This is a genomic window from Paenibacillus sp. Soil750 (assembly GCF_001428045.1).
Classification (GTDB): Bacteria; Bacillota; Bacilli; order Paenibacillales; family NBRC-103111; genus Paenibacillus_E; species Paenibacillus_E allorhizoplanae.
This window is the reverse complement of sequence record NZ_LMSD01000001.1, coordinates 230,204-287,874: the sequence shown is the minus strand read 5'-3', so window position 1 is coordinate 287,874 and position 57,671 is coordinate 230,204. Positions and strand designations below refer to the sequence as shown.

The 57,671-nt window shown below is 45.8% G+C and carries 35 protein-coding genes (1 of these 35 cut by a window edge); 2 read left to right on the top strand and 33 right to left on the bottom strand.

The window, feature by feature from the left end; genetic code table 11:
- Positions 1 to 80 precede the first annotated feature (80 nt).
- The 7 genes from ASL11_RS01215 to ASL11_RS01185 form a co-directional block, all read right to left on the bottom strand.
- Positions 81 to 1,676 (bottom strand): response regulator, encoded by a 1,596-nt coding sequence (locus tag ASL11_RS01215; RefSeq protein WP_056608804.1) that lies wholly within the window; start codon positions 1,674 to 1,676, stop codon positions 81 to 83.
- Positions 1,673 to 3,394: a histidine kinase gene (locus tag ASL11_RS01210; protein WP_056608802.1), complete on the bottom strand. Its 1,722-nt coding sequence runs from the start codon at positions 3,392 to 3,394 to the stop codon at positions 1,673 to 1,675. Before ASL11_RS01210 ends, ASL11_RS01215 begins: the two co-directional genes overlap by 4 nt.
- Before the next feature lie 384 nt (positions 3,395 to 3,778).
- Complete coding sequence (locus ASL11_RS01205) at positions 3,779 to 4,144, bottom strand: hypothetical protein (protein ID WP_056608800.1); 366 nt, start codon at positions 4,142 to 4,144, stop codon at positions 3,779 to 3,781.
- Positions 4,145 to 4,665: 521 nt separating this feature from the next.
- On the bottom strand, positions 4,666 to 4,881 hold the full coding sequence (locus ASL11_RS01200; protein WP_082595190.1) for a GntR family transcriptional regulator: 216 nt from the start codon (positions 4,879 to 4,881) through the stop codon (positions 4,666 to 4,668).
- Between the two features lie 216 nt (positions 4,882 to 5,097).
- Positions 5,098 to 6,258, bottom strand: a complete 1,161-nt coding sequence (locus tag ASL11_RS01195) for an SMP-30/gluconolactonase/LRE family protein (RefSeq protein ID WP_056608793.1) — start codon at positions 6,256 to 6,258, stop codon at positions 5,098 to 5,100.
- A 31-nt stretch (positions 6,259 to 6,289) separates the two neighbouring features.
- A complete protein-coding gene (locus tag ASL11_RS01190) occupies positions 6,290 to 7,300 on the bottom strand; it encodes a zinc-dependent alcohol dehydrogenase family protein (protein ID WP_056608789.1) in 1,011 nt (336 codons plus the stop codon).
- The gene (locus tag ASL11_RS01185; protein WP_056608786.1) at positions 7,297 to 8,148 is read right to left on the bottom strand and encodes an SDR family NAD(P)-dependent oxidoreductase; all 852 of its coding nucleotides are present in this window, start codon (positions 8,146 to 8,148) and stop codon (positions 7,297 to 7,299) included. Before ASL11_RS01185 ends, ASL11_RS01190 begins: the two co-directional genes overlap by 4 nt.
- A 278-nt stretch (positions 8,149 to 8,426) precedes the next feature.
- On the opposite strand from ASL11_RS01185, the gene ASL11_RS01180 reads away from it, so the two are divergent.
- Positions 8,427 to 9,086: a TetR/AcrR family transcriptional regulator gene (locus ASL11_RS01180; RefSeq protein ID WP_056609585.1), complete on the top strand. Its 660-nt coding sequence runs from the start codon at positions 8,427 to 8,429 to the stop codon at positions 9,084 to 9,086.
- 81 nt (positions 9,087 to 9,167) lie between these two features.
- Here the strand turns inward: ASL11_RS01180 and ASL11_RS01175 are convergent, their stop codons facing one another.
- From ASL11_RS01175 to ASL11_RS01095, 17 genes are all read right to left on the bottom strand, one after another.
- Entirely contained in the window at positions 9,168 to 13,970 is a 4,803-nt protein-coding gene (locus ASL11_RS01175) for an OmpL47-type beta-barrel domain-containing protein (RefSeq protein ID WP_056608783.1), read from the bottom strand.
- 92 nt (positions 13,971 to 14,062) lie between these two features.
- Positions 14,063 to 15,751, bottom strand: a complete 1,689-nt coding sequence (locus tag ASL11_RS01170) for an extracellular solute-binding protein (RefSeq protein WP_056608780.1) — start codon at positions 15,749 to 15,751, stop codon at positions 14,063 to 14,065.
- 116 nt (positions 15,752 to 15,867) lie between these two features.
- Entirely contained in the window at positions 15,868 to 16,743 is an 876-nt protein-coding gene (locus ASL11_RS01165) for a carbohydrate ABC transporter permease (protein WP_056608777.1), read from the bottom strand.
- Between the two features lie 15 nt (positions 16,744 to 16,758).
- Positions 16,759 to 17,649: an ABC transporter permease gene (locus ASL11_RS01160; protein WP_082595219.1), complete on the bottom strand. Its 891-nt coding sequence runs from the start codon at positions 17,647 to 17,649 to the stop codon at positions 16,759 to 16,761.
- A 236-nt stretch (positions 17,650 to 17,885) separates the two neighbouring features.
- Positions 17,886 to 20,141, bottom strand: coding sequence for a helix-turn-helix domain-containing protein (locus ASL11_RS01155; protein ID WP_056608771.1), 2,256 nt, complete (start codon positions 20,139 to 20,141; stop codon positions 17,886 to 17,888).
- 35 nt (positions 20,142 to 20,176) lie between these two features.
- Positions 20,177 to 22,366: a family 78 glycoside hydrolase catalytic domain gene (locus ASL11_RS01150; RefSeq protein ID WP_056608767.1), complete on the bottom strand. Its 2,190-nt coding sequence runs from the start codon at positions 22,364 to 22,366 to the stop codon at positions 20,177 to 20,179.
- A gap of 288 nt (positions 22,367 to 22,654) precedes the next feature.
- A complete protein-coding gene (locus tag ASL11_RS01145) occupies positions 22,655 to 26,866 on the bottom strand; it encodes an Ig-like domain-containing protein (RefSeq protein ID WP_056608763.1) in 4,212 nt (1,403 codons plus the stop codon).
- A 133-nt stretch (positions 26,867 to 26,999) separates the two neighbouring features.
- Positions 27,000 to 28,961 (bottom strand): DUF6259 domain-containing protein, encoded by a 1,962-nt coding sequence (locus ASL11_RS01140; RefSeq protein ID WP_056608760.1) that lies wholly within the window; start codon positions 28,959 to 28,961, stop codon positions 27,000 to 27,002.
- 20 nt (positions 28,962 to 28,981) lie between these two features.
- Positions 28,982 to 29,734, bottom strand: a complete 753-nt coding sequence (locus ASL11_RS01135) for an SDR family NAD(P)-dependent oxidoreductase (protein ID WP_056608757.1) — start codon at positions 29,732 to 29,734, stop codon at positions 28,982 to 28,984.
- A 30-nt stretch (positions 29,735 to 29,764) separates the two neighbouring features.
- Positions 29,765 to 30,925, bottom strand: coding sequence for a galactonate dehydratase (dgoD, locus tag ASL11_RS01130; RefSeq protein ID WP_056608754.1), 1,161 nt, complete (start codon positions 30,923 to 30,925; stop codon positions 29,765 to 29,767).
- 176 nt (positions 30,926 to 31,101) lie between these two features.
- Entirely contained in the window at positions 31,102 to 32,544 is a 1,443-nt protein-coding gene (locus ASL11_RS01125) for an ABC transporter substrate-binding protein (protein ID WP_162261618.1), read from the bottom strand.
- 105 nt (positions 32,545 to 32,649) lie between these two features.
- Entirely contained in the window at positions 32,650 to 34,359 is a 1,710-nt protein-coding gene (locus ASL11_RS01120; protein WP_056608749.1) for a sensor histidine kinase, read from the bottom strand.
- A complete protein-coding gene (locus ASL11_RS01115) occupies positions 34,356 to 35,906 on the bottom strand; it encodes a response regulator transcription factor (protein WP_056608745.1) in 1,551 nt (516 codons plus the stop codon). The genes ASL11_RS01120 and ASL11_RS01115 overlap by 4 nt, the downstream gene beginning before the upstream one ends.
- 18 nt (positions 35,907 to 35,924) lie before the next feature.
- A complete protein-coding gene (locus tag ASL11_RS01110) occupies positions 35,925 to 36,755 on the bottom strand; it encodes a carbohydrate ABC transporter permease (protein WP_056608742.1) in 831 nt (276 codons plus the stop codon).
- Between the two features lie 13 nt (positions 36,756 to 36,768).
- Positions 36,769 to 37,719 (bottom strand): carbohydrate ABC transporter permease, encoded by a 951-nt coding sequence (locus ASL11_RS01105; RefSeq protein WP_056608737.1) that lies wholly within the window; start codon positions 37,717 to 37,719, stop codon positions 36,769 to 36,771.
- A gap of 512 nt (positions 37,720 to 38,231) precedes the next feature.
- Positions 38,232 to 38,582: a Rieske (2Fe-2S) protein gene (locus ASL11_RS01100; protein WP_056608733.1), complete on the bottom strand. Its 351-nt coding sequence runs from the start codon at positions 38,580 to 38,582 to the stop codon at positions 38,232 to 38,234.
- A gap of 15 nt (positions 38,583 to 38,597) precedes the next feature.
- Positions 38,598 to 39,656, bottom strand: a complete 1,059-nt coding sequence (locus tag ASL11_RS01095) for an amidohydrolase family protein (protein WP_056608729.1) — start codon at positions 39,654 to 39,656, stop codon at positions 38,598 to 38,600.
- Between the two features lie 124 nt (positions 39,657 to 39,780).
- Between ASL11_RS01095 and ASL11_RS01090 the strand changes: the two genes are divergently transcribed.
- Positions 39,781 to 40,557, top strand: a complete 777-nt coding sequence (locus ASL11_RS01090; protein WP_056608726.1) for an AraC family transcriptional regulator — start codon at positions 39,781 to 39,783, stop codon at positions 40,555 to 40,557.
- Positions 40,558 to 40,632: 75 nt separating this feature from the next.
- Here the strand turns inward: ASL11_RS01090 and ASL11_RS01085 are convergent, their stop codons facing one another.
- From ASL11_RS01085 to ASL11_RS01045, 9 genes are all read right to left on the bottom strand, one after another.
- Positions 40,633 to 46,236, bottom strand: coding sequence for a golvesin C-terminal-like domain-containing protein (locus ASL11_RS01085; RefSeq protein WP_157256758.1), 5,604 nt, complete (start codon positions 46,234 to 46,236; stop codon positions 40,633 to 40,635).
- A gap of 259 nt (positions 46,237 to 46,495) precedes the next feature.
- Complete coding sequence (locus ASL11_RS01080) at positions 46,496 to 47,704, bottom strand: GDSL-type esterase/lipase family protein (RefSeq protein ID WP_056608719.1); 1,209 nt, start codon at positions 47,702 to 47,704, stop codon at positions 46,496 to 46,498.
- A gap of 17 nt (positions 47,705 to 47,721) precedes the next feature.
- The gene (locus tag ASL11_RS01075; protein ID WP_235550333.1) at positions 47,722 to 49,938 is read right to left on the bottom strand and encodes an FAD-dependent oxidoreductase; all 2,217 of its coding nucleotides are present in this window, start codon (positions 49,936 to 49,938) and stop codon (positions 47,722 to 47,724) included.
- A gap of 100 nt (positions 49,939 to 50,038) precedes the next feature.
- Positions 50,039 to 51,658, bottom strand: a complete 1,620-nt coding sequence (locus tag ASL11_RS01070) for a response regulator transcription factor (RefSeq protein WP_056608712.1) — start codon at positions 51,656 to 51,658, stop codon at positions 50,039 to 50,041.
- Positions 51,655 to 53,400: a sensor histidine kinase gene (locus tag ASL11_RS01065; RefSeq protein WP_056608708.1), complete on the bottom strand. Its 1,746-nt coding sequence runs from the start codon at positions 53,398 to 53,400 to the stop codon at positions 51,655 to 51,657. Before ASL11_RS01065 ends, ASL11_RS01070 begins: the two co-directional genes overlap by 4 nt.
- A gap of 89 nt (positions 53,401 to 53,489) precedes the next feature.
- Complete coding sequence (locus ASL11_RS01060) at positions 53,490 to 55,076, bottom strand: extracellular solute-binding protein (protein WP_056608705.1); 1,587 nt, start codon at positions 55,074 to 55,076, stop codon at positions 53,490 to 53,492.
- A 71-nt stretch (positions 55,077 to 55,147) separates the two neighbouring features.
- Entirely contained in the window at positions 55,148 to 56,017 is an 870-nt protein-coding gene (locus tag ASL11_RS01055) for a carbohydrate ABC transporter permease (protein WP_056608702.1), read from the bottom strand.
- Between the two features lie 13 nt (positions 56,018 to 56,030).
- On the bottom strand, positions 56,031 to 56,978 hold the full coding sequence (locus ASL11_RS01050) for an ABC transporter permease (protein WP_056608699.1): 948 nt from the start codon (positions 56,976 to 56,978) through the stop codon (positions 56,031 to 56,033).
- A gap of 459 nt (positions 56,979 to 57,437) precedes the next feature.
- On the bottom strand, positions 57,438 to 57,671 hold the 3' portion of the coding sequence (locus tag ASL11_RS01045; protein ID WP_056608697.1) for an ADP-ribosylglycohydrolase family protein. It continues 654 nt past the right edge of the window; the window shows 234 of its 888 coding nt (coding positions 655–888); its start codon lies off the right edge, out of view; its stop codon occupies positions 57,438 to 57,440.

The following is a 57,671-nucleotide window of genomic DNA, read 5'->3' as shown; positions in this document are numbered from 1 at the left end:
GAACATCATTAGCATAGCAAAGTGACTATTCCTGCGTAATGAACTCATTTAAGATCTTACCTGTCTTGTTTTATCCACTTTTAGTGAATATAGCGCTTACGATATTCTTGCGGGTATATGCCTTCAATTTTTTTAAACAACTTAGCGAAATAATTAGGGTCCGAATAGCCGATCGCGTCCGCAACTTCATAAATTTTAACATTGGGATCCTTGAGCAGTTCCCTGGCTTTCTTCATTCGTATACGGATCATGTAATCGATCATCGTTTCGCCCGTTTCTTTCTTGAATAAGGAGCTTAAATACGGTTCCGTAAAATTAACTTCTTTGGCCAAGTCGGACATTTTAAAGGAAGTGCTGTACTTTTCTTCGATCATTCTTTGAACAGCTCTAATTTCGGGTCGAGGCTGATGAACCGTGCTTGCGCGCAAATGCTCGAAGAAGACGGAAATCCAACCAATCAACCACTCGCTTATTTCTTGTATGGACTCAGATGTCCTCACGACATGATGAGGATACTTCCCTTCGTAGGGCTCAATCGAGTAAAGGTCCCCACCTTTATGTTGAAGGAACACCTCGAATTGATGCACAATATGCAGCCAACGTTCTCTTGCTAGATCTGGATAAGGTCTGGGTACACCGTTTTCTAAATAGGCATCAGCCATATTCCTTACTGCATTCTGAAGCGCTTCTTTGTCTTGCCGAGCCATCAAATCGAGCCATTCATCCTGTGACGAAATGGGCAAAGCATGATTCACGAACATTCGTTCTCTATGGCGAATAACACGATTCGAGTCATTGTAAAATCTCTCCAAAAGCGCTTCTTCAGCAAATCTACACGCTTCAAGCAGATCATATGCTCGTTCAACAGGGGAATACGTACCGAAATAGACAGGCAATTTGAGATAACGTTGTATACATTCCGTCATCTCCTCAAGCATCGGCTCGGACCCCATGCCGGATATCATACCAAACCGCCCTCCATCCATTTCCACAATGTGTCCTGCTTTATATTTGCGCATGATTTCCCGAAGAACATTCATCACGGAAAAGCGCAGCAACTTTTCACTCTGAAAGCGATTCTCATCTACAACAGACTCGTATCGGTCGATTCTCATCACAGAAACCGTCCATGGAAATGACGGAAGCAGATCCGCATATTCCTCTGAGAGTTCATCCGCTTCCCGCTTCGAGTATTGCATGGTCATGAGATCACGCAATTGCTTTTCAATCGTTATTTCTTGATGGTATTGGAACGCAGTCCGATTCAGTTGTAATGTTTCCTCCTGCTTTTTACGCTCGTTCTCGATTTCCGCTTGCATTTGCTGCAGCTTGGATTGAAGATCTTCCGGTCTCATGGTCAGCTTCAATATATAGTCGGAAGCGCCAAGTTGTAAGGCCCGCCTTACATACCCGAAATCATTATAATTGGATAAAATTAAAGTTTTGATGTGCGGATATAGTTCCTTCACCCGTTCCATTAGCGAGATTCCATCCATGTTCGGCATGGAAATGTCCGTAATCAAGAGATCACATGGCTTTTCAGCAAGAATGGCAAGCGCATCTACTCCATCCACTGCCTCACCGATCAATTCAAAACCGAATTCCTCCCAAGGAATAAACGTCTTGAGTCCTAGCCTCACCAGAAATTCATCTTCCACTAATAAAAGCTTGGTCATGCTGGATCCTCCATCCTGTTCCAAGGCAGCTTGATAACCGTCTCCACGCCGGCATCCATGCCATTGTGCATAAATAGCCCATGAGGTTCCCCGAAATGCATGCGAATTCGACTTTGAACATTTTCAAGTCCGATTCCACTATATTTCCCTTGCCTGATGGGATCGGATTTCTCAAGAGCATCGTCTGCAAGCTTTCTCTCAGACAGCCCTTGACCATTATCTGAAATCGTGACAAACAATAAACCGTCTTCCTGATAAGCCCCAATAAGGATGATTAAAGGCATACGGTTCCCATGGATAATGCTGTTTTCCACAATAGGTTGAAGGGTGAATTTAAGCATGCGCGCAGACAACAAACTTTCATCGACCTGAATAAACAAATCTATATTATCGTTAAACCGAATTTTTTGCAGTGAAAAATAGTGCTCTATAAAATCAAGCTCATCTCGCAGTGTGACAACTTCGCTCTCCTGCTTCATACTGTAGCTGAGCATAATACCTAAGGAAGTAATCATATCCCCAACGTTTTTTGCACCCGAGAATAAAGCCAGCCACTTAATCGAATTGAGTGCATTAAACAAGAAATGGGGTGAAATTTGAGCCTGGAGAGCATGAAATCTTGCTTCCTCTTTAAGCTGCTGCTCTTCTCGAAGAGTCTTAACCATCTCCTTCAAGCTTGACAGCATACGGTTGAAGTGATGGCTCAGCAGCCCAATTTCATCGTTTCCTCCCGCCAACGCAGGTTTTTCGAAATTTCCGGATGATGCTTTACCCATTGCCTGTACGAGTGAACGAATTGGCTTCATCAAACGTAAGGTAAAGAAGACATAGATGAGAAGAAAGAATGCGAATAAAACGATGACACTCCATGTCGTTGTGGAACGTACGTTTTTCAACTGCTGCATCCATTGTTCTTGCATGGGGATCCATCGCAATTGCCAACCGGTTGCTTTTAACGTTTGTGCAAATGTGGATCGTTCCTCTCCCGATTCAGTCTTGTTCCACAATTCATCCTGTCCCCAAAGCAGACGGTTTTTATCGGATATCAGGAATTGGGCAGGGGAATCCTCCTCTAAGCCATTGGAAACCAGAAACATTTCCTTGATTGGGAATGCGATAAAGACTAAACCGTACCCCTTTGTCGTCTCTCCCTTAATTAACCGGGTCATGGTAATAAAACCCCCTTCTTGGTTCCCTTCAAGGCCTTTCACTTTCAAAGAAGGGTTCACATCCCAAGCAGGAGCACCATTTTTTTCTTTGGCTTGTTTCACATAATCCGGCATCACTTTAAGAATCTCTTCGTCTTGATTGGTCGCATAGATACTGCCATTAAATCCATAAACCGCAACAATAGCATGGTTGTCCAAAATATAGGAGATCAGGTTGTCCATCTTGCTCTGTAGACCAATTACCCTCTGGAAGGTTGGATAATCATCTAAATCCGACTGCCCCGAACTTCTTAGCAATTGCAAAACATCATAGTCGTTCATGAGCAAATTCGAAACATTTAACGTCCGATTCAGCATATCGTCGGCTCGATCCGTAACCCGCTTTAGAACCTGAGTTTGTGTGTCTGTCATTTGTCTCATAAATATTTTGTCAGATTGAACGAAGTAAAGATACAACATTAATAAAATAGGAATCACAATAAACAACGTAAATACAAGTAAAAACTTGAGTCGAAGCGAGAAAAATAACTGCCTTTTGTTTACTGTCATTCCTCTCTCCCCTTCGAAAACAATGTGCAATGGCAACCGTCCACTGAACGGTTGCCATAATGATTTATATAGGTAGTATTATAACTCACAGATTACTTTTATAACTAGGTGCTGTTTAATGTTAATACAAGGTTATATTTAATGTAAGATCAGATTGATTACCCGGATTCTTATTAGTGCCACATAAACAAAAAGACTGAATTCATGAGAAAAACTTCTATCGAAGTCCTTCGAGGATGAGCGACCGCGTTCTCAAGGTTGTTTTTATCGCCAATAAGAATTTGTTCTTCCGTTTATCGGAAACTTATAAATTCTTATGTGGTCAAAAAAACGGAGCCGCGTATGCTACGCGATCTCCGTTTTATTAGTTTTCCTATACCAAGCTTACTTCATTACATTTACAATCATCTTATCGCTAGATGTGGCTCCCGCATAGTTATCGTTGGATAGAACTGGTTTATCCGGCGCTGCTTTCGTGACTGTTACAACGTGCGTACTGCTCGTCGTTGTGCCGAATGCATTAGTAAGCTCCGCAAAGTAACGATAGGTCCCATTCTTTTTGCCGTAAACTGCGCTTACTACCGTTTGTGCGTTTGGTGAATTGTCAGTAAGGATTTTCGTATCGATTAAAACATCATTCTCGTAAAGCTTATAAATTCTACCGTTTTCTCCGTACCACATGTTCATCGTAACATTGTACTTACCGTTTTGTAGAGCTGTATCGTACCCATTGTCATCGGATAGTACCACTGTACCCGGTTTAGCTTTACTTTTTGCTCAATATTGTTCACAGTTGCCGTTGCCGTTCCATGATTTCCTGCTTCATCGACGAATTCGAAGGTAATATCGCTCACGTGAAAACGTAGTAAGATCCGTCTGTGAATACGTATATTTGACGGGCAGATCAGTTAATTCCGTAGAACCGTTCTGTTGATACGCAAAAGAAATTTCGTAATACCCCGGCTCTGGAGGCGTCCAGCTCCAGCCTGTCTCGATACAGGTACTTGTGCTACCAATTTATTGTCAGAATTGTAAGCGCCGCCAATCCCCCAGATTCCACCAGCTAGCAAATTTATTGCTTTTCAACGTAAAAACAACCGGTCCCAGCGATTGGTTCTACGCTTCCGCTTTCACATCATCGTAGTATAGTTTTCCTCTTGCTGGTGTCGCAGCATTTATGCTGGTATGGGCAATATTTCGAAAATCAGTGGAAAAAGTTGTAATAGGCAACACCAGGCTCAACGCCGTGAATTCGCTTACAATTTACTTAATTATTTTCTTTTTAACCAAGTCCATTCAACCTCCTTGGATTTTTTGCAAGCTTCCCGAATCAGCATCTGACTAACGCCGTAACGATTGGATAAATCGACGATCCGCAAGCTTACGCCAGGTTTAAATTCACCTGATAAAATATCTTGGCGCAATTTATCGCGAACCCGTGAATAAGTTGTTTCATTTAATGCTGATTCTGGCGTTATATTCATCATTTTTTCTCCTCTTAAATGTATTCATTTGATATTTGGTATAATGTCATATCTGAGCTAAGCATGTAAACGTCATTTTTGATATTTGATCAAATATCAAAAATATAAAGGATCATATAAAAAACGGTAGAAAGAATTCTTCTACCGTTTTTGGTATTCCATTGGGATACGGACTGTACCACTTGTTGACTTCCTTTGTTATATGCTCTTGGCCATTAGTCATTTGGTTAGAAGCACGCGATGAACACCTCGACTACCTCCAGGTGCTGTTCCTATATATAAATATCCGTTATCGCTCGCAGCCGTAGTTACACCATACAGTGAGCCTTCCGGATCGTGCCAACTTTCAATAAGCTGCCCTTGCGGATTGAGCTCCACAGCAAGCCCATGCTTCGCCGGTGCGCTTGCACCGCTTAGCAGCGACTCCGGTAATTTGGCCATAATACCGGCCAACCATGGGCTACGATGCATCTGATCTACGAAAGAAATACGAGTCGTGAAGATCCCGACCCAGAAATGACCTTGGTCATCACGTGTAATATTGTCGGGAAAGCCTGCGAGATTGTCTGCGAAAATATCAGATGTCCCCTTCTTGGAACCCTTGAGCCAGTATCTGGTCAACTGATAATGATATGATTCTGCCACAAGCACAAAATCTTCATCCGCAGACAAGGCAACCCCGTTCGCAAAATAGAGGCCTTCTAGCAGAACTGTCGTCTGTTTGGTCAATGGATCGTACTTCAGCAAACGTCCATGCGGTTTGTTCTCGGCAATTTCTCTGAAAGTCACACGGCCATAGTTCGAGGTGTCGGAAAAATAAATCGAACCATCCTTGGCAATATCAAGCTCGTTAGCTAAATAGATCGGCTTGCCGTCTACTTGATTGGCCAATACCTCTATGCTCCCCGATGGGTTTATAGATAGCAGTCCCTTCTTGACATCAGTAACGATCAAATTGCCATTGGCATCGAATATAAGCCCATTAGGCGTTCCTTTGGTGTCTGCAAACACTTGGGCCTTTTGTGGATTGCCCTCTGCATCGAAAGCAACCTTGTAAATTTTCCCGTCTGAATCTCCTGTGTATAGCTGGCCTTCCTTATCGAAGGTAATGAATTCCGGGGATTTAGGGGCATCAGTAACAAGCTGAGCAGAGCTGAGTTTGTTGTTCTGTTTCCAAGGGCCCGCTTCCTCAAAAGAGGGGGCCGTCGGCGCGGACCATTTTGCCGGTTCGATCGGTGAAGGAATAAGCAAGAAAATAATGACTCCAAGAAGGAGCACTGCAAACAGCGATAGCCCCAATCTGCGCACTTTACGTGGTGAGCGTTTAGGGCGATTCACGCCTTCAGGAGATTTAACGGAATGAACTTGTGTATTTGGCATTAGAGTGCCTCCTATGTCTTTTAAGCGAGAATTAAATTTGGACTACGATTTTTCCGAAATATTGCTTTCCTTCAGCCAAGAGCGCGAATGCTTCGCCAATTCGATCCAGAGGGAATACACGGTCGACGACGGGATGTAAACGATGATGGGCAATCGCTCGATTCATCTTTTCAAAGTGATCCCGGTTGCCGACTTGACTGCCGCGAACCGTTGCGGCTTTCTGCAAGATGCCCGTGACATCATATTCCGGAATGGTCAAGCCCGATAAGAACCCGACCATACTCAAGGTCCCTCCAATGCGAAGCGCATTTATGGATTTGGCCATCGTTGCCGCTCCTCCAACATCTAGAACATGATCGACGCCGCCAGTCAGTTCTAACACTGCTTTATCCCAATCGGGAACTTCCGAATAATTGATCGTTTGCCATGCACCGAGAGCTTTTGCTCGTTCCAGCTTGTCGTTGCTGCTCGATGTGATGATCGCTCGTGCTCCAGCCATAAGAGCGAATTGAAGCCCGAAGATAGAAACCCCGCCTGTTCCTTGCAGCAGCACGGTATCCCCCGCTTGCAAACCACCGTATTCGATTAGCATGCTCCATGCGGTTAATGCCGCGATCGGCAAGGTGGCAGCCTCCTCATAAGAGAGGTGATCGGGAATATGGACGATTCCGTCTTCATGTAGAACGACGTACTCCGCCGCTACTCCGTTCAGCGGACCTCCCAGACTGTCTTCTAATACCCCCGGTCTTGGGTTGCCGGCAGTAAATCGCTGTTGCAAATTACCCGCTACTCGGTGTCCGACCTGAAACCTTGTTACTCCTTGGCCAACGGCTACAATTTCTCCCGCTCCGTCTGATAATGGAATGAAGGGGAATTTGATTTCAATCGGCATTAATCCGCTGAGGATCACTAGATCCCGGTAATTGAGAGAAGCTGCCTTCATGCGGATCAGCACCTCACGGGGGCCTGGCGTTGGTATGTCGAGTTCCGTTAAGTTTAATTCCTCAAAGCCGACGCCGTTTGTCATTTGTATAGCTTTCATCGAATTGTCCTCCCTGCAAGATCAGATTGATTACCTGTATTCTTATAATTATTAGTATTGCCGGATCCTCCGCGTGGACGAAGCATGCCTCCAACAAGTCGAAGACCTTGCTTGCGTGTTATGAATCGCGATAACTGCGCCCCGATATAATTCTGCACACCCGGAACGACGTATATTTTCCCTTCCTTCAACGCACGAAGTGCAACCTCTACGACTCTTTCCGGCGTATCTTTCTTTCCGACAGAGGCTTCTTCCGTTCCTACAACATTAAAGAAGCTGGTGTCCGTCGAACCGGGACAAAGTGCGAAGAATTTGATACCGCGGTCGCGATTTTCCCACCATAACGCTTGCGTAAACGACAGGACGAAAGCTTTCGTCGCCCCATATACGGCCATAAAGGGAAGCGGTTGAAATCCGGCGGTTGAAGCCACATTAATAACTGCTCCTGAGTTTTTGCGCAACATGTTTGGCAAGAACAAGTGCGTCATATCTACAACAGTAGCGACATTCAGCATAACTTCTTCATGTTGACGCTCACCTGACACTTGCTCGAACAAACCATGTGTAGCAAAGCCAGCATTATTGATTAGCAGTTCGATATCCACTTTCAAAAGTTCACATTGACGATATAACTCGCTGGGTGCGCCCTCTTTCGCAAGATCCATCGAGATAACCTCGGCTTTGATGCCATACATCTTTCTAAGCTCATCTGCCAGACTCTCAAGCTTACTCGTTGATCGAGCCACGAGTACCAAGTGGCTGCCTTGTTTGGCCAGTTGTCTAGCGAATTGCTCTCCAATACCGGAAGAAGCTCCCGTGACAAGCGCCCATTTCCCTTGAATTGTCATAACTCTACTCTCCTTTTAGTTACTACGTTATTATTTAGAAACAATGTTACCAGTTAGTCAGAAGTAATCCCCAACTCCCAAGTTAAGTCAAGAATCGTTTTTTCGGTAACAGTGTTTCATTTGAGATTCATTGTAACCTGCCTTTTTGGGAAAGTCAACATGCGCATTCCCACATTCTCGGTCTCATTGACATCTCTCTAACAACTGTTTAGAATTTCTGGTAAGAGAGTCAGAAACTTTGTTTCCTGACAAAAACACGAGAACCTAAGGTGATGATTATGAGCGACCAAGATATCCCTTCCAATACAAACACACGAATTTTGAAAACCTACAAAGAAGCTCGCTTGCAAAATAATGAAAATCTCCGCAAACTGGTTGTTGATGTGGCGGCAACGCTCTTGCAAGAAGAGGGCCCAGAAGCCGTTACGGTACGCAGAGTAGCCCAAGAAATGGATTGCTCTACAAAAATTATTTATAGCTTGTTTGTCAATAAAGAGGGTTTGGCACAGCAGTTGTACTTGGAAGGTTGTATGCTTCTCGCTAACGAGTTCGAGGGGACATCACAGACGAATGATCCCGTACAGCACTTACTGAATTTAGGCGAAGCCTTTTGGCAATTCGGGCAGCATTACTCCGGCTATTATAAGTTGATGTTCGGAGGAGCCTTCGCCGATTTCAAACCGGATGAAGAAAGCATGCATGGCACTTTAACAGCCATGAGGCAATTTGTGATGGCGATTAGCAAAGCGCAAGAGCAAGGACTGATTCCAGCCCATTATGATGCCGAATCCGTTGTGCGTATATGCTGGGCCTCGCTCCACGGCGCTATTCATCTGTACATGGGTGGGCACTTGGGAGATGTACAATCAGCCTATGCGGTATATAAGCAAACGTTATCTTTGATTGTCAGCTCATTGTTGCCGGATCATAGCACCTAAAGTGACAACAGACTGAAATCACTAAAAATACGGAGCCGCGTATACTACGCGTTCTCCGTTTTTAGTTTTCCTATACCAAGCTTACTTAGTTACATTTACTATCATCGTATCACTGGATGTGGCTCCAGCATAATTGACAAGCTCACCGCGATATTGATAGGTGCCTATTGCTTTATTCGTTATGGTCGTTACTTCCGCTTGGGCATACGGTGTATGATTTGTCAGTGCTTGTGTATAGATAAGAACACCGTTCTCATATAAATGATACACCCCGCCATTGGTTCCCCACCACATGTTCATGCTGACTTTGAAATTTCCGTCACCATCCCAGTTATCGTTGGATAAAACTGGTTTGTTCGGCGCTGCTTTCGTGACTGTTATAACGTGCGTACTGCTCGTCGTTGTGCCGAATGCATTGGTAAGCTCCGCAAAGTAACGATAGGTCCCATTCTTATTGCCGTAAACTGCGGTTACTACCGTTTGTGCGTTTGGTGAATTGTCAGTAAGGATTTTCGTATCGATTAAAACATCATTCTCGTAAAGCTTATAAATTCTACCATTTCCTCCGTACCACATGTTCATCGTAACATTGTAATTACCGTCTTGTAGACCTGTATCGTACCCATTGTCATCTGCAAGGATCGGCATACCCGGTATGGCTTTACTCTTCGATACGATATTGTTCACAATCGCCATTACTGTGCCATGATTTCCTGCTGCATCGACAATTTCAAAGGTAGAACTGCTGTTAAAGTAGAACGTATAGCTGCTTGAACCCCCGTTGTTCGTGATCGTTACCGGTTCACTCGGTGTCATTGTTGCGACAACTTCTTGTGTTGTTGGCGTTACTTGGCTGTATGCAAAAGTTGCGGTCGGTGCAGTCTTATCAATCTTAAAACTGATCGTTTTCGCAACCTCTTCATTGCCTGCATGGTTTGTCGAGCGATAGCTCAAAGTATAATTGCCATCTTGTTCAAAGGTAACCGGCGCTGAATACAACTGCCATGTTATTCCTCCATCGAGACTGTATTCTGTTTTCGCTACCTCGGACAAATTGTCGACCGCGGAGAGGCTTACTGTAACTGGACTCACGTACCAGCCATTTTGTCCATCTGGCTGGCCAGGTGAGACGTCCGCACTCGTAAAGGGTGGCGGTTTATCTGCCGTTACCGTTATCGCTATGCTCCCGACAAAGGGACCGTACGATGCTTGAATGATCGCATTGCCTTCCCCAATCGCCTTCACTGTGCCATACGTATCCACAGTTACGCTTGATGGATCAGATGAATGCCAAGCAGCTTTGCCTGATACATCTATAAACCCGCTTGCCGTCAGTCCATGGGCACCCAGAGTCTGGGTTTCTCCCTCCGTCATACTCGTTTGAGCTGCTTCAACAACTAGCCCATTCAACATCCACACTTTCCCATATTTCGCCGGATTTTTATCACTGCCAATCCCGCTGCTCCACTCAAGCCATCCAAGCCGACCGCTGCCGTTATTGTCGTTGACCAGTACAGACAGTCGAAGTGGACTTTTCGGATCATGTACATAAGGATACAACTCAGAAGAATTCACATGGATATAATAAGTCGTTTCATTAGGGACTGTTTGATCTACCTTGAAGGACGCGTACTGTGCTACGCTGTTGCCCGGTGTCCAATTGGTTGGTAAATTACCGCCAACATAAGGAACCGATTGTTTATAGAGCACTGGGCCCTCCGGTGTCAGTGCTGCCTGGAATTCCACCTGATCTCCCGTAAATCCCTGTCCGAATGTATCAATGGCGAACTGTATGCTGTCACCTTTCCAGTAGCTTCCGAGTGGATTATCCTGAACAAATGTCCCATCCTTCACACGAACGATCAGGTCTAGCCCGCTTTCTGAATACCCCGCCGCAAACGAAGCGTCAAAATCCGCTGGTTTCGTCGACTGGGCAGCTGCTTTATACGCCCAATTATCGGTAGTCCATACAGCATGGTCAGCGACTTCCAAGGTGGCAGGATTGAACAGTTCTCCGCTAGTTCCCTTCGACTCAGGGACATCGATTTGATTCGTATTACGGTCGAAATCCGAGATCAAAAACGGCTCTGAGATCGGAAGCAGCGCTAATGCTGCGCTATCCGCATTACTTATCCAATAAACCTTGCCAGGATGTATGCTAAGTAGGTAATTGGCACTTAGCACTTTCCCCTCCCAGTCAGTAACGAAAGTCTCACTCGTGAAAGCAGCCGCTAGACGCGAATCGATCGGAGCTTCTGAAGATGCGTCAGACCACACCCCTATGAGCCTGGCTCCGTCATTGTCGAGATCTACTGCTTTTTGTCCTCCCTCGAGAACATACTCCCCTTTGTAAACGAGCGACTGGCCAGCAAGATCGAGAAAATGGTGGGCTACTGACGCTGCGAGTCTCGGCTCCACTCGTGGCTTAGAGCGGAATAAACCCGATGCGTGCGTTACAGTTCCTGTGCTCTTGGCATAAGATAAAGTTTCCATCTCAGATAAATTCAGCATATGAAATAGGGCAATTTTTTGCGTTCCCCATTTGAGCTGCGACAGGAAGTCAACAATCATGCGCTTGGCGATCTCAGATTCCGTAGGCACTGTGCCTGTTACTGAATTGGAATTGACCAGAATCGCATGACTCTCCGAATCGGCCCACGGCTTGGATGCGATCCCAAAAGCCTGATCTATACGCTGGAATTCGCGCGGATCTGGCAGGTAACCATGCAGCGAGAGCTTATCAAAATAGGAAGCTCCGCCCAAGCTGAGCAGCTCTTTATAAAATGACAAATAGTTGCGCCCTGCAAGTCCGCCAATCCATACATCTGAATCCGGCTGCTCCTCTTTAATTGTCCGATACGCAGTTTTCAACAGCTCAACGAAACGCTCCGTTGAATCCAGCCAAAAAACGCTCAACCCCGGCAAGTTTGGCTCATTCCATACCTCCCACGTCTTAATACGACTATCGTACCGAGTAACGACGGCACGAACAAAATCTTCCCAGTCCTTCATATCCACAGGAGCATAAGCGGAATAGGCTGGCACACTAATATTCGCCTGCGTTTGCTCCGGATGCGGTGATGCCCACTGCGGCGTGTATAACAGATTTCCAATCATATCAAAGCCGTAACTTGACAGCTTGTTGATTTGGTCATCGAATCTCGACCACTCATAAACACCTCGTGACGGTTCAATCGCCCAGCTCGTATCGCGGAACTGCGATCCCCATGGCACTGCATGAATTCGTGCAAAGCGAAATCCCACTAAATCAGCCAGTTTCATAGCATTCTCGCCTTCCGAAAGCTGATAGCTAAAGCCCATCGTCGGCCATCTTTGCGAGACTGGTTTTGTTAGCCCCTGACTCACTACCAAGGAATACCGCTCACGAGCAAACGTAGTCAGATCCGTCTGTGAATACGTATATTTGACGGGCAGATCCGTTAAATCCGTACTACCGTTCTGCTGATAGGAAAAAGCAATTTCGTAATACCCCGGCTCTGGAGGCGTCCAGCTCCAGCCTGTATCGAGAAATGTCTGTCTAGATACAGGCACTTGTACTACTAACTCATTGTCAGAATTGTAAACGCTACCAATAATGGTGTTAATGGAACTCGCTACTGCTCCGGCGTTCAATTGATATACGACGGGGTCCCCCAGATTCCACCAGCTAGCAAATTTATTGCTTTTCAACGTAAAAACAACCGGCCCCAGCGATTGGTTCGACGCTTCCGCTTTCACATCATCGTAGTATAGTTTTCCGCTTGCCGGTGTCGTAGCATTTATGCTGGTAGTCGTCAAATTCAGCACAAGCGTGTTCGTCCCGGCCGGAAATTGGCTCCGATCAACGGTAAACGACACTTCCGTCCAATCCGCAAGGGACAAACCATCCGTCTTATCCGTCGTGTAGGAGCCTAAGAAAGTCCCATTGTTCTGGAACGAAACCCAAAACCGCGGTTTATTCCCCGAATAATCTGGCGATGCCTTCAGCTTGGCTGTTATTCGAAACGATGTCATATTCGATGGGAGCGTTATGGGACTCGAAACCCACCCCGCATATCCACTGCTGACACTGCCTATAAACACCGAGCGCAGACCGCTGCTTTTTTCATTCTCTGTATAATTCGCTACCGAAACGGGCGGATTGTTTGTGGACCCGTTCCACCACCACGTTTTCCAATCTTTTGGACTGCTAACACCATTCGTCACGGTCAATGTCTCGAAGCTCGGGTTCGAAACCGGCAGTTGCTGAATAACAGGGATCGGTTCTTCCGACGCTTCCACCATCACATCATCGTAGTAAATTTTACCGCTTACTGGTGTCGCCGAATTAATGCTGGTTGTCGACAAATTCAATACAAGCGTGTTGGTGCCTGCCGGAAATTGACTTCGATCAACGGTAAAGGAAACTTCCGTCCAATCTCCAAGTGACACCCCCTCGGTCTGATCCGTCGTGTAAGAGCCTAAAAAGCTCCCGTTGTTCTGGAACGAAACCCAAAAGCGTGGTTTGTTTCCAGAATAATCTTGGGATGTCTTCAGTTTGGCAGAAATTCGAAACGACATCATATCTGAAGGAAGCCTTATGGGATTCGATACCCACCCGGCATATCCCGTGCTGACACTGTCTATAAATACAGAGCGTTGACCGCCGCTTTTTTCATCCTCTGTATAACTTGCTGCCGAAATCGAAGGATTATTTACGGGCCCGCTCCACCACCACGTTTTCCAGTCTTTCGGACTGCTGATACCGTTGGTTACGGTCAGCGTTTCAAATCCTGGGTTCGAGACTGGCAACTGTTGTATAACCGCCGCATGTGCGGCACGTGCTCCAATGACCATAAAAAATAATAGCCCCATGACACAAACAAATTTCTTAAACTTCCTCATAATCCCCCTCCTCGTATTCATGCATGGATAAAGAAAAGCTGAGGACCGCAGATTCGTATAACGGCCCCCATCCTTTGTTAAATACGCGTTGCTTACTTCTTCATTTGCGCTTGTTTGGCCACGGTCTCCCATAAATCTTTCATCATGAAACTGCTGTCCTTATTGGTTTTATACCACTCAATTATGAAGTCATCCATTTGTTTGCCGCCCGCTTTATCCCATGAAGTCTGAACGTCCTTGTAGGCTTGTTCAACCGAGTATTTATCCCCGCTCAAGACTGATTTCAACCACGTATCGGTAATTTGCTTTTTGACAGTGTTAAATGACGTTTGCATATCTTTGGGGAAAGACGGTATCAGCTCTTGCAAGGTGATGAAACGATATTTTTTAGTCGAATCGAGATATAAGGACTCAGCTTTGTTGAACATATCCAGTCCTGCTTTTTGTTCTGGAATGTCGGGATTGAATTGATTTTGGAAGAACGAACACTTGCCTAGCAGCAAACGGGAATAGGATTGCGCATAGTCGCCCGCCCAGCTAATTTCTGCTTTCGTTTTATTAGGATCGATGATTTGCGGACATCCGTTTACATCCTTCTTATAATGCGTACCTTCCAATCCGAATAGGATGCTGGTACCCGTCGAGACACGATTCATAAAGTCGAGATATTTGATCGCTGCAACTGGATCTTTCGTCTTTGCATTAATCGCAGTTGTCATTTGCACTGGACTTTGTACATCCGGAATAAATTCGCCAACTGGACTTTTTGGCAGTGCGATAGGGATGACACTGGCATCTGGGACAGCCTTCTTCAAGGTTTGTATATCCGTTACTGTCGAATCAAACCAACTTCCTACAAAAGTTGGATAAATGCCCAGTTTGCCATTCAAAAAGTCTTGTTTGGCTTTTGCCCCATTTTTGTCATTCACAAAGTCTTTATCGATTAGTCCCTCATCAAACAAGCGCTTTTTGAACTCTGTCGCCAATTTCGCATTTTCAAATGCACGGGTCGGTTGATCGTTCACAAGACCGTATTGCTCCACAGGATTTCCGAACATCATATCGATTGCATACTCCGAACGATAACTCAATGCCATTCCGTATGTGTCATTCTTTCCGTTACCGTCAGGGTCTTGCTCCGCAAACGCTTTGGCTACTTTATACAGCTCCTCGGTCGTTTTCGGTACGTCGAGTTTTAATTTTTTCAACCAATCTTCACGGACGAAGACCGCATAACTTGGAAATGACTCCAGCACCCGTCCAACTTTGTACATTTTCCCGTCAGGACTGGTCCCGACTTTCTTCAATGCGGGATAATCCTGAAGAATCTTCTTATATTCAACGCTGTTCTTCTCGATCAGGTCGTTTAGCGGCATAAGCTGCTTCTGATCGATGAGCGGGTTCAGTATATTCGGATCAAACTCGTTAATAATGTCAGGCGCCGAACCCGATGCAAACAGTACATTGAATTTTTGTGCGGAATCGTTGCGCGGAATTGGCACATATTTGACATTCGCAGGGCCATTCTCGTTTATGAATTTTGTCCAACGATTATCTTCCAATGTCCCTTCTGCAGCAGGAATATTTCCACGATCATAAACCGATACGGATATATCCCCTTTCTTAACTGGCGCCGTTGATGCAGCTGGCGCTGTTGATGCAGTTGGCGTTGTTGAATTAGTAGAGGAACTCGGCAATTCGGTAGATTTCGTACTGCATGCCGTTAGAACCATTGAAGTGGATAATGCCATCGTTAGTGATGTCGCAAACCATTTTCTCATGTTTGATAACCCCTTTTGAATTCATTATTTGTTTGCCTAAGCTTACCTCATCGGATCTTTGAGAACCAGATTCTCCTTTGCAGCACCACCTCCTTAACGCATTCATTTTGCCTACATTAGCCTTTCACGGAACCAAGCATGACACCTTTGACAAAGTATTTTTGCAAAAATGGATATACCACCAGCATCGGGGTAATCATGACGATCACGCCTGCAGCTTTAATGCCTTCTTCCACCACATGAACCTGGTCGTCAGGCTGCACCATCATGGTTTGCTGCAGCACGCTTTGGCTTTGAATCATTTGTTGTACGAGAACGGTTAAGTTGTGCTTATCGGTATCGTTGATGTAAATCAGCATACTCATAAAAATATTCCAGTACGCAACACCATAGAAAAGCGTTAATGTCGCGAGAACAGGCATAGAAATGGGCAATACAACTTGAAGTAGAAGCCGTACTTCGCTGCAACCATCCATTCGTGCCGCATCGTCAATTTCAGACGGGATGTTCTCGAAGTACGTGCGTAGAAGCAACATGTTATAGGTACTTACTAAACCCGGTAACCATAGCGCCCAATAGGAGTTAACCAATCCTAAATTTTGGATGACCAGGAAAGTAGGGATAATTCCTCCCGTAAAGATCATCGTGAAGATCATCGAAAGCGTAAAGAAGCGTCGTGCATAAAAATTGGGACGTGATAAGGGATATGCAGCCATAATCGTGGTGACCAAACTTAACGTAACACCTACGAACGTGATCAAAGCACTGTTGCTGAAAGATCGGATGAGCGGTGTTCCCTTGATCAAAACGTTAAACGTTTCCCAGGAGAAGCCGATAGGCCACAGATTTACTTTCCCAGTTTCGATGGCGGATGAACTACTAATGGAAAGCGCAATCAAATGAAGAAGTGGAAACAAGCTAGTGCAGGCAATTAAGGCTAATACGATATAATTTATGATGTAAAAGATTTTATCTCCATTGGATGCACGCATCTCGATTCCTCCTTTCTAAAATAGACCCTGCTGAAAGCGACGTGCAATCCAATTGACAGAGAGCAGTAGAATTAAAGCAACGACTGATTCAAACATGCCCATTGCTGTAGTTAAGCTAAATTGCGCGCCTTGCAGTCCAACGCGATAAATATACGTGCTGATGACATCCGAAACGTCGTTCACCGCAGCATTTTTCAAGACGTAAATGGGGTCAAATCCGACTTCCATCACCCGCCCCATAGAAAGAATAAAGACCAAAATGATAGTTGGCGCAATTCCGGGAATCGTAATATGAATAATCTGTTTCCCTTTATTAGCACCATCCATACTTGCTGATTCGTACAACGACGGGTCGATTGTCGTCATTGCCGCCAAATAGATGATGGCGTTAAAACCCATATCTTTCCATATTCCTGCACTAACAAAGATGGTGATCCATGATTTGATATTGTATAAGAATGGAAATGGTTCAAGTTTAAAAAGGGTCATCAAATGACTTAACCAGCTTCCTTCGATTCCAAAAATACTAAAGACGATCCCACCGACAATAATCCATGAATAAAAGTAAGGTAAATATACAAGTGTTTGAACGATCTTCTTGAACCACATTTTTCTCGCTTCGTTCAAAAGAATAGCTAATAGGATCGGAAACGGAAATCCCACGAATATATTTAGAGAGCTAAGTAGAAGTGTGTTTCGGATAATTTTTAAAGAATTTGGGTCACTGAACAGCTTTTGGAACTGTTCAAATCCAACCCAAGGACTGTGGAATACGCCATCAAAAAAGTTATAATCTTTAAAAGCAATGATCAGTCCAGCCATTGGTGCGTATTTGAAAATTAAGTAAAATAAAATGACGGGTATGAACATCAGGAGCAATGGTATATTCTCCCTTAATCTCTTCATGTTGATTCCCCTTCGGTCTATTGCTTTCATATTGTTCCCTCTTTCTTTGTAGTTGCCTGCGATCCAACTGTACAACTGAAAGGTAAGTTGGAACAATCGTTCATTTTCCCTCGATCAACAATATTCGCAAATAAAAAAAGAACCGTCATCCCTGGCTTTTTCACCAGTGAATCCGATCCTATGGCCATCCAAATCCTATTCATCAACAAAAATATATCAATCAACAAAGTTCTTATTTATGATTTCACTTGAGCAGTCTTCCGAAAGTCTCCTGGTGTTTGACCAACCAGCTTTTTGAATGATCGAATGAACGTGTTCGGATGCAGATATCCGATTCTGACCGTAATCTCTTGTATGGAGTGTTCGGTTTGAACCAGAAGTTCTTTCGCATGTTCTGTACGTATTCGCGTCAAATAATCAATAAAATTCTCACCAATTTCTTCTTTAAACGTACGACTAATACTTTTCAGATGTACATGAAACACTTCGCTTAAATGAAGCAATGATAAATCCGGATTCTGATAATGTTCCTCCATATACAATTTAATTTTGCGAATAAGCATATGGTTGCTGCTCATCTCACGCAACGTCGCCATCGCTTCTGTTGTTTTCGTAAGAACATTTCTTAACATATCCTGTAATTCGTCCACCGTGTCCCAGTCGTCTACTACCTTTTGCAGTTTATCCTTCAAACCGTCTGCTCCCAGTTTTTGCACACCCGCTGGCAGGTCTGTAAACTCCTTATCAAGGAAAAATATCATGTAGCTCATTAGGTTGTCTAATTCCTTACGCGCATATAGACCGGCTCGAATACCATCGAAAAGCTGTGCGAAGCTAACCTGCCAATCTCCTTCCCCCGTTCGTAATGAAAATGCAATCGCGCGGATATATTCGAGAAGATCGAGTGACTGTTGCTTACTTTCAAGTTTAATCTGCCAATAACAGATCACACGATCCTCACCTAGTGTTGGTTTATATTGAAGTGCTTCCAACGCTTCAACGTAGGCATAATGTACAAGTTCAATACGATCGACTGCTGAACCTATGCCCATTGTAATATTAAAATCAAGGTAGGTCTTCACCCATTGCATCATGTCATTGGCTATATCACTCGCGATCTGCTCGGGCGTACTTTCAGGCGGTACTTTCTGGACCAAGTGCAGCAAAGTCAATTGATCTTTGGACGTCCACTCGGTCCATATGGTAACATTTCGGCCAAATGCGATTTCCTTTACTACGCTACACAAAACGAATTTAAGCAAATTTTGATCATGATCTGAATAAAGATTTGCGAATTTACTATATTTATTAATTTCCAGCACACTAACACATAGCGAGTCAAAATTACTTGGCATTCCGAGGCTCTCCATCTCTTGTTGCCACTCTTCGACCTTCAAGGGACGATTCCCATCCAGCCATTCGAAAAAGAAGTGTTTTCGCTTAAAAACTAAATCTTCCTCGTGCTGCTTCTGATAGGCATTTGACCTTTCCATCAAATTTACCAAGGCCGTATCGATGAACTTAAATTCGTCTTGATTGCCTTTACGGAACAGCTCGGCGCTTTTTTGCTGGGAGAATAATTGGATACGCTGTATGATCGTTTCTACTGGCTTATAGTTCCGCCTGGTAACCACAACAATCCATATCACACCAATACTAAAGAAAATCGCACAAACAAATATCCAATATTTCGATATTGCGGAGACAAGACGAAACAAATTACCATTCGCCACACTGCTGAAAATAGCCCATTCGGAATAATCAGAGTGCATCTTCGTCATTAGGGAATCGTTCCCATGAATACTACCATAAATAGGCGTCCCCTCGCGGTCATAAAGGCTGAGATGATTGGAATTTTCCGTCGTCAGTGTTTGAACGAAACGGGCAACCGCTTGAATCTGCACATTGACAACGATTAGTCCGTCATTACCAGAATTCAATGGGACATATCGCACTAAAGATACAAATTCGGTGGGTTCTCCTTGCTCCGTGTAACCTTTCCGCACTTCTGTCCATTGCTGATTTAGTCCGGATTGCTTCAAAGCTTCTACAATCAATTGCTTATCATTAAATGTAGCTAGCTTGGAAACGGAGTATGGTGTCTGCACCGTATCGTCTGACAGCCTATATAAATAGATCGAGTCGATGAGAGGCATCGTTGCCATGAGACTTTTTACTTTGACAGACGACAAATAGCCTGAATAAAATCGGTCGTCGCGTAAAGCAGGATTAAAAAAAGCAGATAGCATATCATCATCGCTTGCGATCTCATTCGTAATCGTGTTATCGATCAACTTCATTTGATTGTCAATGGACTGGAGCACTTGTTTGGTGAAAATTTTATTGGATTCGACCGCGGTTTTTCGAGATAGCTCACTGAATGCCATCAACAGGATAAACATAAGTAGAGGCACAATAAAAAGGAAAATCGTTACATAGGAAAACAGGAGACGACGAAACCAAGTCTTGTTCAGCGAAATATTCTTCATCATCGTTTAGTCTCCTTTTTTACAAATATTTTTTATGGTCAGTATCTGATCACCGATACTTGTTGCGGGAAATCCTGGGCCCACTGTCCATGGTTGTATGCAAGCCGAATCATACCAGAAGGGACGCGGACTTCCAGCGTAAAATGCTCCCAGTGTGCCGGAATTTTTGGTGAAAATGAAATCTCCTTCCACCCCGGTTTGGACGGTTTCAGTCCGATGATTTCCTCAATCAGCAAGGGTACAGGGGCGCTTGCCCAAGGGTGACAAAGACTGGTATTCCACTTTTGATCTTTCCCCCAGGCCTCAAAACAAGTTGTTGCCCCTTCTTTCAGCATATTTCCCCAAGAATGTTCTTCTTCAGAGCTCATAAGCTCGTAAATCAACGTATGCTCTCCAACTCTCGCCAAAGCTTTTAGGACAAAATAGGAAAAGTACACGCCGCACGAAAATCTTTTCTCGCGAATTTGATCCACAATCGATGGAACGGATTCCTCCGGAGCCAGATCAAACAGCAAGGGCAGCACATTGGCATGCAGCGCGTGATGTCTGCTTCCCTCCGCATCTGTAAATAAACAGCGGGTCGGATCATAAAAAACTTCGATGAAACGCCTTTTTAACCGTGGAAGCTCATCCTTGTAAGAAATCCCCAGCAAATCACGTATCTCATTCACAGCTTGGATGCAGCCAAGATAAAACGCATTAACCACGTTATGGCAACCAGGACCTATCGGCTTCGATAGCTCAAAATCGTATTCATCGCGCAGCTCCTTCGGCCAATCAACCAAATTCCATTTATCGGTGATTTCGTGTAATAATCCGTCACCTCGATCGTAGGCTTGAAAATGACGGAGCAGTTGCTCCGCATAAGGATACATATCCCGCAAAAAGGTCAGATCTCCGCTGTAACGATAATATTCCAGCAGCTGTAGGGGCCATTGAAGTGAAAAGTCAGCAATCTCCTGCATAAAATTCCCTGGAACTACTGACATGAGACCTGGGCACGTAGAGGAACTAAGTGCAAATTGCTCAATTGCTTTCTTGTACAATCGCAGATCACCGCTGAGGAGCATGTGAGCATGCCCGATCACTGTGTTATCGCCTAAGTATTGTCCTTTCTCACGGGTTGGACAGTCTACAAAGTTTTCTTGGGAACCGTATTTAACTCCGTTTTTACATATTTGAAAAATTCGGTTCATCAAGTCATCCGAACTTTGAAAACGGCAGCTTTCTTCATTAAAGGGATAGTGTCTGACGATCGCTTGAAACGAATCAGGGCGAATCGCTTGTTCGGGGCCGAACACTTCCACGTATCGAAAACCTTTGTAATCGTAAAAGTCCAGTCTATCGCAATCCCCGGATAGCGTCCATTGCTCTTGATACGTACAGTTGCAGCGCATGTTAAATCTGACCGCTTGTTCGTCCGCTTCCAGTTCTTCCCCGCAGCGGATTTCGATTTCTGCGCCTGCTTCCCCTTCCGCCTCCATGGTAAATTGCCCCGTGATTTCTTCGCCGAAATCAATCCAGTAATGACCGGGAGCCCTTCTTTCTACGCGATACGGCTTCTTCTCATAAACCGATAAAACAGGTGTCGGCTGCTCCATGAGCGTATAGTCCGCTTGATCGTTCGTGTGGACGGGAAGCCAAGCGGAATCATCAAAGGAAAGATCCTTCCAGCCTTTCTCAGACTTTCGGGCATCGATATGTTCTACAAATTGAGTGGAATAACCAAATGCCTCCCCTTTCACGTATTCTTCTGCCCGTTTAGCTCGCCAAGTCTCATCGGTTTTCACGAGAACACGGTCGCCCGTTGTCAGCTCTGCGATATGCCCCTGCCTATAATCGCCGCTGTTATATGCCCGATTAACTAGCCCTTGGTAATACACGTGGACAGCGATGACATTGTTCCCCGCTTGGAGAAAGGAACCAACCTCGACCCGATTGTAATAGTAGTGGCCTGCTTCATTCTGAGCCGGTCCCTGAGCAACAAAACGGCCGTTCAGATACAACTTGTAGTAATCGTCCGCTGTGATGTCCATATATAATGAAACGCTTTCAAGATCAATAGATGCCAGATTAAATGTGGTCCTTACAAACCAATGATGATGCTGCAAATCCTCGAGATGCGCCTCTGATTCAGCTGCATCCATCTCTTTATGAAATAAATCCAATGGTTCCATCGATTTAAACGGGGTATCCGTTATCCAACGTGCTTGCCAATGTTTAGACAAATCTTATCTCTCCCCTAAAGTTGAACTCGAATATTGTAGTTTAACAGGAGAACTACAATTCTCCTGCGATCCAACTGTACAACTGAAAGGTAAGGTAGAACAATCGTTCATTTTCCCTCGATCAACAATATTCTCAAACAAAAGAAGAACCGTTCCGATTCCACAATATGGGTTCTAACAGCCAAAGTCAACTCTTGAGGGTGCTCGATGAAACGCCCGGCATGATAAAAAAACGGAGCCGCGTATGTTACGCGTTCTCCGCTTCTAGAGTTTCTTTTCTAAAGCTTTCTACTTCGTTACTTTTACAATCATCTTATCGCTAGATTTTGCTCCCGCATAGTTAACTAGCTCAGCTCGATACTCATAGGTGCCTATTGCTCTATTTGCTATGGTCGTTACTGCTGATTGAACAGTGGGTGTTTTATCCAAAAGTGTTTGCGTATCGATAAGAATATCGTTTTCGTATAAATGATAGGTCGTTCCATTCGTGCCCCACCACATATTCATGGTGGCTTTGAAATTCCCTTCGCCATCCCAGTTGTCATTGGAAAGGACCGGTTTAGCCGGTGTTGCCTGAGTAACGATAACGGTCATAATGTCACTTCTCGTTGTGCCAAAAGTATTGGTGAGTTCAGCGTAGTAGCGATAGGTCCCATTCATCTTGTAGGTAACTGACGTTACGGTAGATTGGGCACTCGGTGAATTATCCACAAGAATTTGGGTCTCGATGAGCACATCATTTTCATATAGCTTATAGATTCTACCGTTATCTCCCCACCACATATCCATTTTCACCCTGTAGTTGCCATCTTGAATGCCAGTATCAAATCCATTGTCATTAGACAGATCAGGTTTTCCCGGCACTCCTTGGCTTTTCGTAATCATGTTGTTTACGGTTGCGGTCGCAGTACCCTGATTGCCTGCATCATCAACAAATTCAAAAGTAAAGCTGCCGTTCATGAGGAACGAGTAGCAGTTTGCCCCCCCGTTGTTCGTGATCGTTACATGTTCGCTTGGCGTAATGGACGCTACTACAATATCATTGGTCGGTGTTGTGCTGCTATATGCGACCGATGCAGTTGGCACTGTCATGTCTGCAATGTCTACGATCGTCATCGAATAAGGCTTCAATTGGATCTGTCCGGCAAAACTTGAGACAGGTGCCTCTGGCAACGGATTGACCTGAGGAGCGTCCAGCCAGCTCGCATTCGGATTGGTGAGGTAATCCGGCAAAGGATTTTCTCCCCCGTATATCCAATTCGTCTTGAGCGCCGCTCCTGGTACGGATACGTTAACTGGGTTCATCGTGCGGTTGGCAAATACGACCTTCTTAATGCCGCTTGCATCGCCGAATCCCCATGCGCCAACATCCGCGACATTATAATATACATTCGTTGCTATAAAGCGAAGTTTTTCATTTTGAACATTGCCCTGTGCGAGATTGATCTTGTAGAAACTGCTGTTTGCGTCAAGCAAATCACCCAATGCTTTAAATACATGAAAATTCGGTAATTTGACGAGATCGCCATTCGATGCCTGCTGCACGATTCCAAACCCCTGAGTATCCACCATCGCGTGCACGTCGGTAATCGTCACTGCGCCTGACTCGATCATTTGCAGCACCCGTTCCATACTGTGGATCGCAAATCCTGGTGTTTTCATGAACTGTTTGCGTGCCTTCTCGTTTAAGTCCGTCTCTCCGAAAATAACCGTCGGAAGCGAGGACCATTCCGTTACCCACATTTCCTTGCCCGGGAATTGATTTTTTTGAATGATTAGCCCTTCTAATGCGCTTTGGTTATACGTATACAAATAGTCCATCATCTTGCTGTTCGTCAAATCATTCAGATAAGGAATAGGGGAATACACATGGACGATGATCGCATCGTAGAAACTGGTATCTTGCGCCAGGCTCTGGTTCCAAGCAGCAACCCGCCCCCCTTGCGTTGCTCCCCAGTCGACATTAGGATCTGGCTGATTATTGGGGTCAGCCGCGATCCTGTCTTCAAGGTCTTTCGCGACCGCGACAATACCAACTTTTATGGTTGGGTCGATGTTTTTGATGCCCTGATAAATCAATTTGCATTTTGCAATGTACTCGTTTACCGATGGAAATGCTTTATCAAAGAAAATGGAATATAGCTCATTCCCCATTTCCACATAAATAGGCTGGGTTGTCAGCTGCTTCATCTGCCGAATTTGAGTCATAATTTCATCTACCGACTGTGAGATGACGTTCAAGTCATATACGTACGGCACACCCAAAGTATTGGCCAGATGGTACGAATTCGCAAGGGATAGCCCAGGAAAACCCGGCTTTAAGCTTACATTTTCAATAGCCCCGATCGTTTTATTTCCGTAAAATTGCTGATAACGCGGATCCTTCGAATTAATAAGGGTACCTTCGTTGTACATGTAGAAATCAGCACCTGTTCCATCCGGACCACGCACGTTTTGTAGCTTGAGTTCCATGCCGAGATTATCATGACTTGCAGGTTGAAAATCGGTCACCCTGCCGATTTTTAAAACTTGTTCGTTATGCACCCCTAATAGATAGGGCGACAAAGCATACGGAGTCGTATCGATCTGGAATTCCGCAGATGAAACGGTTGGACCCGGTATAGGATTCACCGTAACCTGGGTTGTGGCCGAAAATCTGCCGTCTACCGTAGTAACAGTAACCGTCGTCGTCCCGGCGGACAACGCTTTGATGGCTTTGGACTTGCTTGCTCCGCCGACCAAGCTTGCCACGGATGGGTCGCTGATTGACCATACGGTGAACAAGTTATCGGCATCAGTTGGAGCGATCGTCGCTGTGAGTTCCTCGGATTCCCCTACATATAGCGAAGTACTTGCCTTATTTAGGGAAACGCCTGTTGGCCGGACATAGACGACAACGTCACTCTTATCTTGATAAGAACCGTCATACGTTGCAGCGGTAATAGTAGCCTGCCCCTTTGCGACGGCTGTGACAACACCAGTTTGATCGACTGTTGCTACAGCATGGTTGCTTGAGCTCAATACGACATTCTTGCCAGTTTTATTGGTGATCGGAATAGGCGCGCTATTTCCTCTGGCGTAAGCGGCCAGCTTGGTGCCCATGACTAACTTCGAGCTTTCATGGTTCCAAATTTTAATATCATCAATAGACGCCTTTAAATTGTAAGTAGTCAACTGCACCTTGCCAAATGAATACGCAACGTTGGAAATGGCTCCCGCAAATGTATAATCAGCATCCGCTGCGCTTTTTACATATACTTGAACCGAATCGTCCAAAGCAGCCAGTTTGATATCGTAATCTATCCCTTGATTAAATGCTGCGGAATAAAAGGACTGCTCTGTACCACCTGCTTTAATATAGCTTAATCCGGTCCCCCTGATCAGCAGCCGTGTGTAATCGGATTCGCTCACATATCTAAGCTTAATGGAAATGAAGTTTCCGGCCAAATTGTCTCCACGATTAAACCGCATCAAAATCGTCTGATTTCTCCATTGTGCATTCGCCCCTTTGAGTTCAATCAGAGAGGAAGCGGTTGTTGTCGAAGATAATCGGGAATTATCAACCATCCAAGTGCCCTGTACAGGATTCCATAGATTCATACCATTGCTGAAATCGTCCTGGAACTGCAATACCCCTATGGAATCCACCGGATCTTTCACATAGATATCGAATTTCACTTGCGACAAATTGTCTGCCGTAGCGGCAGTAATCGTAACTAGTCCTCTGGTTAACCCGGTAACCACACCGTTTCCATCAACAGTTGCCTTCCCCGCGTCGCCAGAAGTCCATATAACCGAATTTCCAGTCGCATTTATTAATTGCAAATTGGATTGACTTCCCACGTTCAAAGAAGACAATATGTTTCCGTTAGCCATAAAAGCCGAATCACGCAAATTGACAACGCTTACATTGTCGAGCTGCACTTTATCGTTGAAGGTTGAAAATCTGACCTTTCCGCTTTGAACGGGTACACCCGTAATCGTTCCTACACTTGTATAATTGGTTTCCGATTCAGTTTTTGCATATACGGTTGCCGTGCTTCCCGATATATTCATCTTGATGTCGTAGTTACTGCCAACGGTAAATTTATAGCCGGAAAGGGACACCTCGCTAGACCCATTAATGGTATAACTTAACCCGATAGGCCGGATCATCAAGCTCAAATTGCTGGTATTGCTACTATACCTCGTATATACTCTTGTAAATCCACCTCCTGGCGTTTCCAAGATTTTCAGCCTAAAATCAACGATTTGATCCTGCCAAACCGAATTCGTCCCTTTCATCTCAATATTGTTCGAGCTGGACGATGTAACGCGAAGTGCGCCGTTATCGACGACCCATGACCCGTTAATTCCATTCCACAGTGACATCCCTGCACTGAAATCATCCTGGAATTGAAGGACGCCTGTACTTCCGGCGGCAAATCCTTTAGGTAGCGGGAGTAACAACGAAATTAGAAGAGTACATAAAATGAGCCCCGACATTATCTTTTTATACATCATGCATCCACCCTTTCTTCATTATATAATTCAATAATGTAAGCGTTTCACTTTCAATCAAAAAAGAACAACAAGGTTGTTCCGTGCCGACTTGAACACAGAGCAGCCTTGCTGCCCCCTCTTACAAACTACTTTATTCCACAATCTCACATTGGAATTCATTAGCTCCCAAACGAATCACTCGGCTTTGGAAAGAAATCTGCTTCTCCTCAGCGGTATCATTCCAAAATACGAAGAGTCTTCTCGCATGATGAACGTATTCCGTTTTGATGATTCCCTCAGGCAGCTCCATATCAGTATCCAGTGAAAAAGTGCCGTGATAGAAAAATTCAGAGTAGCGATCGCGTAAGGCGATCAGTTCCTTAACGTGGCTCGCATAGGCCGGAGCCGCAGTCACTGTTGCCCGAGAGCGGTAAATAGCAATGTCAAAGCGGTATCCATACACAAAAGCGAAGTGAAGCTGCTGTTTAAAATCGCTTCTCTCATCATGCATGTAGCGATTGGACATAATCGTCTCGGGGAACGTTTGCCGATAAAGCTCAGGGAACGACTCTTCGTCTTTAAAACTCGCGTATTGGCAACTATGATGGAAATCCAGGAGAGGCGCATAGCAGTCGACAACGAATTCAGAGCCGAAAGCTTTATCCCCTGTGCATAATTCACGCATTTGCTGCAAATTGCGCCGCCGATAAACCGTCTCGTTATCCCCCCGGTTTCCATGATCATGCGAAGCATCGAAACAGAGATGTGGAAAATGTCCAGCGATCTGATCGTAGAAAATGGAGTCCGGGTTGTAGCTTAGTTTTTGTAGACCGATCTGGGTAAGATGCTTATTCCATTCATCGGTCGCCTGACAGGCAGACACAAAGCTTTTGTAGCCAAAATTGCGCAGCAGCATGCCGTCATTGTTGAATTTATAATGCTCCCTGTACTCCATGCCATCAATATTTTTACGGCAAATCCGATGTCCGGTTTCCTTGTAATAGTCTGATTTTACATCGATCAATACACCATTTGTGTAAAGCGCAACACGTCCCCCCCGACGCTGCACTTCCGCAATCGCTGCTTTAAACCCTTCTTCTCCGCCAAGAGCAGGATCAGGTTCATAAACCGGATAACCGTTATCGAAGCCGCCTTTCCACCAGCCGAAGAGCAGAATCATTTCCACCCCGACTGCCTTGCCTTCCTCGTAGACTCGGGGTAAATCTTCATAACGGAAGTAAATTTTGCCGAACTGATGCTTCATAATGATTCGCTGCCAACCCGGGAGCTTCTGTACCCAATCGGGTTTCTGCGGTTCACTAAACCAACCGTCCGCCCATTGCCGGTAAATGGCCGAGCCTTGCCGCCAATCCCCGGGAACGAAGGCGACTACAGAGGTCGGGGAGGAAACTTCTTCTCCTCCTTGCACCAAAGGAAACTGAGAAACGGCTAGAACGAGACGCGGATCGCTGTTGCGCGGGCCTATTCCTGCGGCCAACACACACGTAGTGAAGTTGTCATCATGCCTTCCTACATAAATAAAATGCGAACCGCTCTGCACACCGAACCAAGCCATACTGCCGAAACTCGGATAGGTCATGTCGAGCCAAATCTCATGGTCATCACTGGACATGTATTCAGTATGAGCCTTGTCAATTGCCGTCCAAGGATCTGCAAGTCGGTGTCCATGCCCCTGACTGCGGTACAGAACATCGCGAGAACGCTGTTCATCTGCAACGACGGATACATCTACGAACGGAAGTTTGATCTCATTAACCCTTACTTCGCTCTGATTGGTTACCTTGTATGAGAAGTGCAATTGCTCTCCTTCTACGAGGACCTGCACCCGAAACAATACGGGATAGGTATTCCCGTCCTCTGCTTCGAGCTGATTGTATTGGACAGCCAATCCACCCTCAATTTCGGTTACCGTCCCGCTCTGAAGACTTGAACGAACGGACATGTCGCGAAATTCGCCGTCATCCAGTTGAATTCTCCAGAAATCCGCTCCTGCACTCTCTTGTAATAGAAGTCCCTCCGCCGACCATCGTACGGATCGTCCCTGCGGATCTACAGCAAACTGTAATTGTCCTGCCTTAAGTGAAAAAGTCATTTTCCCAATCTGTCCTTTCCTTATCGTAAATAAAGACCGCCGTTCACATCCAGAATAATTCCGGTAATGTACCTAGCCTCATCGCTGGCTAGGAATACCGCCGCAGCCGCAACGTCTTCAAGCTTCCCTAAGCCTAAGGGGACGGATTCCGTTAAACTCTTTACCTTCTCATCCCCATGCGTTTGAAGCAATAATTCGGTTTCGATGATGCCCGGAGCGATCGCGTTAACGGTAATGCCATAAGGAGCGGCCGTGCGAGCGAGCGTTTTTGTGAAGCCGATCTGTCCGCTTTTACTAGCAGCGTAGTGAACATGGCCATACAAGGCACCCTGATGTCCAACGACCGAACTGATCGAAATAATCCTTCCGCTTTTTTGCGGCATCATGATGTCCATGGCATACTTCGAGCATAAAAAGGTGCTCGTCAAGTTGTTGTTGATGATTTCATTCCAACTATGCAGCGACGTTTCGCCTATCGTTTCCGCCCTGGAAGTGCCGGCATTGTTGACCAATATATCGAGGCGTCCATACTTCTCTACCGCCACATGAAACAATCTCTGGACATCCTCTTCTTGGCTGACATTAGCTTGAATCGCAATGGCATCCCGCCCCATCGCCTTGACCTGCTCAACAAGTTGAAGTGCGCTTTCCGTGATCTCCAGAGCGTTAATAATCACATTAGCTCCCGCTTCAGCCATTCCTAAGATCATCCCGCGTCCGAGACCTTGCGATGACCCCGTTACCATGACCACTTTGCCAGATAAATCAAACATAACGATGCTCACCTCGGTTTCTAAAATGATTTAAAAGTAATGCTCGGCAGCCGGTGGTCGAATTTGAATAAGTTGCCCGTTATAATGCCTTAAATCGTGCGGGACAAAAGGATATTTAATGGCTGAGTCTTCATACAGTTCAATGCCTAACCCCGGTTTATCCGGGATTGTCATGTAGCCATCCTCGAAATGCAGCTGTTCGTCCGTTATCTCTTTGCGCCAAGGCACATCACTTGCCATAATTTCCAGATAGAAAAAGTTAGGCGTGCATGCGGCCAATTGCAGTGTAGCTGCGTTAGCTACGGGGCCGCTTGGATTATGCGGGGCGAATGGAATATAGTTCGCTTCCGCCATTGCTGCAATTTTGCGGCATTCCATAATGCCGCCGGCATGGCTGATATCCGGTTGCACATAGTCCAGCGCTCTTCGCTTGAACACCTCGCTGAATCCTTGTCGCGTAAACAATCGTTCTCCGCCTGCTATAGCCACCGGAGATTTCCGCCTTACATCTACCATGGCATCCAAGTTATCTGGTGGAACTGGTTCTTCGAACCACACCGGCTTGAAAGCTTCAATCTCCTTAGCGATCTTAATCGCTGTAGGTACATTAAACCGGCCATGCCCTTCAATAAACAGATCCATGTCATAACCAACGGCATCTCTCACAATGCCTATGCATGCGAGAGCCTTATCCATTTCCTCATTCGAGAGGGTCATGTACGCTTTGCCGAACGGATCCCACTTGAGCCCTTTGAATCCTCGCTCCATCGCTTCCTTGGCTTTTACACCAAAATCCTCTACGCAAGTGGCGCCGGCAAACCATCCATTGGCATACACCTTCACCTTATCGTGAACCTTGCCCCCAAGCAGCCTGTGAACCGGAACGCCCAGTGATTTACCGTTAATGTCCCACAATGCCATTTCCACTGCACTAAGCGCAGACATCAGAACGGCTCCACCCCGCCAGTAGGCATCACGATATATATTGTGATAGTGCGCTTCGATATCAAACGGGCTTTTACCGATTAGGTAACGTTTTATATCTTCTATTGCCCCAGTTACAGCATTCTCTTTATACTCCAGCGTTGCTTCGCCAACCCCTGAAATACCTTCATCTGTGTAAATCTTGACGAATACGAAGTTTGTCCGGTAACAATCGACGACAAACGTATTCACGCCAGTAATTTTCATCTCCACACCCCTAAGAAACATGTCATATTTATTTTCACGGACTGAATCGCCGCCCCTTGCACTCGATAGATAACACCCCCCAGAGCTGTTTGCTATGCAAAGTGTTCTGGGGGGTGCGAAAGATAAGCTTTTCACCGAAGTATAGTTCCGGTAACGTTAATCCCTACTATCAGCCGTTACTTCAGCGGCTTGAAATCCGGCTGCAGATACTTGTTTAAATCCACCGTTTTCGCTTCCACATTGGCAGCCGTCAGTTTGTTGAACGCATCTCCCAGCTCTTGCAGTCCCTTCTCAATTTCCGGAAGCTCCTTGCCCCTGATAAACAGCTCCGACATGACGTCATTTACAACGGCCGCTTTTTTGACATCGATTGAGCCTACTTTAAGTGGAGGGTTTAAAACGGAATAATCCAGCAGTGGCGCCACCGGATAATTCGTTGACTTCCCGTTGATGACAAAACCTGCTGATCCCTTGCGATCCACTGGTTGAATCGATTTTTCCTGAGCGGCAAGGTTTGTAAAGGAACCGAGACCCTTTTTGGCCAGCGTCACAAACATTTCATCGGAGATCATGAATTCCCATACCTTCTTTGCTTCTTTAAGATGCTCCGTTTTTTTGTTGATGCTGAATCCGCCCGCTGTCTCGTAGCCAGGCCCCCCCAGAACTTTCCCTGACCAAGTAGGGAAGTCTGCCACGGCCCAGTCGATTTTTGCTGGAAACTGATCGTTGAATACCCCGATATCCCAGGTTGCGGCGGACAGCATGCCGATATTGCCCTCGGAAAACTGGGCGCGGATCATATCGTTGTCATAATTGCCTACGCCAGGAAAGACGCTGCCTTCCTTATTCACATCAATCCACCACTTCACATATTTAGCAAAAGGCGAAAAGTCATATTTTCCAGTTACGGCATTCCAGCCATCCCTGCCATAAATGTCTCCCGAAACAACTGCCGGATAAGTCACATAATACCGCCAGAATGCCGACTGCTTGATCGGCAGACCGAGACCGAACTTCTTGCCGCCTCCACTGGCTGTTATCTGTTTCGCATATTGCTGCATTTCCTGCCAGGTCGTTGGAGGTTTCTCTGGATCAAGTCCGGATGCTTTGAACAAATCCTTATTGTAAACTAATTTAAAAGTGGTGACGTTTTCAAAGACACGATCCAGTTCACCATTCTTCGAGGTTGGTGGAGCTGTAAGAGCGGATTTATCAAAGCGTTTGCGAATTTCCGGTGTGATCAAGGGATTCAAATCCAATGGATAATCCGCAGTGGATAAATCGGGCGTATAATAAGCAATATCCGGAAGTTTACCCGCATTCAGCGCAAGCTTCAACTGCTCGTTATAGTTGTCCGAGTAAACCTTATAGTCAATCTGGATATTGTCAGGATTCGTATCATTGAACTTTTTGATTAAGCCCTCACGAACCTCAAGATCATGCCGCGTGTTGGTCCAAACCTTGATCGTCACTTTTTCCTTAGGCTTTTCTTTCTCTACCCCCGCGGTGCTGCTGGCAACCTTGCCATTGTTTGTACCTGACGAGCACCCAGCAGACAAAGCCAGCGCTACGGCAGCTATCGTAATCAAACTGCGGTTTCCCCATTTACTTCTACTCAATTGCTTCAACCCCTCATCTTGATTTGAATTACAACCTCATTATAGAAAGGAATCCACCCGCAGTTAACCCCTCAAAACTCGTATTTACTGACAAACCAGCCACGATTATGGAAGCCTTTCCACAAAGGGAAGCAGCAGCTCAAAGCATTTTCCCTGCTCCAACTTCTTCATCCGCAGGCCACTATCTTCACCAAAATAGAGTCGGATCCGCTCATGAACATTACGGATGCCAAAGGAGTCCGGATCGGGAACCTGCTCGCTGAGCAGCCGCTGTACCCGCTCCTCGTCCAGAATTTGTCCATCATCAAAGACACTAATGCAAAAAGCATCCTCTGCTACGCGCCAGCCTTCAACCTTGATAAGACTTCCACCAGCCTGGCGGCTCATTCCGTACATGATGGCGTTCTCCACCAGCGGCTGAAGCGAGATTTTCACAATCTCCTGCTGCATGAATTCCTCAGGGATCTGGATGGCAATCGTAAACTGCCCCTTGTAGCGGATTTGCTGCATGCCAATATAGTTATTCAGGTGCCTTAGCTCCTGCTCAACGGTCACGACATCGATCTGATCCAGGCCTCCTCGAAGAAAGCCGCTTAGATATTCAATCATATTAGTGAGCTCCCGATCCTTGTGCTCCAGCGCTTTCCACTGGATGGTATCCAGGCTGTTGTAGAGAAAATGCGGGTTAATCTGATACTGCAACAGCCTCAGTCGGTACTCCTTCTTCAGCACCTGCTCCTGACGGATTTCCATTAACAGTTCACGAATCCCGTCATAGAGGACGCCGATTTCATCCGCCCGCACCAAAGGCGGGATGTGCATGTTGGCCCCCTCGCTTTTCTTTCGGACAACCAGCGAGGCCAACCGTTCAATCGGCCGGGAGAAATTCCGTGCCAGCCTGATGGAGAGCAGCGTCATACCCAACAGCAATAGCCCCACCAGGCCGATGGTCCATTGATATACCTTATAGAGCGGCAGCAGCACTTGATGCCGTGGTACAATGCCGAGCAGCATCCATTCCGCCCCAATCGTTCGTATGGAAAAATAACTGTCCCCTTCTGTAAAGCTGTATTCCGACTTGTCCATACTCTTCTCTTCAGGAAGATGAAGGATTCTCGACTGGAGAGCCGCATTCTCCACCGTTCCCGGAGAACGGATTAATCTTCCATTCCCGGCATCAACAATAAGATATTGGCTTTGGCCAAGATGCTGCGGCCCCTCCAGCATTGCGCTCATGGAGCTGTACGGGATGGTAATCAGCAGACAACCGTGCAATTGCTGAGCGGCAACACTTCCTAAAGGAACGACCCAGGTGAATTCCCCCGCTGTTTTATCGTCAGACAGCCAGTAAACGTGTTCAAGTGTTCGTTTATCCAGGGAAAAGCTCTCAATACGTGCGGGATCATTTTTTACAGGAAGGCCGTAGCTGGAAAGATAGTGATTTCGAGGCAAGAGAAAGGAAACGCGAAAGTCCGCGTTAATATACTTGATATTGGTCAGGTACTGTGATAGCCGGTTGGCCACCTCTACCTGCCTGAGAATAGGAGCTTGCGGATTTGCAAAAGCTTGCATCAGCTCTTCATCCTGAAGAAACAGCCCCTCTGCTGTTTGGAATTCCTGATATAGCTGCCCTAGAGGGGCAGCTGTGCGGGACAGGATCAAGTCCGCGCTTTCTTCCAATTGCCGGGTAAATAAATTGGAGGTCACAAGGATATTAACAAGGCCGACAACCAAAAGTGGGAGGAGCGCCAATGCGATCATAAGCAAGAACAGCTTTTGGTGAAACCGACGGAAAGGCTGGCGGCGTTTCTTCATACTAGAGCCCCCCGATACTCCGAGGGTGTCATGCCATATTCCCTTTTGAACAACTTCACAAAATGCTCTACCTTGTTGTACCCGACTTTATAGGACACCTCATAAACCTTAAGCGTGGGATCTTTCAGCAGCCTAATGGCTGCGCCCATGCGGGCCCGAAGCAGATGTACACGGAAGGTGACTCCCGTTTGCTGCTTGAACAGCTCACTTAAGTAAACCGGGGAAAGGCCTAAATCCTCGGCAATGGTGGTCAATTGGAGATCCTGTTCGTATTCCCTGCCAATCCGCTCCAGGGCAAGACGAATCAACCGATGAAGGCCTTTGCCATGCCGCTGACGGAGCAAATGATGGATCTCATGGGTAAAGAAATACAGAAGTTCCTTGATTTTCAAATGACCGGAGATGCGCATCCTTAAGTCATCTGTACTCGGCAAAAGTCCTTCATCCTGGGCCCCAGCATGCTCCCGGATCGTGGACAGCCATTCAAAGCACCAACGCTGAGCCGCATTAAGATCCCATTCCACAAAAGCAGGAGCCAGTTGGTTGAGCCACTCTATCACTCGGTCTGTATCCCCCTGCAGCATCCACCCGATGAGCTCCGCCATAGGCTTCGTCCATTGCACATAGGCCATCTCGTCTCGAGACGGCAAAAGAAAGCGAACCGGCTCCTCCGGATTCGCTCCCATATATTCCATCATTTTCTCTGTTTCCCAAAATAATCTCGACAGTTGGAGCGGACTTTGTCCAGGCTCTGAAATCATAATGTGTACTTTCTTTTTGGTGAATCGGTCTATACAATCGTATAATCGCCAGGCAAAGACGAGGAGCTCCTCTTGGGAGCTGATGCCTCCCGTAACCAGCAGCCATTTACCGAAGGAAAGGCGAATCGGGCAAACAGCCTCGTATTCGGCAATAAGCTCGAACATGACATTCTGCACGGCAAACTGGTCAATCTTAGCAGTCTCTATATGACCGTGTTGATCAGCCCCATCCAACGTAATCAGGTGCAGTCTCAACTCGCCATCTAGCAGCCATTTCAGCCCTACCTGAACACACTCCTCTTTCCACTCATAGCCAGGCTGATCTCCTAATATGAGCTCTTGAATATACTGGGAGCGGATGGATTCCTCATAATAGCGATTGCGGCGGTCACGTTCTCTTAGCACCTTGAGTTGCTCCAGCCTATCCACCTGCTTAAGAAGAACCTGCAGTAATTCTTCAGGCTTCGTCGGCTTGAGAAGATAATCCGTTACACCCAACTGGAGTGCCCTGCGGGCATAATCGAATTCACTGTAAGCACTGAGAATGATAAACTGGGTGTTCGGCCGATAGGCCTCAGCCCGGGCTATCATCTCTAGTCCTGTCATGTCCGGCATTCTGATGTCCGTAATGACAATATCCGGAGAAACGGCCCGGATTTTCTCCAGGGCACTCTCTCCATCCTCTGCTACACTGGCAACCACGAGATCGTATTCTTCCCAAGGAATAATTGTGACTAGTCTTTCCCGAATAAAATGCTCATCATCCACAATCAACACTTTATACATGCTGCATCCTCCGATCTGTCAACCCTTCACAGCACCTTGCGCAAGTCCACCTACAATTTGCCGGTTTAAAACAATAAATACGACAAGTACGGGAATAACCGAAATCATCGAGCCCGCCAGCAACAAGTTCCAGGCTGCTGCTCCAGAACCCATATTCCGCAGTTCAACCACACCTACAGTCAGTGTTTTGGTATCCGGATTACCGATACTCATGACTAAAGGGAAAATATAAGTGTTCCATTCCGCAATAAATTCCAACAGGAAAAAAGTAGCGGTAATCGGAGCCATCAACGGCAGTGTCAGTCGATAAAAACGCTTGAAATAGGATGCCCCATCAACAATTGCCGCCTCATCCATCTCCTTGCCGAGCGATTTAACGAAGCCTTCGTACAGGAAAACACTAGCCCCCAAACCATACAAGGCAGCAAGTGGGATCGTAAAAATACTGTTCGTCAATCCCCAATCCACGGCGAGCTTGAACTTTGGAAACAAAGTCATCGGACCTAGGCTGACGAACATTACCCCGATAACCAACAGAGAGAGTAGTCGTTTTCCAGGGAATTGGGTTCTGGCAAAAACATACCCAGACATCGCCCCCATAAACACACTCAGCCCAGAGCTAACCGTAGCAAAAACCACCGAGTTATAGAAATACAGGGAGAAATTCAGCTCTTCCCATACCTCCGAATAGTTGGAGAATATCCACTTCCGAGGTAGCAAGCCGCCACCTGTAATCAGTTCCTGATTGGATTTGAAGGAATAAAACAAGACGTAAAGCACCGGAATCAATGTTAGGATGGCGACGACAGACAAAATTACATACTTTAACCACTTTAACAGATGTTTCACTTTGCTGTCCTCCTTAATTATGATAATCCATTTTCTTAGTCAACTTGAAGTAGCCTATCGATATCACGACCAGGATAAGTGCGGTAAACACCGCGACCGTTGCCCCGTAGCCATAATTGGTGCCTGCATCTCCTCCGAAAAACTGATGAAAAATATACAAGAAGGTCAGCTCGGTAGCATAGTTCGGTCCACCATCAGTAAGGACGAGAAAGGGGCCCATCGACTTGAGTGTCCCTAGAATAGACAGGAACAAAATCATCTGCAGAATCCGCCCCATCATTGGAAGGGAGATATAACGCACCCTGGTCCACCCCGTAGCTCCGTCGATATCAGCGCTTTCATAGACATCCTTCGGAATGCTGGTCAGACCTACAAGTAAAAGCAGCATATTGATCCCGAAATTCTGCCAGGCGTCTAAAACCATCCCGCTAACAAAAGCTGTCCACCCGCCTGACAGGAAGGCAATGGGTTGATCGATCAGGTTTAAGGCGAGCAGCAGCTGATTAAGCCCCCCGTTATACGGGTTCAGCAGGATATAAACCACCAAGGCCATCGTTGAGGCCGGCAGAATGTAAGGCATAACAAACATGGCCCGAAACACATTTTTTCCTTTCATTTGCGAACTGAGGAACAGAGCCAGCATAAAGGCCAGAGGAAGCTCAAGAATGATTTTCAGGGAGAAAAGAGCCTGCTTCCAGAGGCTAGACCAGTAAATTTGATCATCCATCAGTCCTCGGAAATTTGCCAGCCCCGTAAACCGCTCCGGCCTAACTCCATCATAGTAATAAAAAACGTATTTAACCGCCCAAGCAATCGGGTATAAGGAAAAAATAACAAAGCAGCAAACAGGAATCAGCAGCATGAGGTACGCGGCGCCATACTTTCTCCAAAAGAGTCGAAAGGGGTTTAGGGCTCTCACACTTACAGCCGGAGTGATGTCTGACTTTACGGATAAATCAGTCATCCCTTCCGACCTCCTTTATTCCATCTGCTGGCAGAAGGCCTCGTAGCCCCAACGAGGAAATCCAATGCTTCACGCTAGTATTCATGGGTATTGCCCCCTTCTTTGTATTGGTAACGCCATTATAGCACCACCCTTTTCGACAATCCCCCCCTTAAACTTTATATATACTGCACATAACTGGAGAAATTCTGGACCCGGATTCATGCTCCTGCCAAATAACCCCACAAAGCGGAGTCTTTGCGTGGAAATGCGGGTAGGAGAAATCACCAGCAGCGTCTTGGTTTCCTGGTGATTGGTTAGGTTAAATGATATAGTCCTCTCCTCTCAAAATCACTGCTGTGAATTTCTGAGCGCCGGGTATTTCTATATGCTCTTCAAGAAAGCGGTCGGCCACGCCGACGCAATATCGACAAAAACAACCTCCCAAAGGCTAGACGGCCCGCGAGAGGTTGGTTTGTCAAGATTCTAATAAAAGTATCGATTTCGGATTGGCGTAATAACGGCATTAATGTCTAAATGATGATCCCGATTTTGCCGTTATCGACTTGAACCTTATAGCTTCTCGTTCGAACTTTCTCGTCGAAGATCGATTTCCCAGTCTTGATCTCGAATTCCCAGCCATGCCAAGGACAACGCACCAGCTCGCCATTGCGGCCGAATTCGTATTCGTATACCTTGGACGGTAGGGTTGTTCCGCAAACCGGACCTTTGCACAACGGAGCGCCTTCATGCGGACACCTGTTATGCAGCGCGTAATATTCGCCTCCTACGCAGTAGATTCCGATAGACCGGCCCTCGACATCCACGATCTTGCTCTTGCCTTCCCAAATATCATCCGCTTCAGCTACATAATGGATTGCCATTGTTCATCCCCCCTCCTATATGCGATACAACGCTTTGGCGTTATCGTAAAATATTTTTTGCCGCGCTTCGGAACTAAGCCGCTTCAAAATCTCCGTCGGCATATCGTTGTCCCAATGTGGATAGTCGCTGGAGAACATCAATATTTTCTCGGCATCGATCATATCGAAGATCGAGATCAGCTGCTTAGGGTCATCTGGTTCCTCGATCGGCTGTGTGGAGAACATGCAGTGGTCCCTGATATATTCGCTCGGCAGCCGCTTCAGCCATGGCACCGAGGAACGCAATGCCTTGTAGTTTTTATCCAGCCGCCACATGAGGTGCGGAAGCCAAGCGATGCCGCCCTCCAGCATCACGAACTTCAGCTTCGGAAATTTCTCGAATACGCCTTCGCAGACGAGACTGGTCAGATGTGCCATATAATTTTGCGAAAGGCAGGTATGCCACTCCAGGTAACGGGTTGGATAACCTGCTGGCGTCGGGGCTGGCATCCCTGCTGCGCCTTCGCCCCCCGGATGAATGGCAATGGGCAGACCATGCCGCTCGGCTGCTTCGTATATCGGATGGAACTGGCGCTGTCCGAGCCCTGCACGCTGCGCGCTGCCCATGAGAACTTGTACCATTGCCGGATGATCGGCCAGACGATCGATCTCCCTCACAGCGAGCGACGGATCCTGCGGAGCGATGGTGATCGAACCCCGGAATGATTCGTGCTTCGGCAGCCAGTCGGCGACAATATGATCGTTGTAGGCCGAGACGAGCACTGCTGCGTAATCCGGATCATGGATCGTCGAGGAGTTCGTCAAGTTGCCCGTTAGGATCACTTTATCCATGTTAAACTGCTCGACAAGATCCTTAACGAGATAATCCGGATCGGAAGCAGACGGTCCTCCGGAAGGCGGAATGCAATCCTTGCGGACGACCCCGACCGGAGACCAATATCCGTGCCCAGGAAAGCCGAGCCCCGAGCTCGCTACTCTAGATCTCCATGGCTCTGGCAAATACGGCAGCAATTCTTGCGGACTCTTCAGGTCGTTATGGACATCGACATCAATGCATTTCATTTCCTGGTTCATACATCAAACCCCTTTCCTTCGTCTGTCCTTATTGTATTTTCTTTGGATAGCGGTTACGATTGGTAATCATACAATTTTTTTAAGGATTCTACGATTTTCAAACGACCGAGGGGAGACGTTGCTGATGAAGATCGAACATATCATATTCGACCAACAGCCGGCCGGATCGAATTGGCATGTGGACCTAGGCCCGACTCGTCATCATATTCTGCTGCTCGTCGTGAAGGGAAAAGTACGCTATACAATTGGCGACAGGACATTATGCATTTCAAAAGGGGAGGGGCTGTTCCTGACCCAAGGTACATGGCGTGCTGCGGAAGCCGATGAGAGCGAGCCCCACCATATGTACTCCGCCCATTTTAGTGATTTACCTCTCGATAAGCTAATCGGGTTCAGCAAGGAGCCCTACTTGCTATACCGTCCGATCGGTTTTGACTACATCAAGCAGCGATTCTCCGTTCTCAACGAATCGTGGATCGGCAAGATGCCTTTTTACGAGATGATATCCGATGGTATATTGACGGAGATACTTGGACTTGTACAGCGAGAATTAACGAATGAAGCGTTCTCCTCCTCGCGTCGAAGTCTCGCGCTGCGGCTCCAGCAATATATCGTTCAGCATCATCGGGAACCTCTGCGAATACACGATCTCGCCAAGCATGTCGACAGAAGCCCGAATTATGTTTCGAATGTGTTCAAGGAAGTGACCGGGCGAACGCCGGTAGCATATATGCATGAGATACGTATCTCCGCCGCAAGGGAGCTGCTTCTGACGACGAATATGACTATCGGAGAAATATCGGATTCACTCGGATACTGCGACCAGACCTATTTCAACTACATGTATAAGAAAATCGTCGGGCATCCACCTTCCCACTCATTAAAGCTCGGAAAAATGTAATCAATGACTGCCCTATGAGGACCAAAAGAAATAAAAGAGCCGAATGGATCTTTCTCATCCACTCAGCTCTTAGGGTTACTTTACAATAATTTGTATAACATCACTTACCGTTGTTCCACTTCCATTCATAAACTCACCGCGATATTGATAAGTGCCAGGAGCTTTGCCTGAAATTTGTGTAATTGCCGATTGGGCACTTGGTGTGTGTGAAGATAAAGATTGCGTTTCAATAAGTTCGCCATTTTCATATAATCGATACTGGTCTGCGTTCGTGCCCCACCACATATTAGCAGTAATGCGATAGTTTCCATCTTGATCCCAGTTGTCGCTGGACAACACAGGTTTGCCGGGATTCGCATCACTCACAGTGACGGTATGTGGATCACATGAAGTCGTTCCATACAAATTCGATAACACACATGTATACACATAGGTTCCATTTGGCTTACCTTGAATAGGAATAATGGAAGTCTGGGCTGCTGGTGATGCATCGGCCAGTGACTTCGTTTGAATCAATTGGCCATTCTCGTACAACTTATACAGTGAGCCATTATTCCCCCACCACATATTCATCGTAATCTCGTAATTACCGTCCTGCAAGCCTGTCGCAACAACATTGTTATCCGATAGTATCGGTTTACCTGGCACCTCTTTCGCAAGCAATGCCGGACTGAAGGATTGCCGTTCGAACTTAACGGCATCAGCCCTCGTATAAATCATATCCGCAGGAAGGGTGGGCGGATCAACGGTAGTCGGAGTGTCCCTGGTTAAACGAACATACTCGCTGCCATCTCCTGAAAAGTCGAACGTTCCAAGATTAACCCAACCCGACGAGCCTACTGTCGCATCGAGATACGTGACCTCGGTAACCGACTGATGCTTCACTTCCACTTTGACATGATTATCGTTTGCCGTCGTATGGACAAGCTTGTAAATAGAGACCGCATATCTCCCTTCTGGAAATTGGGCCTTCCATGTTGCCGATGATCCTTGAACAGTCGAGTAACGGGACTTAACTCCAATTTTGTAGCCAGCTAAATTACTTTGACTCCAAGACCCTTCCGTCGTGTATAACCCAGCCGTATTCGTACTGTCGACGATAACCGTCAGATCCCTAATCGCTATGGTCAAATGCGGTGTAGTTAAAGTCACTCCGTCCATCGTTACCGTGGCCCACACTTCGATGTGATCCGTTACGCCATCTAGGTTTTGAAGGGTCACCAAACCGTTACTGTCCACTGCAGCCAGATCGGTTCTATCAACGAAATACTGCACATTTGCCTGGGTCAAATCACCGATCAATCCGTTGTCCAAATAGCCGGTCACACTCAGTTGAGCAGCTTGCGTCATCTGTAATTCGTCCCTATCCGACTGGATGACCACCGACTCCAATTGGAGCGCCCTATTAGGGTCCACCCACATCATGGCATCGGCAACTACCCGCGACTTGTTTGCCTTATTGGTTAATTCGACATACCCACTATCCCCTGCTGCAAAAGGATAAGCTCCTAGGAACACCCACGTCCCATTGGCCGTTGTCTGATCAACGGTAACCGTCTCGGAGCCCCCGCTATAATAAACGGTAAAAGAAGCATTTGTTGCCCAATTTTCGCTTGTGGCAGTTATTTGCGGTAGCTTGTAATACACGCTGTAAGTTACACTTTCCGGCAGCTCCGGACGCCATTTAATTGTGCTCGTTGCTGTGCCTGTAGTTGATTTCGCATACACATAGTTATCATAGTAGTAGTCATTGGCCGTTGTATCTCGTATCCAGACACCTTCTGTATCCGCCTCTGTATTATCTACAATTATGGATGCTTCCTCCTGCCAATCTGGTTGGACTGGCGTTACTGTTACGTGATCTGGCAGATATAGCGTCCGCTTGCGGGTCTGTTTTCCGTCCGATTCCACATAATAGGTGAAAGTTTGGGACAAATCATTTACCCGTATCGACCACTCCATCGGATAGATCGTATCTGGAACGGTCGTGTACGTGGCCCCGCCATCCAAGGAGTAATGGATCGTCGCTGGCTTTGTCGTTTTTGCCTCCACATAAGCATCGTAAGATGTTTGGTCGGGCTTGACGATCAGCATGCCCTTCACAGCATCGATTGGACTGTGGACATCGAAGAAATAACTTGCATCCGATGTATCGGCCGTTCTAACTTGATGCAGCGGCACATCAATGTTAAGTCCCTCCACAATGATAGCTGTTATTCCCTTGCTCGAAACCGTGGCCTGAATGATTCCGCCACTCATCACCGCTTGCTCTGGTGTCCCGTTATCACGGATGATGGTTACGTTATAATCTTGTGCTGGGTTGAACCCGATCATTTGCGCATTCAATTCGATTGGAGTCTGTACCTCAACCGTCGATTCGTTACTTAAACTGATGTAGAATTTATTTCCGCTTTCTCCCGTTATCCAGTTCAATTGCGGATGGTTGATCTCGATAATCCCCTTGGGCATCCAGAGCCACACGTTGGAATTACCGTAAAATTGTCCTGGCTTATTCCCATAGAGATGATATTTGAACCATAAGAAATTAGTTTCAAATACGGAAGGGAATGCAATATTTCCATTCGATTTCAGCGATTGTTCACTGATCAAATAATCCATCGTTTGCCCGAGCTGTGCCGGCATATGGTGATAATAGATAGATGTTGCCCCGCTTGGACCTTCCAGAGGAAAATCGGGTTGGAGTTGACTAACGGCGAAGCCCTTATAGTAATACCCTGGATAGTTGGAATATCGTCCGATGACCGCATTATGAGCGATATCCTGCAATAATTTATCGCCAGTATAGAGCGATAATCTCATCATGAATGGCGCCTCCTGCGCATTCATCCGATAATAACCGGTTGTACTTCCCGCTTCAAACGTCAACCCATTGGGTGAAACGAGCCAACTTTCCGCTTGTACGCCCCCGGCTACATCTTCAGGGAGCTTGCTCCTAGGATATGCGTATTTACCACTTTCCGGCCAATGGAACGATTCCGCGTAATTATACGTCTCCGGCTGTGGAATCGTAACGGTGCCTTCAGGAACCGGACGAGCAACGAACATGGTGGCATACTGTTTGGCTTCCTTGTAAGCGGCATTCAAGTATTTGGGATCTTGCGTTTCCTCGTACAGCTCCAAGATCTCCATCCACAGCTTGCTATAATAATAAATAAACTCATTTTTACTCACGTTTACGGATGCAGGCGTATCGATATTTTGAGCGATATAGCTGTCGGCTGCATCCTTGGCATCCTGTAAATACTGCGCATCACCCGTCATACGATACATCATAAGGGGCTGAATAACAGGTCCCCGATCTTTCTGATCCGGATCTCGCACAAGATACTCTTCCTGCCCTAGCGCCCCAATGCCTGCCGAAGTACCCAGCAATTGATTGACAGCGGCAACGCTTGAAACGTCGAATGGCAAGGTTGCCATTTTCCATAACGAGGGTACGCTGTATACGGGCTTTTGTGTTGGCGACCAACCGATACCATTTCGCGATACCCCGTACTGAATTAACGGCAACGCCCTCGTATTGTAAAGCTGGTCGTCCCCAGTCAAATAATAAGCCCCCAGAAGAGCCGCATTCGATGTTGTTCGAACGCTGTCCTCGTTCTCGATATCAATGAAGCCCTTGGCCCGGTTCCACCACCCGCTTGGTGATGGGACATAATTAACAGAGTCATCCCCCTGCGGTTCGATCTTGAGCAGATCGATCATATTAAACATCGCGTCAGTAAGTGACTGATCCGCGACATTTTCCCGGTATGCCGAATAGTCGTATTCACTGCGGAGAATATCCTCGTAGGCTTCATACAGTTTGCTTCTCTGAGCGATTAGCCCCATATGAAACTGATAGGTGCTTTCAGCGGTCATTTGTGAATAAGTCCCTAGTTGAGGCGCATAAAGGATCGGCTGCACGCTGCCTTCGTTGTTGACAAGACTCATGCCAAGCCGTTGCTGGGAAACGCCACCCGTCGGTTCAAACTCGACCGGCAGCTCCTCAGATGGTGCAAATATGCCATACGATATAGCATTCCCAGCTCCATCATTCTTCTCAACTAGACTCATCGGAGCACTTAACTCCCTCAAGCTAGTTGATTCAACTGATCCTACCATTTTCGCATGCGACCTGAAACCACTTAACACTTCATTGATGCCAGAGACTAGCTCTGTTGTGAAAGATTGATAGCCAATCACATAATTGCCGTTCCGGCGAGGTGTAAAAGCAAAGGAAACATCAGGTTTGTCCCCTGCCAAGGACCAGTTTACTTGTAAATCGTAATCGCTTCCATGCAAAGAATCGGTTAATACGGCCGTATGGCTATCAGGGAAATGGATCCCGTCGAATGTAATCCAGCGTTTGTTCATCGTATCGTAGTAATTGGTTCGACTTCCCGCATTCCCATCCAATAAGACCCATTGTTCTTCAAGTCTTTCCGGCACAGTATTAATTGGCACCCAGTTCCCTGTCCCCGTGTCCTTGTAGAACAGATCACGAACGATGGACTTGCCGCCATCCCAAGCGGCTTCATAGAAAGTCGCCTTATAGTTTGCGTTTTCAATGCTGCCTTTTTCCGTATAATTGAGATTCGCCAATGTGCGGCTGCGCAGCGGAGGCAAAGGTGGCGCTTGCTGCCGGATGTTCCCTTCGAACTTTACCGCATCCGCACGCGTAATGATCGTTCCAGTTGTAGGTTGTGTTCGTGTCAACCTGACAAACTCAGTATCATCACCACTAAAATAATAGTTCCCCAAATCAACCCAACCGACGGATGGACCTGATGAGGGCCTTAAATCCATAAACATGACATCCGTAATCCCATTGTGAACAATTTCGATTTTCACATTACTATCCGCTTTATCCGCCCAGTCCAGCTTGTAGAACGATATTTTCGCCGTTCCTGCTTCCAATCGCGGATTCCAGGTGATGGTTCTTCCCACAGCATCTGTAAAGTTGGAACTGGAATTATTGTAACCCTTTACCCCCGTGCTAGTGCTCCAATAAGGAGCTGAGTATCCGTTATTCTTGTTATCCACATCAACGGTGACAACACCATCCGTCGTGATGCTTCCATTATCAATAATGATCGTCTTATGGGGCTCTTTTTGCTGAATATTCCCTTCGAACTTAACCGCGTCCGCACGCGTTAGTATCGTGCTGGTGCTGCTGGTAGACCGGGTCAATCTAACGAATTCTTCACCAATCCCCGAAAAATAGTATTCTCCCAAATCAACCCAACCCACAGCCGCCCCGAATGAAGGTCTCAAATCTATAAATTGAACATCCGTCGTGCCATTATGAACGATTTCGATTTTTACATTGCTATCTGCTTTATCCGCCCAATCCAGCTTGTAGAATGATATTCTCGCCGTCCCTGCGTCCAATCGTGGATTCCACGTTATGGTTCTGCCTACTGTACTTGTATATTTGGAACTGGAGTTATCATACCCCTTCACACCTGTACTTGTGGTCCAATTCGGAGCCGAGTATCCGTTATTCATGTTATCCGCATCAGGTGTCACAACACCATCAATCGTGATGCTCCCATCATCGATGATGATCGTCTTATTCGGTAAGGACTCCGCATTAGCGGGGCTTACTCCGAATAAATTCAATGGCACTATCATTGTCATCATTAAAACGATTAAAAGCAGCTTCCTTTTTATCATATAACTCACATCCTCTCCATTTATTGACAGCGCTTTCAACATAAACAATAATACCCCCCTTTGTTAGAATGATCGTTACGTAGCGATTTACCGTATCCTTTTGGTAATCCCCTCCGTCTTTTGTAGCATAGCATGATACCTGATCGTGAAATTTCTTCGATTTCTAGAATTTCTTATAAGATTTTAAGTGAAAAAAGAAGCCTATCTCGTATCAGAGCACTCAATGGCCAGATACAAGATAGGTCTATCAAGGAGGCACTTATACGGGCGGCTGCACCAACAACAACTTCCCAAGCTGGATCACCGTTTGATCATACCAATCCGGATGCTCCTGGACATGCTGCCTGCTTCGCTCGTTACCGGATGCCTCAAACACAGCCGCTTTGTCTGTCTTCTCGTTATCGATTTCGAAGCGAACCGTATGTCTTCCATTCGGAAGCTCTGGCAAGAAAACAAATTGATTTCGATTGTGATCGTTGTAGGATGTGAATCGGTCGACAAGGAAGGGCTCTCCACCATCCACCGTAACCTTCAATCTACCGGAATCAGGTCCCCCGATATCGAACAGCCCGATGTGCGTGCCTTCGAACTGCACCGTGATCGCCTCTCCAGGATCGACTGCCCGCCATAGGCCGGGGAACAACCAATCGTACTTACGGGCCAGCTCAAAATCATCGGGCGTCACGTAAGACCATCCTGTCGATAAATGGGCAAGACCATCCAGCGGCTGCATGGATGCGTACTCCCACGGATTGGACGGGACCAAGGTGGCTTGAGGCAGGTTATGTTCAACACGTCCCGAACTAGCCCTAAGTTCACGAATCCTCTCAAACGACCGAGTGATCGTATCCGTGTAAATCTGGTGTCCTTCAGGGATTAGTGGATGGATCGAATCATGCGTAAAAACAACAGCCCCAGGAAAGGACTCTCCTGCCTTTGAAGTGAAAACAAGCTTTCCTTCCGTCACTAATTGACTGACCGCTACCCCCAGATGAATCGAAGGAATACCATAATAATCGGCTACTTCCTCTTGCATAAGAGCCCCTTTCTGGTATTCCCCGGACTGAAATCCGACCACATCTCGCTCTTTCAGCGTATAAACGAACAGGATATCGATAAACCGGCTCCGCTTGCGGATTTGACGGACGATCCCTTCGATCCGCGCCTTTGACTCGGGCACTCCGCCATCGTTACCGACAAACTCAACAAACACGAGATCAGGCTGATGACGAAGCACATCCGTCTCCAAACGGGCACAGCCCAAATCCGATCCAGTTCCGTCAATGCCTGCATTCTCACAGCGGATATCCGCCTCAGGATATTGCTCACGAAGCCATTCCGCCGTCATGACCCTATATCCTGCAGAACGCGTATTACTGCCACCAAAATAGACGATTGTCACCGTTTCCCCATTTTCCAACTTCTGAATAACATTAGGTAACCCTCTTCGAGGGAAGAATTCCTGCATCGCGACTTCACCTGACCTCACTTATCGTTATTAGGAGCAAACAATTTTACAGCAAACACTTCATGATAAGGCGAACCGTAAGTTGCGCTGAAATGAATCCGGATTTTGGTAACACCCTTCGCATCCACCTTATGTTTATTCAACGTGTGATAATTGCCACGGATACTGATTTCCCTCTCGGTTCCATCTTCTAAGGTCAGGGTCACATCATAATCTTGGATAAGCGGCTCGATCGGATCGTCGAAATGCTCCAAATCCAGCTGCGAGTTGAAAACGAGATGAATTTCATCCAGATTTTTAGGACTTGCAAAGCAGAGTTCCAACCACTCCTGTCCTTCCGTACGTTCGGAAATCCAGCCGTTCGGCAGACCATAAGGTCTGGAGTAGCCGTTGACGACATTCTCAGGATTATACATATTCTGGTGTGGCAGCAGATCCTTAAAGCAGATGCTCTTACCCCATTTCTTCAGCTTGGACGGCTCTTCCGGCCTATAATGGAAGCTGACCGCTCCTGTCAGTTCCTCTTCATTACCGTATACGGCAAGGCTCTCCGTTCCTTCCAGTACGATATAAATTTTATCGTCTGCCGGCTTCTCCAAGCCCAAATCCAACGTAATCCAGTCGTCATGACCAGCTGCAATAGCTAAGCTATAGTCTTTCAACTGGCTGGTTGGAATATAGTTTTCCTTCCGATCCCCGCCAAACAACTTCACATGCAGCGTTTCCGAATGTTCGGAACTATTTTTAACTTTAATCCGTACGCTTTCCGCCACGGTTGTCTGAATTGGCAGGACCAAACATACCCCTTGTTCCAAGGGAATCGCTTCGGTCGGATGAAGATTCTCATAGCTGCGTTGAGACGATGCACGAATGTGTAATCCGTCAGCGAAGTAAGGATCCAATTCTTCTTTAAGCCCTACAATCGTTTGCCCATCTCGAAGCAGCAGCGCCTGCAGCTCCCCCATATGAGCTTCGACGATGTCTGCGGGGTCTACCTCATATTTCAGACATAGCGAAGCAGCCGTTCCGACCGCCTGCCCCATACAACCGCAGGTTGCCATTACTCTTGTCGATCCGAAAGCAACATGGGTAGCACTTATATTGCGACCTGCGAACATGAGGTTAGGTATATTTTGCGAAAATAAACTTCGAAACGGAATATTGTACAAGCCAGGCACGAAATTCCATGCTGTAGCGGGTCCCTCATCGTAGATGCCCTTAGCAGCATGTAAATCCATATACCATCCCCCGACGGATACAGCATCTTCGAAATGCGGCTTTGAAGTAAGATCGTTCTGAGATAACATGTGATTTCCAATAAATCGCCTCGATTCCCGTTTTCCCGGAATGGGGCAAACATAATCCAAGATGAGATTGTCCACATCGTCAAATTCGCCGCTATTTTTGATATAATCCCAAATCCCGTAAACCAATTTCCGAAGTTCCAATGCGATGTCTTCATTATTTGCGATAACATCCATATGCCCGCCGTATTCCAGCCACCACAATCCGCCAAGTCCGTTGATTTTTCTTGGAAAAGCCCGATGGTTCAAACCTTTTCTGATACTTTCAAAAAAGGGCAGCTTCGTAATATCATACGCAAAGCCCGGCCTCCTGTACGGAACGGCATATTCTACGTCGCGTGCTTGGAAAAGGATCGTGTCTCCCATGGTGTAGTGGTCGGCCACTTCTGGGGCCAAGTTTTCGTTGTATTCATGCTTCGCTTCTCTCCCCCATCGGAAGAGAGCGCCAGCCTGAAATCCGACAACCCCGTCTCCGGAGCAATCTATGTAGGTTCGGCTTTCAAACCGGAATTTCCTTTCGGAAGCCAATTGAAGGCCCTCTACCCATTTGATTCTACCGTTTTCCATCCCCGTTTCATGCACGCATGTATTCAGAAATAGCGAAATGTTAGGCTCAGCATAGACCATATCCAATAAGACCGTATCCGAAAGCGAAAGCATAAGCTTTTTATTATATAACGGATTATAGTGGAAAATCTTCAATTTGAGCTCTTCTATCAATCCGCCCTCACGTGCATAATAGGATGGACTTTTGCCAAGGTAGGCAGACCCATTGATATGAACCCTAACCTCGCTGCTAGCATTCCCCCCAAGAACTGGCCGATCATTAATAAGTGACACTTGCAGCCCTTGACGAGCGGCAGCAATGGCAGCACATAGCCCAGCAATACCTCCGCCTACGACGGTTACATCTGCTTTAATAAGCTCCATTTTGATAACCTCCATGATTAGATACATCTATCATGGTAGTCTTTTTGATCCCCGTTTTTTTACAGGATTTCGAGAAAAATTCATACATTTTTTTGCAACCTTATTTAGATTCATAGCGTGTCATTTTGATCCGATATTGCTTAGGTGTGTCACCCGTATATTCTTTAAATAGTTTGCAAAAATACCCTTCATTGACAATGCCTACTTCCTCGCACAATTCCAATAGCGAATAATCCTGAACATTTAACAGTTCGAGCGCCAATTGGATTTTTTTACGGTTGATATAGCTGATAACACCTTCATTCATTGTTTTCTTAAATAGGCTGCTAAAATACGATGGCGCTAAGTTCACATCCTCAGCAATAGCCTCCAAGGTTAAACGCTGCTTCAAATTTTTCTCAATAAAGCGCATGGCTCTCATGATTTCTGCCCGATGTAAAAGTTGGCCGGCGTGTACATATTCGAATGTGAAGTCGCTAATATAGGCGAGTTGCTCCCGAAATGCCATAAATTCGATGGGAAACTCGGCTATTTCTGTCGTCGACGTGTTCCCTGATTTAAATTTCATAATAATGTCTCTGTACAAGTCTCGAAGCATAGGTGCCATGATGGACCTATGAATTTTATGATCAGAAGCATATTGGTTTAACTCAGCAAATTCTTTTTCCAACTCTTCCTTGGAAACTTGTCTTTGCACTCCTACAAGAAAATCAGCCAATTTCTGCTGGAATTCCTCTCTTTTGTCATTCCGGTAATGGAACCGATGCGCGGGTGTTTTGACTACTTTTTCTGCATGATAATAGAAATCCTCACTCACATTTTGAGCTTCCGTGTAAGCTTGTTTGATGGATTCCCAACCTCGATGCGGACCGCCAAAAGCTACGGATACTCTTTGATTCAAATACTGCTGCAAATGAGTGACGATCTGACTTCCTAATTCCTGGCAAGCAAATTCCGTATCCATTTCACTGCGATTATTTTCCCACGAAAGAAAGCCAATAAAACGATTATCGGATAGATCTGTAGCTACACCCCTGCCACTATTCATCACCGTTTCTTCGATAACATTCGTAATCGCATATTTTAAGATGTTTTGATCAACCGCTGAATATTCATTTCGGAAACTTTCATACAGATTCATTTCAACAATAAAGCAGCAATAATTGGCTTGAAAGAACTGGGAATCCATACGATTAGCGAAATTCGACGCCCGATGAGGAGGAATTTCCCCTCTGATCAGTTCATTAAAAAATTGCTTGCGAACCCTGTATTTATTTTCAAGAACGGATACGTTTAAAGATTGAAATTCCTCTTCTTTTTTCTTAACCTCATCCAAAATTCCGGCTGCCTTACCCAGTGCTCGATCCAAATCTGCTTCATTCAAGGGAACCTTAACAATATACTCCATTACGTTGGCATGGATAGCTCGCTGTGCATATTCAAACGTCGAATAGGCGGTCAGTAGAATGAATTGGGTATGCGGCAGCTCCAGCTTTAACTGCTCAATCATAGCAATCCCATCCATTCGCGGCATAACAATATCGGAGATGACGATGTCCGGTTTGAGCTTTAAAATCTCCTCGATCCCCTTCAGCCCATTATTCGCTTTCCCGACTAAATGGAATCGCGTTTCCTTATGGGAGAGCTCGCTAAAATATAATTCCAAGCGTTGAATGATTAGATCTTCATCGTCAACAATGAAGCAGGTGTAGTCTCTCACCGTAATACATCTCCTTTAAACGAACCTACAGGGAATACAGCGCGAACACATGTCATCTCCTGAGGCGTGCTTATAATTTGGAGCCCGAACTGCTCCCCATAGTGAAGTCTTATTCGACCATGAATATTGTTTAACCCGATTCTTTTCCTTTTTACTTCCTGAGCACTCGGGTCTGCGATTAAAATATGCTGTATGCGATCCGCTGGAATGCCTTCGCCTTGATCAATGACTTCGATCATGACAAAGCCGCCCTTCCTGTACGCATGAATCGTAATCGAGCCTTCGATTCCACCTCCGTTATAGCCATGGAAGATACTATTTTCCACAATGGGCTGCAGCAGCATACGAAAAACCGGAAAATCCATTAGTCCCTCTTCGATATGCTCAATCAAGTGGAAGTGCCTATTATAACGGATGTTCTGGATCGCGATATAGTCCGATACATTGCGCAATTCCTGACGTAGTGAAACCTTCTCCGAAGCGTCGGCGATCCCGTATTCCAATATGGCAATGAGAGACCCGATGACCACATCTACTTTCTCTATTTGTCCGAGACGTATGACATTGCTGATTGATCCAAGCGTATTATAGAGAAAATGAGGGTTGATTTGAGATTGCAGCACTTGGATTTCCAGTTTCCGCTCCAGTTCATTATGAAGCTCTGCTCGCCGTATCAGTTCCACAATTTGCTGCAGCATACGGTCGAAGGCTAGGGAAAGGTCACCGAATTCATCGTTTCGGTTAATGGTAACTGTCGTTGTCAAATCGCCTTGCTCTACCCGCTTCATTTTTGTTTTGAGTGCATAAAGCGGATTCCTTATATATTTGGCAATAAAGAAGGAAATGAACAAACTTAGCAGCAAGCCTGCAACGAGAAGTCCAAGATAATAGTTTTCCAATCTGGACAACGCAGCTTCCATGCGAGATTCATCATTCATCGAGATGAGGAACCAATTGAATTTCTCCGTCGGTTTCTTCAGAATGGAGACCGGTAAGCCATCTTTGGTATGGAGTTGTAGGCTTGTTCCCGTCGTATCCAGAATTTGTTCTGCCGACATTTCCCCGATTGAAAACGTATGATCTTGAATACTTAGAGGTCCTCTATTTTCCGAAAATCCAGCAATAATTTTACCCGATGTGGTAATCAAAGCTAGATTCATTTGTTCTTTTTTATTAATCTTAAACAAGGTTTCTTCAATCGCATTTAGATCCAAATCTACAGCAATGGCCATAGGAGTCGGAGTGCCGTTCAAATATCGCACCATCGTAACGGTCCAACCGGAATACTTCGATTTATAAGGATCACTGACAAATGTAGTCCGTTTGTTCTTGTCGGCCGCATCAAATAAGGGTTTTCTGTCTGATAAAGGTTCATCGAAAATTCGCGTAGTCGTACTTCCGCCTAGAATAGATAAATCACTATTGATCAAGTAAATGTTACTCACGTAGTTACTGTTGAGTTCATAGAGCTCTCTTAATTGCTTTTTAATCACTTCCGTATTGGCAATGTTTGCTTTCACCGAAGTCTCGACCGAGAACAAGATCGTCTGGAAGGAAGAAAAATTAACCGTTAGATACTGGTCAACTTTGTCCAATATTTGGTTTGTGTAATAAATGTCGTTGGTTCTAATTTCCTTCTGGACATAGCGATAGGACAATTGGCTTATCAATATGATGCAGCTTAACACGAACGCAAACACAATCATAAATAGTTTTATAGGCAAGCTGATTCTTCTTCGCATCGGTCATCTTCCTTTTACATCTGTATTAAACCAAGCATAGCATAGGACAACAAAGAGAGGGGCGATTTATCGCCACTCTCTTCGTTCATCTACTTAATTAGGCCTGCTTCTTTAAATTGTTTAACGGCTGTATCCTTATATTTCTGCATGTCGAACTTGGTATCCAATGTCTTGAGGAAATTATCCCAGTTGGTTAGAGGATCTTTGCCAGACATAAATTTGACTAAGCTTTCATTAATAAAACGTGTGCGGTCTGCTGCCAAGGAATCACTCGGATCTGCCGTCAACAAGTTACCAGGCAAAGTAAGACCCACATATTGCTGATTGTTCGTGAAAGCTTCTGCCGTCTTCGGATTCTGGAAACTGAAGTACTCGGCATCATCGCCACGGCGCGGCATTCTATAATGATCCACCCATAAGTATTTCTCTTTCACTTCCTTGGATAATTCAGAGGTTTTATTTTTGATCTTGCCGTCTACGACATCCCAATGAATTCCTTTAATTCCGTATGCAAAATTCGGATAGGCTTCTTTGTCCGTAAACATATATTCCAGCATGGACAGGATTCGAATGATTTTTTCCTTATCCGCTTTCTTGGAAATGGCCCATGAATTGCCTTGGAATGATTTTCTCTCTACGATTTGATCCCCGTAAGGCCCTTTCATTGGAGGAATAACGATCCATTCTGGTACCTCTCCGCCGATTTCTTTCATTTTCTGCTGATAATCCGGCTCCAGTCTGCGGGCATCTCTAATCATAAAGCCAACTTTACCTTTAAATAACTTCTGGTCCAACAAATCAGGGGTATTCATCGTCACCCAATCTGGATCCACAACTTTCGCTGTCATCATTTTATTGATGTAAGCGAGTGCTTCCTTCATTTTAGGATCAATAAATAAGTACACCGGTTTGTTATCTTTCACATCAATGGCGGAGGGAGGATTGACGCCAAACATCCACATCAAGCTATCAAACCCATAGGTTTGCAGATTGCCTTCTTTATTCATACCACCTATGAATCCGTACGTATCGTTCTTGCCATTTCCGTCTGGATCTTTCTCCGTAAAGGCTTTCATCACTTCGAACAGCTCGTCAGGGGTTGTCGGCACTTTCAAGCCTAGCTTTTTTAACCAATCGTTACGGATGAAGAAGCTTCGGCTGATACCGTTTACATTATCATAACCGGGAACCCCAATCGTTTTGCCCAGATAGGATGTCGCCTCCCAGGAGTCTTTAGCAAAACGCTTCTTCAATTCGGGAAATTGATCCAAGTACGGGGTCAAATCCGCAAGAACACCTTGGTCATAATATTGCGCAAGATCGGACCGACTCTTTAAGAAGAGCAAATCTGGAATATCTCCTCCTGCAATGAGGGTATTTAGCTTGGTTGTTGCTTGCCCAGCTTGAGGAATCGTCATATCCAAGTCGATGTTCATCGCCTTTTCCAACATTTGGCGTTGAATATCTTCTTCACGTGGAGGTATCGGAGCAGCAGCATTGAAAGTCCCTTGGTTGAACATCGAGATTTTCATTTTGGTCGCAAACTTGTTAGCCTCGGTTTGAGGGCTGCTCGAAGCTGCAGGCTTAACTTCATCTTGGTTCCCACATGCTGACAATAGCGTTCCCAGCCCTACTATAGCAGCCAGAACAGTAAATGTAATCTTTTTACGTTCCATATTGACCTCTCCTTTTGCTTGTATATATATTATCACGGTGTCCCCGTAACAACCTAGGTAGAAATTGCCTTTTACCCTTTAATCGATCCCATAAGTACACCTTTAGTAAAATGCTTTTGCATAAATGGATACACGATTAAGATCGGAACCGTCGTCACGACGACAGCAGCCATTTGCACAGCAAACTTGCTCACAGTTCCGGAATTAGCCATCGATTCAGCGCTTTCTGATGCAATGTTAAGCAAAATGTTGCGCAAGACAACTTGCAGCGGCATTAAGTTCGCATCATTCAAATAAACAATGGCATCGAAATAACTGTTCCAATGCCCCACGGCGTAAAACAAGGAAATCGTTGCAAGGACGGGTAAAGACAGGGGTAAAATAATCCTCCAAAGCGACTGAAGCTCACTTGCGCCGTCGACCCTTGCCGATTCCTCGATTTCAGCAGGCAATTGCTCGAAAAAGCCTTTAATAATAACCAGATTAAATGCACTAATTAGAGTCGGAATAATTAATACCCATGGACTGTCTAACAATCCCAGTGAGCGGATTAACAAATACGTCGGAATTAATCCTCCGCTGAACATCATGGTAAACACAATGAATATTAAAAATGTGCTGCGCCCTGGCAAATATTTTTTGGATAATGGATAAGCAGCTAGTACCGTAAAAAGCACATTAAGCGCCGTGCCTACGATCGTTCGAAACAACGTAATTTTATACGCCTGCCCTATACCGTGCGAAATGAATACCTCTTTATAGGCTAAGAACGTATAGGATTCTGGTATTATTACAATCCCTTTTCTTACTACTTCCGATTCTGGCGTCACGGATACTGCAACGACATATAAAAAGGGAAGTAAGCAAAGTAGGGCTAGTATAATAAGAATAGAATATACGACTACTTGCCATATTTTTTCCCCGACTGTCAAATTAATCATGTATAAAACCACCTCACCAAATTTGCCCATCGAATTTTTTGGCAATCTTGTTCGCAGCCAAAACTAAAGCAAATCCGATGATAGCTTTAAACAACCCCACAGCAGTAGCTAAGCCAATCTTAAGACGCTCCAACCCTTCACGGTATACCCATGTGTCGATAATGTCGATCTTCTCCTGGTTAAAGCTGTTGGCAAACATGAATATTTGGTCAAAGCCTGCGTCCAGAATATGACTTAATTTGAGGATCAGCATCAGAATAATGACGCCTCGAATGCCGGGTAATGTGACATGCCATAGCTGTCTTGACTTGGAAGCCCCATCAATTCTAGCTGCTTCATACAAACTTGGATCAATGCCCGCTAATGCGGCAAGGTATAAGATCGCTCCCCAGCCAATATCCTTCCATATTTCAGATAGGATGATCAGCAGTCTACCCCAGGCAGGTTCCGTTAGAAAGGAGATAGGCTGAATCCCATTTTGCTTAAAAATCATGTTAAAAAGGCCATCCCCTGGTGCTAATAACGCCACCATCAGTCCATAAACAATGACCCATGACAGAAAATGGGGCAAATACGTGATCGTTTGCACGATTTTCTTAAACCATTGGGTATACACTTCATTGAGAAGCAAAGCAAGTACGATAGGAGCAGAGAAACCGAACAATAGCTTATACAGCGATATGATAATCGTATTTCTCATAATGTCCCAGAAATAAACGCCATTGATAAAATCTTTGAAATTTTTCAATCCCACCCACGGGCTATCCCATAGTCCCAAGGCGAGGTTATAGTTTTTAAAAGCAATAATGATTCCTGCCATAGGAATATATTTGAATACGGCAAAGTACACTAATGCCGGAAATAAGAGCGCATACATCACTTTATATCTGCTTATCGTTCTTATCCATGAATCCTGCTTTTTGGGGGTGGGAATGGCGTCCGTTGCCAGTTTTGCTTGCATATCATCACCTCGTCTTTATTTATATTTGTATAATAGCATCCGCCTGTCGGATAAATTTCTGTGATTTCTAGAATTTCTTACAAGATATTAAGTAGCCTAGCTTTTGGGGATTAACTGGATATCCTACATCTATTTTCGGTCAAAACAAACCTTTGGGGATTTTAACTGGATTTTCTACATCTAATTATGCTTGAAATATCCCGTTTGACGAAATTGGCCTGAAATAACGGGAGGAAATCCAGTTATTTTGCGAAATGCCGTGATTTCGCTTGAATTAGCTGCAGAAAATCCAGTTATTCACTTGGCCAGGATGGGGATGCCCTGTTGCTAGCGCCGATACTTGTGCCTGCACCAGCGCCAGGAGCACTTCGCTTACCCAAACCCCAGAAATAAAAAACAGACAGAGTGAGCGCGACCATTTTCTGGTGCTTTCACTTTGTCCGTAAGTTATTTTCACAACTACTTTAACCCATCCCTCACACCAACCAACCTCACCGCTAGCTCATCCAACCGCTCTCTAATCAGGATCACCTCGGCATACTTTGCCGGAATCCCCTCATAGCCATAATAAATACCTGCCAACCCACCGGCAATGGCACCTATCGTATCCGAGTCTCCGCCTAGATTAGCCGCCTTTTGAACAACTTCGCTAAAGTTGGAAGCTTCCAGCAAAATGTGAAGCACCCAGCGGAA

Coding starts and splice junctions, on each gene's coding strand:
- ASL11_RS01215 (WP_056608804.1), bottom strand. CDS start 1,676: ATGACCAAGCTTTTATTAGTGGAAGATGAATTTCTGGTGAGGCTAGGA.
- ASL11_RS01210 (WP_056608802.1), bottom strand. CDS start 3,394: ATGACAGTAAACAAAAGGCAGTTATTTTTCTCGCTTCGACTCAAGTTT.
- ASL11_RS01200 (WP_082595190.1), bottom strand. CDS start 4,881: ATGATGAATATAACGCCAGAATCAGCATTAAATGAAACAACTTATTCA.
- ASL11_RS01195 (WP_056608793.1), bottom strand. CDS start 6,258: ATGCCAAATACACAAGTTCATTCCGTTAAATCTCCTGAAGGCGTGAAT.
- ASL11_RS01190 (WP_056608789.1), bottom strand. CDS start 7,300: ATGAAAGCTATACAAATGACAAACGGCGTCGGCTTTGAGGAATTAAAC.
- ASL11_RS01185 (WP_056608786.1), bottom strand. CDS start 8,148: ATGACAATTCAAGGGAAATGGGCGCTTGTCACGGGAGCTTCTTCCGGT.
- ASL11_RS01180 (WP_056609585.1), top strand. CDS start 8,427: ATGAGCGACCAAGATATCCCTTCCAATACAAACACACGAATTTTGAAA.
- ASL11_RS01175 (WP_056608783.1), bottom strand. CDS start 13,970: ATGAGGAAGTTTAAGAAATTTGTTTGTGTCATGGGGCTATTATTTTTT.
- ASL11_RS01170 (WP_056608780.1), bottom strand. CDS start 15,751: ATGAGAAAATGGTTTGCGACATCACTAACGATGGCATTATCCACTTCA.
- ASL11_RS01165 (WP_056608777.1), bottom strand. CDS start 16,743: ATGCGTGCATCCAATGGAGATAAAATCTTTTACATCATAAATTATATC.
- ASL11_RS01160 (WP_082595219.1), bottom strand. CDS start 17,649: ATGAAGAGATTAAGGGAGAATATACCATTGCTCCTGATGTTCATACCC.
- ASL11_RS01155 (WP_056608771.1), bottom strand. CDS start 20,141: ATGATGAAGAATATTTCGCTGAACAAGACTTGGTTTCGTCGTCTCCTG.
- ASL11_RS01145 (WP_056608763.1), bottom strand. CDS start 26,866: ATGTATAAAAAGATAATGTCGGGGCTCATTTTATGTACTCTTCTAATT.
- ASL11_RS01140 (WP_056608760.1), bottom strand. CDS start 28,961: ATGACTTTTTCACTTAAGGCAGGACAATTACAGTTTGCTGTAGATCCG.
- ASL11_RS01135 (WP_056608757.1), bottom strand. CDS start 29,734: ATGTTTGATTTATCTGGCAAAGTGGTCATGGTAACGGGGTCATCGCAA.
- dgoD (WP_056608754.1), bottom strand. CDS start 30,925: ATGAAAATTACTGGCGTGAATACGTTTGTCGTCGATTGTTACCGGACA.
- ASL11_RS01120 (WP_056608749.1), bottom strand. CDS start 34,359: ATGAAGAAACGCCGCCAGCCTTTCCGTCGGTTTCACCAAAAGCTGTTC.
- ASL11_RS01115 (WP_056608745.1), bottom strand. CDS start 35,906: ATGTATAAAGTGTTGATTGTGGATGATGAGCATTTTATTCGGGAAAGA.
- ASL11_RS01105 (WP_056608737.1), bottom strand. CDS start 37,719: ATGACTGATTTATCCGTAAAGTCAGACATCACTCCGGCTGTAAGTGTG.
- ASL11_RS01100 (WP_056608733.1), bottom strand. CDS start 38,582: ATGGCAATCCATTATGTAGCTGAAGCGGATGATATTTGGGAAGGCAAG.
- ASL11_RS01095 (WP_056608729.1), bottom strand. CDS start 39,656: ATGAACCAGGAAATGAAATGCATTGATGTCGATGTCCATAACGACCTG.
- ASL11_RS01090 (WP_056608726.1), top strand. CDS start 39,781: ATGAAGATCGAACATATCATATTCGACCAACAGCCGGCCGGATCGAAT.
- ASL11_RS01085 (WP_157256758.1), bottom strand. CDS start 46,236: ATGATAAAAAGGAAGCTGCTTTTAATCGTTTTAATGATGACAATGATA.
- ASL11_RS01080 (WP_056608719.1), bottom strand. CDS start 47,704: ATGCAGGAATTCTTCCCTCGAAGAGGGTTACCTAATGTTATTCAGAAG.
- ASL11_RS01075 (WP_235550333.1), bottom strand. CDS start 49,938: ATGGAGCTTATTAAAGCAGATGTAACCGTCGTAGGCGGAGGTATTGCT.
- ASL11_RS01065 (WP_056608708.1), bottom strand. CDS start 53,400: ATGCGAAGAAGAATCAGCTTGCCTATAAAACTATTTATGATTGTGTTT.
- ASL11_RS01060 (WP_056608705.1), bottom strand. CDS start 55,076: ATGGAACGTAAAAAGATTACATTTACTGTTCTGGCTGCTATAGTAGGG.
- ASL11_RS01055 (WP_056608702.1), bottom strand. CDS start 56,017: ATGATTAATTTGACAGTCGGGGAAAAAATATGGCAAGTAGTCGTATAT.
- ASL11_RS01050 (WP_056608699.1), bottom strand. CDS start 56,978: ATGCAAGCAAAACTGGCAACGGACGCCATTCCCACCCCCAAAAAGCAG.